Here is a 57,671-nt window from a genome sequence, read left to right as displayed (position 1 = left end):
AAAAATGTAGCTCAACTTTTACCAAAAGAACCCAAAAGAAATAGTATTTTTGTCGTCTTCTGGCTTGAAAGTTATCAATAACTTGTAAGTAGTCAAAATGCGATCGCTGACTGATAAACAATAAAACTCTTTCAGTTCCGTTAGCAGCATTCAAACCATTTCCCAATTAGCAATACTGAAAAACTTATTTTTCCGTAACAAAATAACTAGTCATCAAATTACGATAATTGGGAATATAGTTAGACAACAAAACACCCAAACCTTCAATATCGTTCTGCCAGTCTCGATGCAGTTCGCAAGCTACACTAAACCAGTTCATCATTTGTACGCCAGCAGCTTGAATCCTCAGTAAAGCTGCATCATATTTCGCTCTAAATACTCGTTAATGTAATCGATAACTTGCTTTAGCTTCGCTTTGGTCAATCCTCCCGAATAATAAGAACTGGAGTATTTTTAGTTGTATAGTGCTTTAGTAAACGAACCGCCAGAGCATTTGCCATCGTCTCAGCATAAAGACGACCGCCTACTCCACCTGTTGCCAGTTCTGACTTAAGTGCCAATCCAATTTGATAAATTAACGGCTCGGCTTGAATAAAGAGAGGCAAGAGTTCGACTGAATCGGGGTCGATCGCTTCATGAATCGCACGGCTAAACTGAGTGGATTCCAAACTGAGAATAATAAACGTACGTTCTGTATTCGATCGAGTTTGATGTGAAACAATCGAGCATTAAAGGCTTGGTATTTGGCATAGCGCGATCGCTCTATTTTCACTAAATTATCAAATTTAGAGCGATATTTCTCATACCTAAGTATAATATTTAACCGAGCGAACGATTAATTTTTACATTCTACTAGCGGGACGTATCGTTATAAATTTCCTTTCCATCCCTACTTACTAATTCGCATCACAATTGAAGTCATATCGTCACCATAATTGTTGCTGCCGCTAAACTCTTCTACACAGCTAAAAATATACTCTAAAATTTCTTCGGGACTTTCTAGATGCTGACAAGCCCATTTAAAAGTACGGCAGAGATTTTCTTCATCAAAACGAACTCCACTTTCATTAGCCGCATCCGTAAAGCCATCAGTGTAGTAAAAAACTGTATCTCTGGGAGCAAGCTGCACTACAGCATCTTCATATTCAGAATCAATATCCAAACCAATCAGCATTCCCCAACTATCTAATTTCTCTATAGTGTCGGTAGCGGCTTTCCATAATAGTGGTGGATTATGAGCGGCATTGGTAAAACAAAGCTGTTTGGTTATAGGATCGTACTCCGAATAAAACATGCTTACAAAACGATGGGAGTTTTCTAAATCGGCGTACATTACCCGATTTAAATGACGCATAATTTCGGCAGGAGAATGTCGGTTTAAAACTTCGGCTCTCAACATTCCTCTAGTCATGGTCATAATCAAACCAGCAGGAACACCTTTGCCCATAACATCGCCAATAACAATACTCCAGGGAACTAATGATGCTTCTTCGCTGCGATCGCCACTAAGGCGATCGTAGTTGGTAGGGATAAAATCGTAATAGTCTCCACCTACCCTACTTGCAGTTTGGCACTTGGCGGCAATTTGCAATCCTTCTATCTGAGGACATTTGCTCGGCAACAACCGCAACTGAATTTCTGAGGCGATTTCTAATTCGCGGTCTTGTCGCTCTTTAGAACGTAGTTCTACCGTTAGTTCGTGATTGGCGATCGCTACCGCGGTTTGATCGGCTACTAACTGAGTCAGTTTTCTTCGCGTATGCGTCCAATTGTAATCGGGTTCGGTGCTAAAAACGTAGAGACGACCGCGTTCGATATTCTTGACTAATACGGGAGTACCAAAAATCCTAATTGGAGTAGCACCTAGTTCTTGCTGAATTTTTTCGTCTATAACGCCAGAAAGTTGTGACTCGGCAACGGCAAGGGCTTTTTTATTGTCTCGCTGACTATTGAGACTTTTGTTAACCGTTTCGAACACGCGCCGCATTTCCAGACCGATTTGAGTGTCCTGACAATGAATTTGTTCTAGACGTACCTGTCCGTTATCTTTGTATAACAACAAAGCCCCTCCAACCGAATCGGTCACTCTAGCTGCCATTAAAGGAGTTAGTTCGAGAAACTGATTTAGATTACTAAAGCTGCGGAGAGCAAATCCTAAAGAGCTTAACAAATCTTGAACTTTATTTTGTTCTCTTTGGAGATTGGCAACTAATTCTTTTAATGCCAAAATTGGATTTGCTTCACCTCTTGAAGCAGCACTGAGAGTATTTAGTTTTTGAGAGGTGTTGCCAAAAGGAGTAACGGTCATTGCCTCTACAGGGTGGAAGATTACAACAATATTTTTACTACATCAATCGCTAATAATTGAGTTTTAAGAGTACTGAGTATTTACTGCTATTGCTCTTAAAATAACCTTAAATTTTGTTAGAACGAAAATATGCTTCACTATATAATAAGTAAGCATTTTCTAACAACTTGCTCTGCCTGACAATTCAATTAAAAATCTTAATTTTTATTAAACAATTGATACAGAGAGCCAGTTAAAGATTGCTGTGTCGAAAAATGACAAGATAATCTTTACTTTAGTAGTTGGTTAATAATAGCTTGGATCGCTCTTAGTGCCAAGAAAAATAGTTAAAAATACTCAAATTATCCAATTGTAAAAATTGAGTTAATTAATAGTAATAGTTATCTATCCATTTAGCAAAGCTTCGACAAATTCGTAGCTGGAAAAAGGACGTAAATCTTCGATTCCTTCACCCGCTCCAATAAAGCGAATTGGCAGATTTAACTGTTGAGTCACAGCTAGAGCTACGCCGCCTTTAGCACTACCGTCGAGTTTAGTTAAAACTACACCACTTAGTCGAGCCGCTTCAGAAAATACCTGGGCTTGTCGCAAACCATTTTGACCTAATGTGGCATCTAAAACTAGTAAAGATTCTACTATAGCGTTAGGAGCTTTTTTATCTATAATCTTGCGTATTTTTGAAAGTTCTGCCATCAAATTTTGTTTATTTTGTAATCTTCCTGCCGTATCGACTAACAGCAACTCAGTATTACGAGAAGTAGCGGCGGCGATCGCGTCATACACTACGGCAGCAGGATCGGTATTTTTGCCAGGATTCGCCACTACAGGGGTATTGCTACGTCCTCCCCAAACTTTTACCTGTTCGACGGCAGCGGCACGAAAGGTATCGGCAGCAGCAATAAGACAGCTATAGCCCGATTTTTGTCCTAAATTTGCCAGTTTACCAATGGTAGTAGTTTTTCCCGCGCCATTAACTCCAGTTAACAGCCAAATATTCAATTTACCTTGTTCGGGAACAAATGCAGTATCTTCTGTCCCTGCCAGAGGTTTGTCTAAAATATCTTGCAAAATTGATTTGAGATAGGCGATCGCCTGTTCGGGGGGTGGAGTTTCCTCGCGCAATTTCTTTTGTAAGGTTTCAATTATATAATCGGTAGCTTCTATGCCTACATCTGCCTGCAATAATAGACTTTCAATTTCCATTACCGCATCATCATTTAAAGGTCCTTTCCCTACGACAGCTTTTAAGCTATCTACCAGTCCCCGACGAGTTTTGCCCAATCCCTGACGCAACTTAGTCAACCAACTAATTTCTTCTTCCGAGACATCCTCAGCAGTTCTGCCGCGATCGGCAAGTACTTTTGCCGACCAAATAAAATCTTCGTCAATTTCTTCTTTGACTGTACTACTCGCTTCTGGCTTGGTTTCTGGTTCGGGAGTTTCGATCGCAGTTGCCTTTAATTTTTCCAAACCTTGAGATTTTCGCATCCAAACAGGAACATTTTCTGCCGAAGTTGAAGAAGCTTCAACTTCATCTAATTGGGGTTGTACTTCTGGTTCGGAAATAGGCTGCTGCGGTGTTGCAGTTGTTTCGGTGTTGGTATCAGCAATTTCCGTTTCAGCCTCTAACGATTCGGTTTTTTTGGCTTCAGCTACCGTTTTGGTTTCTTCTTGTTGTTCTTTACGCTGCTGAATATTTTGATATGCTGCCTTGGCATAGGCGAGATAATCTACCTGAGACGTAGATGTTTCTGATTCTGCTACTGTCTTATTTGGGGCTGCTGGTGTATCTTTAGCTGGTACTTCCCGATCGGGTTTAGACTTTGATTTAGATGCTTTCTCGTTGCGGCGAAACCAATTAAACATGGGCTAGCGAAGAAACTACTATACCGATTCTATAGATAATAGCAAGGTTATACAACTGTAGACATGCGCTCAATTTGACAAAGAGGCGACCCCGCCAGATAAATAGCCATGTAGTTGTGTCGCTTGCGATCGCAACAAAACAAATAAATATAACAACAGTTGGCTATCAAACTCAAATAAACAAAGCCCGTGACGAGGATTGAACTCGTGACCTCACCCTTACCAAGGGTGTGCTCTACCACTGAGCCACACGGGCAATAAAATAAAATGTATGGGCCGAGTTGGATTTGAACCAACGTAGGCATAGCCAGCGGATTTACAGTCCGCCCCCATTAACCACTCGGGCACCGACCCATTTATGCCACAGTTACTGATAATAGCATAACAAGAGAGCAAAAAGTAAAATTACGATTTTATTTTTCTAAGTCCGTCAATATAGCAGCCATCAAACTATCTGATAGGCAGATTGCAAAGCCCAAACGATTAAGGCAATGATACTACCGAAAATTAAAGTGGCAGATACGGCAACAACTACTGGTTTGTCCGCACCATCAAATTTCATGATTCCACGATTTAAGTCTGACATTTTGTAACTGTTGCTCCTAATTAAATATATCGCTCACTATAACTATAAAATTTTCTCGTAACCACTTAAGTTACCTTTTTTTCAAACTAAATTAAAAAATAACAATAAGTCGATCGCTACAAGAATTTTCTACTAAATTTCGATTGATGTTTACTTGACTTCTAGTAATTCTGGCGTGGTTCAAGTCCAATCTTGTTGTTCTCCCGAGGCGGTTCGACGATAGATATTTCCCTCAGCGTGGATTTGGCGAGTCTTGGCGTAAAGTTGTTCTTCGTTTAATTGCCAGTTGTTTAATACCGTTGTTAGATCTTGCTGAATTTGCCTCGCTCCAGGAAAATTGTGATAGCGAATAATCAAACGCCCTAGCTCTACTAAATTGCGATCGCTAGGTTCTCCATGTAATAAATCGTTTACTACTGCGCGGTCGCGTTTCTCCTGGGGATGCTTTTGGTCTAGTACCATTATCTACGGACCTTTTTCACTAATTAAAAACGGTAGCGGAGGACGAGAAGAATTGGGTGGTAGTAAATGTCTAGCTGGATTGAAAGTAACCACTTCTGTGGTTTTCTGTGTCTGTCTCCAACGAGTAAGTAATCCTATTAAAGCCAACGTTATACCAACCGACAGCAAACTCCAGTGTCCGCTAACTCCTCCGATTGTGGCATCTGTTATGCCTAAAATTAAAATAAAGCCCGAAATTGGTTCTTTACGATATACTAAACCCAAAAATTTTGCCGAGCGAGAATTCATTATTGCTACTTTAATTTTAGTGATTTTTTGTTCGATCTTAATAATTCATCTAACAAGTTAGCATAAGTACGGGTTTTTATAATTACATTTTTAATACAAAAAACTGACAAAGTATCTCCTACTTTGGTAGGATGTTGAGAGACTGCTAATGATAGATGTTAATAAGGATAATAACAAATTGTTACGCTATAGATTACGGCACGATAGTATGAAGATAGACGGGTATGGGAGAAAGAAGATAGCAACTTCTCGCTCTTATAAATGCTAAAAATTTAACTTATTTATGATGAAAATAGCAAGTTCCTTGACGTTGTGCGTTATTGTTCCAAACTATGCGTTTTCTTCAAGTTATACAAGTCACAAACTCGGTATAGCGTCGCCAGCCATCAAAGTTAACACTGCCCAGACCTCAAGCGACGGGACTTGGCTTCATTTTGTCAACATTATGTAGCCCCTCTACAAACTTTGGTGAAAATGGCACATTTGCGCCGAGCTAAGCCGAGCTAATAAGTTTACAACCAATAATTTTTTATTTTTAAAAGATACGATCGCAATGAATAAAATTCGCGTTGTTTTGGTAGAAGATCACGATTTAACTAGAGTTGGTTTAAAAACAGCCTTGTCTCAATATAATAATATTGAAATTATTGACGATGCGGCTAATGGTAATTCTGGATTAAAATCTATTGCTAATGTCAAACCAGATGTAGCAGTGGTTGATATAGGTTTGCCAGATATAGATGGCGTAGAATTAACTCAAAAACTCAAACGAGCGGAGTCGGAAAATGGCAATACAAATACCAAAGTTTTGATTCTGACGATGCACGATAGTGAAGATTCGGTAATGGCAGCTTTTGCAGCAGGAGCAGATTCTTATAGTCTTAAAGATGTCAGTATAGAAAACTTAGTACAGGCGATTGTAACTACCTATGAAGGCAATTCCTGGATCGATCCTGCGATCGCTCGCATAGTACTCAAACAGGCAAAAACACCAGCTATTGCAGTTGAAGATGAAGATGAGTTGGAATCTCAAAGCATTGACTCTATAGGTGAAGAATACCAGCAAATATTAGAAACTTCTCCTTTAACGCAACGAGAACTAGAAGTTTTGGAGCTAATTGTAGCTGGATGTAGCAATGCTCAAATTGCAGATAAGCTGTATATTACAGTGGGAACGGTAAAAACCCACGTTTGCCATATTTTAAACAAGCTCTGTGCTGATGACCGCACTCAAGCGGCAGTAAGAGCTTTAAGAGCGGGATTGGTAAAATAAACTAAGGTATGTCGAGTGTTATTGATAGCGAAATAAACATAGCAGTAGTTGGAGATATTCACGATCTTTGGGACGATGACGACGAATTAGCTTTAAAACATCTTGGAGTAGACTTAGTCCTCTTTGTGGGCGACTTTGGTAATGAATCTGTAGATGTAGTCAAAAAAATAGCGGCAATTAAGTTACCCATAGCTACAATTATGGGCAATCATGACGCTTGGTATACTGCCTCTCATTGGGGACGCAAACAGGCTCCCTACGACCGCAATTTAGAAGATCGAGTTCAGCGGCAGTTAGATTTCTTAGGTAATGCTCATGTAGGGTTTTCGTACCTCGATTTTCCTCAGTTTGACTTTTCTGTAGTAGGAAGTCGCCCTTTTAGTTGGGGAGGAAAAAACTGGAAAAATGCAGATTTCTATCGCGATCGCTACGATGTAAATAATTTTGCCGAGTCTACTGCTCGAATAGTTGAAGCAGTTCAAAATGCGGCATTCGATACAGTTATTTTTATCGGACACAATGGACCATTCGGACTGGGAGATAAACCAGAAGACATCTGTGGTAAAGACTGGCAGATTCCAGGCGGCGATTATGGCGATCCGGATTTAGCTGAAGCGATATCCAAAGCTATTACTTTAGGCAAATCGATACCCTTTGTTACTTTTGGACACATGCATCATCGTCTAAGGCATCGCCAAGATCGTTTGCGAACCAGAGTTGTGACCGATAGTATGGGAACTATTTATTTTAATTCTGCTAGTGTTCCTCGGCTCAAACAGGAGCGGGAAGAATTACAGCGCAATTTTTCGCTAGTTTCTTTAAAGAACGGTATTGTCGAGCGAATATCTTTGATTTGGCTGGGACAAAATTTTGCGTTAGAGTCGGAAGAAATTTTGTATCAAAAAGCTTTTTAGCATCACGCCAAGCTTGCTAGTCTATTCTTTCTCGATAAAGCTCGACTATCTTCTGAGTAACTACATCAATACTCAAGTCGTCGGTTACTAACTCAATTGCATCGGGAGCTTTTTTTAATGGTGCGATCGCTCGGTTGCTGTCTTTTTCATCTCGTTGCCGAATTTCTCTAGTTAACTGTTCTAGATCGATATTACTTTCGCCTTGCCTGGCTAAATCTTGACTGCGTCTTTTAGCTCTTTCAGCAGCAGAAGCAGTTAGAAAAATTTTTAGTTCGGCATCAGGGAAAACATTAGTACCAATATCTCTACCTTCAGCAATAACCCCTCCTTCGAATCCCCATTTTTGCTGCATGGATACTAAGGCTTCGCGCACTGCGGCTTGAGCGGCAATGGTAGAGACATTAGCGGTAACTTCTGGGGTGCGAATGGTTTGAGTAACATCTTGTTTGTTAATGTATACCCCCGTTGGTAAATCGATCGCATCGGGAGGAATCAGTTCTATTTTTGCTTCCTCAACCAAATCGGCAATTGCTTCTTCATTATCCAGAGCTAAATTAGACTGCATAACTAACCAAGTTACCGCTCGATACATGGCACCAGTATCTAGATAAAGCAATTTTAATTTTTGAGCCACGCGACGGGTAACAGTAGATTTCCCCGCACCAGCAGGTCCGTCAATAGCAATAATTGGTTGGCGTTTTTTTAACAAGATATTATCAATTAGACGAGTTGAACCGACATGAGCAGCGATCGCTAGTAACCCTTGTTGCTTTACCTCATTCAAAGGTTTAAGTGTTTGAGGATGAACTAGCTCGATATATTGAATCTTAACTTCTGCTAGATTGGTTAATTTTTGTTTGACCAGATCGACTAAGATCTGGCTGTGGTTTTCTCCTTGTTTAAAAGCAGCTTGCGCTTGCAGCAAACCTTGATAGATTTGAGCGGCAGATTCTTTTTGGTCGGCAGTTAAATACTGGTTGCGCGAACTTAACGCCAGTCCCGATGCTTCTCGAACTATCGGACAGCCAACAATTTCTACAGGTATATTCAAATCTGCTACTACCTGGCGAATAATTGCCAACTGTTGGGCATCTTTTTGTCCAAAATAGGCGCGGTTGCATCGGACAATGTTAAACAATTTCGTAACGATTGTCGCAACACCTTCAAAGTGACCCGAACGAAATTTACCACACAATACAGTAATCAGATCGGCAGGAGGAACTACAGTAGTTGTTAGAGATTGAGCGGCAGAATCTCCTTTTAGATTCATTGCTTCTACAGTAGGAGCAAACACAACGTCTACACCCAGTCTTTGGCAGAGTTGGAAATCTGCTTCTAGCTGTCGGGGATACTGCTGTAAGTCTTCGGTGGGAGCAAATTGCAGGGGATTGACAAAAATGCTTACAACTACTGTGTCGGTTTCGGCGATCGCCCGCTCGATTAGACTAAGATGTCCTTGGTGTAAAGCTCCCATTGTCGGCACTAAACCTATTTGGGCGGAGTGACGACTAGCAAGATAGGAGCGTAACTCGGCAATTGTTTTAATTACTAGCAATTTTTTTACGGCGAGCGACAACATCAATTATTTATTATCGATCGCCTTTTGCTAACTTGCCTTATCTACCCAAAATTTGCAATCTTACTGGTGCGACTCCACTTTGAACTAGACCGACAGCACGAGCCGCAGCTGCCGAGAGATCGATAATTCTGCCTCCTACAAACGGACCGCGATCGTTTATTCTTACTACAACAGAACGACCATTATTAACATTGGTCACTTTTACCTGCGTCCCAAATGGCAAACTAGGATGAGCCGCAGTATGAGCATTTTGATTGAATTGTTCGCCACTTGCGGTAGGACGACCGTGAAATTTTGGTCCGTACCAAGATGCTTGACCACTAGCAGTCTGAGCTAATTGAAAATAATTGGAATTTGAGTTTAGTTCTCGATCTCTTTCCCGAGTAACCAAATTTTTTCGCTTTAAATCTTGCGAATTTGAGTTAAGCAAATCTTTAGTTATTGATAAGCTTTGTTTATGATATTGCTGGGATTTTAATTGAACTTTGGATTGGCTTCGTCTAAAGATTTTGCTTTTTTGTTCTACAGTAGCAGCTTTAGCGGTATTAGTTCCCAAACAGGCAAAAGTGCAAAAAGTCGCAACACCTATAAGTTTAATTCTATTTTTAATAGAGATATCGATCTTACTCATTAACTTCAGAAATTACTATTTTTAATTGAATTATCTTTTGTTATTAACTGAATTTATAAAAACCAAAAAAACATTTGGTTGCTATTTTACCCAGGAATGAAATTAACAACAAATTGTAAAATTACCGATTATAGATTTCAAAAAAAATTAGACAAAACTATTTAAACCGCTTTTAAAGGTGTGTATCGTGTAAATCAAACAGCTTAGTAGTTAAATTTGTCTAGTAAAATACTTTAGTCTGGAGCTAAATAAAGCGATCGCTTTGAAGAGAAATACAGCGGCGACCGTAGAAATACGCTTAACTTAAACTCGACAAAATTAGTAAATTTTAGCGTCGCGTACTATTTATTATTTATTATTTGTAGATTTAACCTTACCAAAACGCCTTTCACGCTGCTGATAAGTAGTTAAAGCTTTGTAAAACTCTGCACGATCGAAATCGGGCCAGAGAGTGGGGGTAACATAAATTTCAGCATAAGCTATTTGCCACAGCAAAAAATTACTGATCCGCATTTCGCCACTAGTGCGAATTAGCAAGTCTGGATGAGTAATTCCTTTTGTATATAAATGTTCTTCAAATAAGCTTTCATCGATTTTTTCTACTTCAACATAACCCCGTTCGACTTTGGAAGCGATCGCCCGACAGGCTTGAACGATTTCTTGTCTACCTCCATAATTAGTGGCAATGGTAAACTGAGTTCCCGTATTATTTTCAGTGTCTTGCATCGAGCGTTCGATTTCTTGACGCAGCGATTTTGGTAAATCCGTTAAATTACCTACAAAACGAATTTTGACATTCTCCGCCATCATTTCCTGTAGCTCTCGCCGTAAAACACGCTCGAATAAAGTCATTAAAAACTGTACTTCTTCTAAAGGTCTGCCCCAGTTTTCTGTGGAAAAGGCATAGGCAGTTAGAGCGGGAATTCCCCAATCTTTACAACAGCGCAGCAAATCCTTAAGCGCGTCTACACCTTTTTGATGACCGACAATTCGCGGTTTTCCTTTATTTTTCGCCCAGCGACCATTACCATCCATAATCGCTGCTACGTGCTTGGGTAGCCGATTGGGATCTAAATCTACGGGTAGTTTTTGCCAGGCAAGATCGACGCTCATCTGTATGTAAAAATTTGAATATAAACTAGGTTAGATCGAAATGCTCGAAAGAGAGCGATTCTATTGATTTTTTTTGCGAGAGACAGAAGATTTGCGTCCAAAAATACTTGCTAAAAAAGCTTTGCCTTGAAAGCCCAGTTGACGACTAAAGCGAACTGCATCTCGTTCGGCAGTTGTGGCAAACCTCTCCTGCAATAACTCTTTCAATTTGTTGCTGGTTAGAGGTCTGTTTAACGTTCCTTTCTCTGCTAGAGAAATTGAGCCTGTTTCTTCGGAAACTACAATACACAAACATCTTTCTACTTTTTCAGTAATTCCCATCGCCGCACGATGACGAGTACCCAATTGGCGTATCGCGGTACGCTCTGATAATGGCAGAATCACAGCCGCCGCCACAATTCGCGAGCCGCGCACTAAAACCGCTCCATCATGTAGCAAAGTCGTAGTTTGAAAAATAGTTTGCAGTAGCTCTCTAGATACCTCGGCGTTCAAACTTACCCCTGAAGAGACAAAATCTTCTTCATCCAAAGAACCTGTAGTTTCCATTAAAATCAAAGCACCCGTGCGGTTTTGAGATAGCTCTTTAACTGCTTCGACAATGCGATCTACTACGCTATCGGACTGGATTCCAGGTCTTCCCGAAGATTGAAATAACTGTAGTAATTCTCCTCTACCTATTTGCTCTAAAAAACGCCGAAACTGTGATTGAAAAATGACTGCCATAGCTACGGCAGCGCCCAAAACTAATTTTTCTAGCAAAAATCCTAATAGAGTTAGATCCAGTTCTCTACTGATTACCGTAGCTAACATCAGAACGATAAAACCTCGAACCATCCATAAGCTACGACGTTCGCCTTCGCCAATAACTAAGAGCAGGACGTAACTCAAGACTAAAACTAAGCCCAGGTCAACGCCATGGGCTAACCAAGAAGGAATCCAACTTAAGTCAGGAACAAAACCCGACAACGACATTATATTAAGTACTCGGCTGCGAATGGTGAGCGGGAAATAAAACCTCAAAAAATTAAGGTTTAGAAACTAAACAATAATCTATCTTAATTTATTAGTTTACCTTATCTTCTGTCTTGACGAAGTTAAAAGACTGTGAAACCAACGAGACAAGATGGCAAAGCGTCTCCCTCAAATATCATTTGAGGGAGCAGGCAAGAATGCATTACGCACTATCTATTTATTTTTTTATAGCGAGGTTTCTCTGACTAACCTTTCTGGTAGGCGATCGCGCTCGACTAAATTTTGATAGGTTTCTCGTTCGATAATCAGATTGGTTTCTCCTTGGTTAACTATAATAGCTGCGGGTCTACCAATACGATTATAGTTTGATGCCATGCTGTAGTTGTAGGCTCCCGTACCCATGACTACCAGAATATCTCCCGTTTGAGCTACGGGTAAGGAAGCATCTTTAATTAATACATCTCCAGATTCGCAATGTTTGCCAGCAACTGTTACGTTTTCCGTTAGCGGTGCTGACATGCGATTTGCTATTACCGAGCGATAAACTGATTGATAGGTAATGGGACGGGGATTATCCGACATACCGCCATCAACAGCAACATAGGTTCGTACTTCGGGTATTTCTTTACTGCTGCCAACTGTATAGGCAGTTACACAAGCCGAACCAATAAGAGAACGACCTGGTTCGGCAATTAGTTTGGGTAATGGTAATTGCTGGCGCGTACAGGCAGACTCTATCGCTTTGCTTACTGCTTTAACCCACTCAGAAATACTCGGCGGATCGTCTGATTCGGTATAGCGAATACCCAGACCACCACCTACATTTAAAGTCTCTACAGGTAGTTTGTACTCTCGCGCTTTTTTGTACCATTCTGCTAGTACTCCCGCTAAATCTTGATGTGGTTGACGCTCGAAAATTTGCGAACCAATATGAGCGTGCAATCCAATACAGTTAAGCTTTGTCTGTTTGGCAATAAAAGTAAAAACCGCATCGATTTGCTGGGGATCGAAACCAAACTTGCTATCTAAATGTCCCGTACGAATATATTCGTGGGTATGACATTCAATACCAGGGGTCAGACGCAGCATAATTTTAACTGCCTTCTCAGCTTCAGCAGACATGGCGGCAAGAGTTTTTAACTCTAGCCAGTTATCGACCATTATCGTGCAGCCAACATCTAAAGCATATTTTAACTCTGCTGCCGATTTGTTGTTGCCGTGAAAATAAATTTTATCGCTGCTGACTCCTGCTTGGAGAGTAGTGTATAGTTCTCCTCCCGAAACTACATCAAATCCTAAACCTTCACTATCAATAATGCTACATACTGCCAGACAACTCCAAGCTTTAGAAGCATAAATAACTAGAGACTCACCGCTATAGTAGGTTGCAAAACTATCGCGATACTGACGACAGGCAGTTCTCAAAGTAAACTCATCTAAGATATAAAGAGGCGAACCAAATTGCTCTACTAAAAGACCGAGTTCGCAGCCTCCAATTTCTAGTTTATCTTCACTATTTACTTTGGCAGTTAACGGCATTAACTCTTGATTGGGAGAGGGAGGCAACTCTAGACTGGTAATTTTAGGCAAGTAACGATAACCAGTATTTTGCAAACTAGGGTGGGTTGAAAGCATAAGTTATTAAGTTCGATCTTAAAAGCAATTAAATTTATTTAAACTAGCTGGCTGAAAAATTTTATCAGCTATAAAAATTACTATTTTATATAGTGTACAGTTAGATTACGTGAAAATTATAGAAATTAAATTAGTTACTAATGAAGATTTACCCAAAATCTTAGCGTTAGACAAACTTTGTTTTGGTGGTTTGTGGACTGAAGCAGGTTATCAAAGAGAGATTGACAGTCCTAATAGTTGTTTACTCGCTTTACTTTTCAAAGATTCAAATCCCAAGCTCGCTGGTATTGGCTGTTTTTGGTCAATTTTAGAAGAAGCACACGTAACTTTGTTAGGCATTGCTCCTGAGTACCGCCAACAGAAATTGGGAAAATTATTACTTTGCGCTTTACTCAGTCGAGCGACAAATAAATATCAGCTAAAGCGAGCTACATTAGAAGTTGCTTCTAGTAACCAAACAGCCTTAAATTTATATCAAAAGTTCGGTTTTACGATTGCGGGGAGAAGAAAAAATTATTACCCTAAGACAGGAGAAGATGCCCTGATTTTGTGGCGTAAAGCAATTGACAGTCGGGAATTTAAACAAAAATTAAACACCTGGCAACAGCAAATAAGCGATCGCCTGTATCCCAACTATATCATAGAAAATCATTGCTGAGGTTGTGGCTTTACGCTCTCTATATCTAGACTTTACGGTTCCTAAAAATTCGTATTTTGGATGCTGTGCTAGAATCAGCGTAACAGGGCAAGCAGCAGGTGATGGAAATAGGTTATGTTTGAACGCTTCACAGAAAAAGCAATCAAAGTAATTATGCTAGCTCAGGAGGAAGCACGCCGCCTGGGTCATAACTTTGTAGGAACGGAACAAATACTTTTAGGTTTAATTGGTGAAGGCACTGGTGTCGCCGCTAAAGTTCTCAAATCCATGGGAGTCAATCTCAAAGACGCTCGCATTGAAGTTGAGAAAATTATCGGGCGCGGCTCTGGCTTTGTCGCCGTAGAAATTCCTTTTACTCCCAGAGCCAAAAGAGTCCTCGAACTGTCTCTAGAAGAAGCTCGCCAGTTAGGGCATAACTACATTGGCACCGAACATTTGCTTCTCGGTTTGATTAGAGAGGGTGAAGGAGTAGCAGCTAGAGTACTGGAAAACTTGGGTGTAGATCTATCTAAAGTACGCACGCAGGTAATTCGCATGCTTGGCGAAACCGCAGAAGTTGCGGCTGGTTCTAGTGGGCAAGGACGAAATAAAACTCCGACGCTAGACGAATTTGGCTCTAACTTGACTCAAATGGCGGGGGAAGGCAAATTAGATCCCGTAGTTGGCAGACAAAAAGAAATCGAGCGCGTCATCCAAATTCTGGGTAGACGTACTAAAAACAACCCCGTATTGATTGGCGAGCCTGGGGTAGGTAAAACGGCGATTGCCGAAGGTCTGGCACAGCGCATTGCTAATAAAGATATTCCCGATATTTTAGAAGAAAAACGTGTAGTTACTTTGGATATCGGTTTGTTGGTAGCGGGAACCAAATATCGTGGTGAATTTGAAGAACGCTTGAAAAAGATTATGGATGAAATTCGTCAAGCTGGAAACGTAATTCTAGTAATCGACGAAGTTCACACCCTAATTGGCGCGGGCGCAGCAGAAGGCGCGATCGACGCGGCAAATATTCTCAAACCTGCTTTAGCCAGAGGCGAGTTGCAGTGTATCGGTGCGACCACCCTCGATGAATACCGCAAGCATATCGAACGCGATGCAGCTTTAGAACGTCGTTTTCAACCAGTACAGGTTGGCGAACCTACAGTAGATGAAACTATCGAAATTCTTTACGGTTTGCGCGAACGTTACGAACAACATCACAAGCTAAAAATCTTAGATGAGGCTTTAGAAGCTGCTGCCAAACTATCTGACCGCTATATCAGCGATCGCTATCTGCCAGATAAAGCCATCGATTTAATCGATGAAGCTGGTTCTCGCGTGCGTTTAATCAATTCTCAGCTACCTCCAGCCGCTAAAGAACTTGACAAAGAACTAAAAGACGTACTCAAGCAAAAAGATGACGCGGTTAGATCTCAAGACTTCGATCGGGCTGGAGAATTGCGCGATCGCGAAATGGAAATCAAAGAACAAATTCGTAACATCGCTTCGAGTAAGAAAAATGAACAGGAAGGTGTAGATTCTTCTCCCGTAGTAGATGAAGAAGAAATCGCACACATCGTCGCTTCTTGGACTGGTGTACCAGTTAACAAGATTACCGAATCGGAATCGGAAAAACTGCTACACATGGAGGATACTCTACACCAGCGTATTATCGGACAAGAAGATGCGGTCAAAGCAATTTCTCGCGCGATCAGACGCGCTAGAGTTGGTTTGAAAAACCCCAACCGACCTATTGCTAGCTTTGTCTTTTCTGGACCTACAGGGGTAGGGAAAACCGAGCTTACCAAAGCCTTAGCTACTTATTTCTTTGGTTCGGAAGATGCGATGATTCGTCTCGATATGTCCGAATACATGGAGCGCCATACAGTTTCCAAGCTGATTGGTTCGCCTCCAGGATATGTCGGCTATAACGAAGGCGGTCAGCTTACCGAAGCAGTACGTCGTCGCCCATACACCGTAGTCTTATTTGATGAAATTGAAAAGGCACACCCCGACATCTTTAATATGCTGTTGCAGATTTTAGAAGACGGTCGCCTAACAGACGCTAAGGGTAGAACGGTAGACTTTAAAAATACTCTATTAATCTTGACTTCTAACATCGGTTCTAAAGTGATCGAAAAAGGTGGCGGCGGTCTTGGTTTTGAGTTTGCCGACGACCAGCAAGAAGCTAAATATAACCGCATTCGCTCTCTGGTTAATGAAGAACTCAAGAGCTATTTCCGTCCTGAGTTTCTCAACCGCTTAGATGAAATCATTGTATTCCGTCAGCTAACTAAAGACGAAGTCAAAGAAATTGCCGACATTTTACTCAAGGAAGTATTTACTCGCTTGACAGAGCAGGAAATAACTTTAGAAGTAACCGACAAATTCAAAGACCGTTTGGTAGACGAGGGTTATAACCCTGCTTATGGAGCGCGTCCTTTGCGTCGAGCAATTATGCGTTTGTTAGAGGATGCTTTAGCAGAAGAAATTCTTTCTGGACGTTTGGGTGAAGGAGATACTGCGGTAGTAGACGTTGATGAAGAAGGAAAAGTAAAAATCTTACCTCAAAAGGAAAAATTAGAACTTTTACCATCATCTTAACGACCGAAAGCGATAGCTAAACTTAAATAGCTAGCTAATATTGTTTCAGTAGAGAATTAAATATTCTCTACTATTTTTTTGTGCGGTTTTCAAAATCAAAATTTATTTATTAAGAAAGACGAGCTAGGCTTATGGAATGGTTAGAGATTTCGGGCGGTTGGGTATACTTGCCTCGGCGAGACATTAAAGGAATCGTTCACTTCTTGGGTGGTGCATTTGTAGCAACTGCACCCCAGATATCCTATCGGTTGCTTCTCGAACAAATTGGTAAAGATGGATACGCAACAATCGCCACGCCTTTTTTAAATACTCTAGATCATTTAGCGATCGCTCGTGAAGTTTTGAATCGCTTTGAAACTATATTAGATCGCTTACATCAAACTAATAAATTAGGCAAACGCTATTTACCTGTTTATGGAATCGGACACAGTATGGGATGTAAGCTACATTTACTTATTGGTAGTTTATACAACATAGAGCGAGCGGGTAATATTCTCATTTCTTTTAATAATTATCCAGTTAATCGCGCTATTCCTTTTATCGAACAATTTAATCTAACTTCCACTTTCAATGTAGAATTTAGCCCTTCACCTATAGAAACTCAAGAATTAATTGCTAAAAACTATGCAATTCGCCGCAATCTTTTGGTCAAGTTCACCAACGACAATATCGATCAAACTATCGAACTAAATCCAATTTTACGCCAGAGGTTTCCTAATATGATTGCCCTGTTGAATCTCCCTGGCAATCATCTAACTCCTTTAAGTCAAGAAATACAGTGGCAAAGTGAAGACAGCAATACTCCAATTAGTACGCTCGGACAATGGTTCAATCAAGGATTTTCCAGAGATTTACATCGCCTGAAACAAGAAATTTCAATTTGGCTAGATCCCACGCTATCTTTTTAAAAGAACGTAAATCTTAGAACAAATAGAAAAATGTCTCATACCACTACAATTGAGCAACGCCACTTTTATTAATAAACTTATACCGAATATTATTAATTTATAGCTTTAGTAGTTTTGTTTTAAAAATAATACAGTCGTTCGATAATCGATATATCTTTAAAACCAAGGTTGGCTCAGTTAAGTAAGTCTGTCCAAGTGTTGGCAACTCGTCCCTGAGAATCTATTACCGATCTCTATCAGTAGTTTTAGCAACTAGCTGGATGGCGATTTTTTCTCGATATACTCTCGCCAATATATAATTTTGTCTTCCTCAAGCTCAAAGATAATTGCGTCTTCAGCATAACTAAGCTTTTGAGCATGTTTGGAGCGATCGCGCCAGTTCCACTCCACCGCCCCGCGATCGCCTTCTATGATGGTATTTTTAATTTCAACTTTTGTATCGGTAAACTGCTTAAAATAATCTTCGGCAGCAGCTTTAATCTTTGTTCTACCCTCAAACTTCATTCCTGGAACTACAAATACAGCGTCTTCAGCAAAATCATTAGCGATCGCCTCTGCGTCCCTATTTTCCCAAGCTCTAGCCTGTCTCTCAACTATTTCTATGACTTCTTCTCTACTCAGCATATTAGCAGCATCACTCGGTTTGGCTTGTGTCAAAATTCCTACACTAGCTATAAATACTATAAATATGATGACGAAATAATTAAATTGTTTTGATAACGGAAAAAACATTGCTAAATAATAAGTTTGGTGCTTGGTAGTTAATTACAGAAGCAAAATAAATATTAACTACATTATTAACGATGCCTAGAGAACTAAAGGACTTAATCGCACAAAATCGTAAAATCAGAGCGATCGGTTTTGACGATGCTCCTTTTATACGGCATCAATCAGAAAAAGTTCCTCTAGCTGGCATAGTTTGCGCTAATACTAGGTTTGAAGGTATGGTTTGGGGTGAAATACAACCCGATGGTTGGGATGCAACCGAGGTTATTAGCGAGTTACTGATCGGTGGCAAGTTTTTACCACAGCTACATTTAGTATTGCTCGATGGTATTGGCTTTGGTGGATTTAACTTAGTCGATTTACCCACGCTCTCAGTTAATTTACAATTACCATGCGTGGCAGTAATGCGCCGACTTCCCAATTTACCTAAAATGAAACAGGCTCTTTCTCGCTTGGGCGATCGCGCCAAACGCCTAGAACTATTACAAAAAGCAGGGGAAATTCATGTCTATCCTCCATTTTATTTTCAAGTGTGGGGGGAACAGCCAGAGATAATTGCCGCAGCTTTAAAACGTCTGACAGACTGCGGGAAGGTACCAGAAGCCTTGCGCTTGGCTCATTTAATTGGTGCAGCAGTGATTAAAGGTGAAAGTAGTTCTCAAGCATAGGTTTTCATTGTTGGAATTGGTTATTTTTACTTTGCTAATTTTAACTAAAGCGATCGCGCTACTCATCATATTCTATTTTTACCCCACTATATTTACTTTTCCCGTTTGAGATCGGTTCATAATAAATAAACGGATTTTATTTTTACTATGGCAAGAGACTTACGGGGATTTATCAAACTTTTAGAGCAAAGAGGACAGCTAAGACGGATTTCGGCGTTGGTCGATCCCGATTTAGAAATTGCGGAGATATCTAACCGCATGTTACAGGCTGGCGGTTCTGGGTTGCTGTTTGAAAACGTTAAGGGTTCTCCTTTTCCCGTAGCGATTAACCTTATGGGTACGGTAGAGAGAATCTGCTGGGCGATGAATATGCAGCAGCCAGAGGAATTGGAAGATTTGGGGAAAAAGCTGGCAATGCTACAGCAGCCCAAACCCCCGAAAAAGATTTCTCAAGCCGTAGATTTTGGCAAAGTTTTGTTTGACGTAGTTAAAGCCAAACCAGGCAAAGACTTTTTTCCTCCCTGTCAGCAGGTGGTAATTAAAGATGAAGATTTGGACTTAAACCAAATTCCAATGATTCGTCCCTATCCTGGTGATGCGGGTAAGATTATTACTTTGGGGCTGGTAATTACTAGAGATGTAGAAACGGGTACTCCCAATGTAGGTGTCTATCGCCTTCAGCTACAGTCAAAAAATACCATGACTGTTCACTGGTTGTCGGTAAGGGGAGGGGCGAGGCATCTGCGTAAGGCTGCCGAAGCAGGGAAAAAATTAGAAATTGCGATCGCGCTAGGTGTCGATCCTTTAATTATTATGGCGGCGGCGACTCCCATACCTGTAGATCTATCAGAATGGCTGTTTGCAGGTTTGTATGGCGGTAGTGGAGTCAAGCTTACTAAGTGCAAAACGGTAAATTTAGAAGTTCCTGCCGACTCGGAGTTTGTCTTAGAAGGTACGATTACTCCAGGGGAAGTTTTACCCGATGGACCTTTTGGCGATCACATGGGCTACTATGGCGGGGTGGAAGATTCGCCTTTGGTTCGCTTTCACTGTCTCACCCATCGTAAAGATCCTATTTACCTTACTACCTTTAGCGGTCGTCCCCCGAAAGAAGAAGCAATGATGGCGATCGCGCTAAACCGCATTTATACCCCAATTTTGCGCCAGCAAGTGTCGGAAATAACTGATTTCTTTTTGCCGATGGAGGCTTTGAGCTATAAGGCAGCAATTATTTCCATCGATAAAGCCTATCCTGGTCAAGCCAGACGCGCTGCCCTGGCTTTTTGGAGCGCACTACCGCAATTTACCTATACTAAATTTGTCATTGTCGTCGATAAAAATATTAATATCCGCGATCCTCGTCAGGTGGTTTGGGCGATAAGTTCTAAAGTCGATCCCTCCCGTGACGTGTTCATTCTCTCCGAAACTCCCTTCGATACTCTTGACTTTGCCAGCGTCAAAATTGGTTTGGGAGGACGCATGGGTATTGATGCTACTACCAAAATTCCTCCCGAAACCAATCATGAGTGGGGCGAACCTTTAGAATCCGATCCCGATGTTGCTGCAATGGTCGAACGGCGTTGGCAGGAATATGGCTTAGAAGATATCGATCTTGCAGAAGAAGTTAACGCTAATCTATTCGGTTATGACATGAGATAAATATGGTCACATTTTGTAAGGGCGAATCGCGATTCGCCCTTGCTGCTGCTATAAATCGAATTTATTGCCCATTCTTACTCGCAACTTCTTCTAAAATACCGTTGGCTAACTTATCGGGAACTTCTGCCAGGTGAGCGTATTTCCATTCAAAAAAGCCGACTCCCAAGGTAAGCGATCGCAGTTCGACGATAAAATCGTGCATTTCTGCCTGGGGTAAGTAACCTGTAACTTTATCCCAACCCTTCCAATCAGCAATGGTATCGTAACCCAAGATTTGCCCTCTGCGTCTGGTGATTAACTGTAATGCCTTAGAAGTAAACTCAGTAGGAGCGGAAACGGCGATCGCTAAAACAGGTTCGAGTAGCACTGGTTTGCACTTAGTCATTCCTTCGGTCATGGCAATACGAGCAGCTTGTTTGAATGCCTGTTCGGAACTGTCTACTGAGTGATAAGAACCATCTGTCAGCGTAACGTCTACATCGACGACGGGGAAACCTAAAGGACCTTGTTGTAGATATTCCCTTACTCCCGTTTCCACTCCTGGGATATAGCGTCTGGGAACTACACCACCGACAATGGTTTGATGAAAATTAAAACCTTCGCCACGAGATAGGGGTTTGATATCTAGATAGACATCGCCAAAAGCACCATGACCGCCACTTTGATGTTTGTAACGTCCGTGTGAATTAGTAGAGCTACGAATAGTTTCTTTATAGGGAACTTGAGGCAAGTTGGTACTCATGGGTAAGCTATACTTGCGTTTCAGGCGGTCTAAAGCAACTTGAAGATGTATTTCTCCTTGTCCCCATAAAATTACTTCGTGGGTATCGCCGTGCTGTTCCCAATATAAAGAAGGGTCTTCTTCTAAGAGATTACTAAGAGCATTGCTTACTTTTACTTCATCTTGACGATTTTCTGGCGCAATTGCCAGAGCATAGACGGGCGCAATTTTTTCTGCTTCGGGTAGTGATTTAAAAGGTTTGGTGAGAGGACAATTGGTCAAAGTGTCTCCAGTTTTAGCACTTTCCATTCGACTGAGAGCCACAATTTCGCCTATGTTAGCTTGATTGACCGATTCTTGTTGCTGTCCCATCAGACGATAGATACCGCCAATACGCTCGCCGTTTAAGACCATGCCGTCTTTAAGCCGACCTTGCCAAACGCGAACCAAAGATAACTTTCCTTGAGAAGTAAAGTAAGTTTTGAGAACTTGAACTGCGGTTTCGTCATCGGTTGGGGTTTGTAAACCGCGACGCTGAGAGGTAATATCGGGGGCGGGTGTTTCTTTGACTAAAGCATCGAGTAAAGGACGAACTCCATAATCTGATTCTGCCATACCGCAGAAAACTGGCACGATTAAATCGGCACTTACATCTTGTTTTAAATCGCGAAGAATTTCTTCCTGGGGAGGTTCGATTTCTTCGATTAGTTCTTCAAGTAAATGGTCGTCAAAATCAGCTAGGGTTTCTAACATTTCCGTCCGCGCCATCCTTTCGGCTTCAGCTAAATGTTCGGGTATGGGTACGGGGTCAGCAGGATTTCCTAAATGGTAGTGGTAGGCTTGTTCGGTAACTAAATCTATATAACCAATGCAAGTATCTTTCTGGCGAATAGGATATTGTTGAGGAACGAGAGGACGACTGGAAACTGCTTTTAAAGCTTCCAAGATTTCCATATAGCCATGAGCATTGCGATCGATTTTATTGATAAACACTAAATGGGGTATTTCCCAATCATCGAGAAATTTAAACAACGGCGAGAGTGTTAAAACGCGATCGATCGCTGGTTCGCAAACGATTATAGCCGCCCCCGCACCGATAAGAGCGTTGTAAGTTTCTTGAATAAATTCGACCGAACCAGGACAGTCTAAAAAAGTAAAATTAATATCTCGATAATTAGTGCTGGCAACGGAGACTTCGACGCTCATAGAGCGATCGCGTGCCTCTGCCGAATGATCGGATACGGTATTGCCATCTTTAATAGTTCCTTTGCGAGTAATTGCTTTAGTAACAAATAAAATACTTTCTAATAAAGTAGTTTTACCACTAGAATAAGGACCGACAATTGCTACATTACGAATGTTCTCTATTTTATTTTCACTCATAATTTTCCCCTTAGTAAAAGTTCTATTTAGCTCGATCTAGAACCTACTTGTATCGAGAATAGGATCGAATAAATAGATTTTAGGTGTCTGCTATCTTTGTTAAGAAATTAAGCAAGAATTAATTGCTTGTTATTTTGAGATTAACTCTTTTCGGAAACTAAAATATTAAAGCTGCAATTTCTTTTAAAGCAAATCCAAACAAAAATAAAGTTAAACGAATAAATATTAATTATTAATAAAAAAATTAACCGATCGAGTTTTAGTGATTCGGATTGCTGAAGAAACCTTAGTAATAGGAGAATCAGTGATTTCACAATAGCGTTTGTGAGCTCGCCTCCTGCTATCAGTTTGCAAGATAAAGTCTTGAGGTTTAACTTTTATTTATACTGTTGAGTTATTTAACAAAATATCTTTAGAGACAGCCAATGGTTAGCGTAAAATGCTAACCATTAATATTTAATAATTAGGAATCAAGTCTCATGCAGGAATTTCTCGATTTTCTTAAACACAAGTATGCCTATGTCGCTATTGGTCAATTTAAATCAGGGCGATTTGCCGAAGCTCAACGACTGTATGAAAAAGCTGTTTCTACTTATACACATGGTTTTCAAGGAGCATATCTACTGCAAAAGCCAGGAACCGATGAAGGAATTGCCATAATTGTTTGGGAAAAAATTGATGATATGCAAGAAAACCAAACAGAAGCATACGAAGCAATTTTAGAAGAAATGACTCCTTTGTTTACCACCAAACCCAATACTTCTTTTTATGAAGTGTGTAGCGAAATAGGATTTGACTAATAAAAGAAACAATGGTGCGATCGCCGCTTTATTTCCAAGTAATTTTGATGAAAATCTGTCGTTCTTGCAAACTAGCTAACAAAAATAATCAATTATGGTTAATACTCGTACTAATAACGCTCGAGATACATCGGAAATTATTCGTCTTGGCGGCAATGGTTTTTCTTTCAGTCCTATAATTGCTGATGATGGCAGTAAAGTAGCTTTTGGCTCTAGTGCTACAAACTTAATATAAAAAGATACTAATAATACAGAAGATATTTTTGTTTACGATTTGAGTACAGAAAAAATTACTCGTCCTTTCGATGCCAATAGTTTTTTACCTACTCAAATACTAGGAATTACGAGTAAAGCCAACGGCAGTAAGCTAGTATTTCAAGATTCTAATGGTGGTCTTAATATCTTTGACTTAAATACTAATAAAATTGTTACTGAAATAAATGGTGTTCCCAATGATACTTTTTCTGATGTTTCAATTAATGCTGACAGCAGCAAAATTGCATTTTCTGGAGGTTACGATTTAGCAGAGTTCGATATTACTCTTGGTGGAAACACTATCGTCAATGGCGTAGGAGATATTTTTGTCTTCGATCTTAATACTAATAAGTTAAACCGTGTTGATGGTAATAATGATTCTCTTTCTTCTTCAATTAGTGCTGATGGCAGCAAAGTAGCATTTGAGTCTTTTGCTACAAATTTAGTGGAGAACGATACCAACTACAACCGAGACATATTCGTTTACGATTTAGCTACAGAAGACATTATCCGCATTAGCGGTAACAACATTGGTTCTTTTTTTCCTTCAATTAATGCTGATGGTAGCAAAGTGGCATTTGTGTCAGATGCTTTTGACCCTGTAACAAATAATTTCAGCTCTAATTTATATGATTTAATAATTTATGATTTGAACGCTAATGAAATTACAACACGCATCAGAGGTGGCGGTTCTGTCTCATTTGCCGATGATGCCAATCGCATAGTATTCGCTTCTGGAGCTTCAAATTTAGTCGAAGGAGATAATAACAACAGTATAGATATTTTTGTCTACGATTTAAATACGAGAGAAATCATTCGTATAGGGGGTAATGACGATTCTTTTTTTCCTTCAATTACTGCCGATGGTAGTAAAGTAGCATTTGCCTCTAATGCTTCAAATCTGGTTGAGGGGGATAACAATGAAGCTACCGATATTTTTATTGCCGATGTAGTTTTTTCCGATGCAAACACGCAAACCTTAAATCCTATTTTCAATCTTATTTCCAGTACGCCAAAGAGCGATCGTTTAATCGGTACAAAGGAAAATGACGAAATTTTTGCTAAAGAAGGCAACGACATCATTTTTGGCAAGGCTGGAGCAGACCTTCTTTGGGGACAAGAAGGCAATGATACTATAACGGGAGGCAAAGACCGCGATGTATTTATTGTTAGTGCTGATGAAGGAATCGATACTATTACTGATTTTGGTGGGGTAGGCAAAGGATTTAATCCTTCGCAAGCAGTTATCGATCGAGTCGATACTCTTCAATTTTCTGGAGAAGGGCTAACCGCAGAGAATTTGATTTTTACTCAGCAAGAAAACAACTTAGAAATTACTTTTGAAGGCGTAGAAGATACCAAAGTCATACTGCAAGATTTTGCTATAGAAGATATAGATAATCTATCCTCTGGTATCGGCAATATTCTTTTTAACTTTGATTCAAGGGTTACAGATAACTTCGACGTATTTAACACCGAGCAAATTCGTGGTAAAGTTTTTAATCCCAATACGGTGACTTTTCTTAACGATTTAGATAACACTGTTGGAGGTTTAGAAAATTCAAATGATGTAATTAATGGTCGCGGTGGAAACGATATTTTGCTGGGTCGTTCGGGAAACGATATTTTGCGCGGCAACGATGGTGATGATTTTCTTGATGGCGATACTGGGAACGACCGACTAGATGGCGGCGCGGGAAACGATCGTTTGTTTGGAGGGAAAAGAGAAGATCGATTTGTAGTTAGAGTACAAGAAGGAACCGATACGATTTTTGATTTTCAAAACGGGTTTGATTCTCTATTATTAGTCGAGGGACTAAAGTTTGAACCGACATTCCGCAGAAATAAAAAAATAACTGAATAATTATCGGAAGAATCAAGTCTGGATATCAAATCAAGTTAAATTAAAGAAAAAGTTGATGGTATGTTAAAAATCATGACACCATCAACAGCAGAAGTAAAAGTTAAAGACCTAAATCACTGTGGAATAATCGCAGGAATAATTGATGAAATTGGGCTAGTAGAGGAAATAGACAAAATTATCGCTTCTCATGGCAACCAAAAAGTAACAACAGGGCAAGCAGTGAAAGCCATGATTATCAATGGCTTGGGCATGATTAGCTCTCCATTATATCTGTTCCCAAAATTCTTTGAGGGTAAAGCTACAGAACATTTACTGGGGGAAGGAATATTACCAGAACATCTTAATGACGATATGATGTGAAACTAATTCCACATTTTAGTCACGGCAAATCTGGTAGACCCCCTCAAAATCAACTCCCAACTCAGGTTCATTACCAAATTGATGCTAGTTTGATTCCTAATCTAAATGCTATTGCTCTAGAAGAACGAAAAGCAGGAAGATTTATTCTGGCAACTAATGTCTTGGACAAACATCAGTTGAGCAATGACCAATTGTTGATTGAGTATAAAGCACAACAATCTACTGAGCGAGGTTTTCGATTTCTCAAAGAGCCTTTGTTCTTTACCAGTAGTGTTTTTCTTAAATCCCCAAAACGGATTGCTGCTTTGGCAATRGTTATGGGCTTATCTCTTTTAGTTTATAGTCTGGGTCAACGTGCTTTACGACTAGCTTTGGCAACCGCAGGGCAAACTATTCCTAATCAGTTGGGCAAACCGACTACTTCCCCTACTCTACGTTGGGTTTTTCAATGCTTTATGTCGGTTCATCTTGTTTCCTTCGGTGGAGTCAAACAAATTAGTAATCTTACTAGTGAACGAAGTCACATTCTTCAGTTTTTTAATTCCTATTGTCGTCAATATTATCTGCTCTCTTAAACTTTTCTGCGGAATGTCGGTTTGAAGAATTAGAAATTAGTTCGAGCAATGGCGATACTCAAATTAGTTTGGCTGAAACTGGAGAACTATTAACTGTTTTGATTGGAATAGATGCTAGTAAAATCGATTCGGCAGATTTTACTTTTTAAAACAATAGCCAATAGTGCGTTCTTAAGAATTACGATTAATCGACAATAGACAAAAAAAGGCAGGATATTGCTCGCACAAGTCCTGCTAATGTCAGTATGTAATTTGTAATGAACCAGCTCAACTAATCGATAGCTCGTTTGATATCGTCTTTAGCATTCTCTACAACGTGACGAGCTTTGGCTTCTTGTTGTTTGGCTTTTCCTTCTGCTTTATCTTCAGGATTACCTGTAAGTTCGCCTATAGCTTCTTGAGCTTTACCTTCGACATTTTTAGCTGTGGCTTTGAGCCGATCTTCTATACTCATATTGTAAAAATCCTCTTATTGTAAGTAATAAGTAATGGTTTTCGAGCAACTGCATTTAGTGATTCCGATTGCTAAGGAACTCTCAGCAATAGGAGAATTAGTGTTTTCAATCAATTGCTTTTTTGATGTCATCTTTGACATTTTCAACTTGATGTTGAGCAGTTGCTTCTTTTTGTTTGGCTTTACCTTCCGCTTCATCTTGAGGATCGCCCGTAAGTTCGCCCATAGCTTCTTGAGCTTTACCTTCAATATTTTTAGCCGTAGCCTTTAGCCGCTCTTCTGTACTCATAATTTTTATTAGTAATTAAATAATTGTTTTGTAAAACTTTCAACTAACAATGTTAACGGCGCAACGAGCTAATGATTTACATCTAAAGTATTATTTTTAGTGAAAGTTGCCACTAATTATAACGCGAAAACATATTCCATCCGCCTTAAGATAGATTTTACCAAGCCAAAAAAAAGCGGGCATTACCCGCGATCGCTATATTTAGTTTTATCTAAACCGACTACCCGTTAACGGCTGCTGTTGGTGGCAACGCGGGTCTGAATTTGGGATTTCGATAGGGTTTTGACAGATTGTTGTCTTGTTCTTCATTTTCAAGAAGTAAATTTCTAATTAACCTGGCTGCCATTTTCTGAGCTAACCCTTCGGCAACTTTTTGTCCCATTGTTTGTGTTTCAGGCTTACTAATTATTTTGCTGACTAGAGAAACCAAACGACGAGGATTAAAACCTGAAGTTTGTTGTAAAATACCAATAATATTACGTAAATGAGTAATAGTATAGGAATCTCGTTCTGTTTTTACGGGTGCCTCAGTTACTTTTATACCGACTCTTTGACGCAAAGTATTAGATAAATCGGAAATGGTTCTGCGACCGAAAAGATCGATCGCGTTGACAATTTCATCGGCAATGCGATCGCGAATAAACGTACCGCGATCGCTATACAGATAATCTAAGGCTTGGTCTACTACCTTATCAAAATCATAATCTTTAGAACTAGTGGCATTGCGTAAGAGGTTTTCCAAACGATGCCAGCGAAATCCTTCTTCTTTAAATAACAAGTCTCTTAAAGAAGCCCTTAATTCTGGAGCGGGATCGGTCAACAGACGCTTGGCGACATAGGGATAGGCTTTACTCAAAACTTTAAAATCTGGTTCGATGCCAATAGCAATTCCTTCTAAAGTTACCATCGAGCGAATAATCAGCGCGTAATAAGCAGGAACTGTAAAAGGAAACTCATACATCATTGCCGACATCTGATCGGTGATGCTTTTAAAGTTTAGTTCGGCAACGCTAGCACCCAGAGCATTACCAAAGACGTTAGCCAAGGCAGGAATTATGGGTTTTAAATTAGTATCGGGGGTTAAAAAATCTAATTTGATGTAGTCTTCTGCTAGAGCTTCAAAATCGCGGTTTACTAGATGTACTACTGCCTCGATTAAACCGTAACGCTGATAGGGCTTAATTCGACTCATCATGCCAAAGTCTAAATATGCCAGTCTGCCGTCGGGCATTGCCAGCAAGTTACCAGGATGAGGATCGGCATGAAAAAATCCATGTTCGAGTAATTGTCTAAGAGAGCATTCTACGCCAATTTCAACCAAATGAGTGGCATTTATTCCCTGTGCCTGAATTGCCGCAACATCGGTTAGTTTATTCCCCGTTATCCACTCCATAGTAAGGACGCGCTTGCCCGTATAGTCCCAATAAATCTTAGGGACGTAAATTTCTTCGATATAACCGTAGAGTTCTTTGAATTTTTCGGCGTTGCGTCCTTCTTGGTTGTAGTTAGTCTCTTCAAAAATACGTTCTGCTAGTTCGTCGGTGATAGCTACTAAATTAGAACGCACTTGTTTGATATTGTTCTGAACCCAAATAGCTATTGACCGCATTATGTAAATATCCAAGGTTATGCGGCGATTTAAATCGGGACGTTGAACTTTTACTGCTACTTCTTCACCAGTTTTAAGTTTGCCTTTATACACCTGTCCCAAAGAAGCTGCGGCGATCGGTTCTGGAGAGAGTTCGGCATAAATTTCTTCTGGCTTTTTACCCAGTTCTTCTTCAATAAACTGAAAAGCCACTCTGTTGGGAAAGGAAGGTAGCTTATCTTGTAGAGTTGCCAATTCTTCCAAATAAGTCGGTGGTACTAAATCGGGTCTGGTAGATAAAGCCTGACCGATTTTGATGTACGCAGGTCCTAACCTGGTTAAAATATTTCTTAATTGAATGGCTCTTTTACGTTCTTTTGATTCCGAACTACCAGTAAACTTGTCCCACCAGATTCCAAAAGCAAAGACAGCAAAGGTAGAAATAATGGTAATCAGTCTGCCAATAACTGTAAAGGGACGACGACGATACTGTGCGGTAATGCGATCGGGATTGTAACGCCAGTCTTCATCTTCATTAGATTTGGGTTCTTCGTAGGCAACGTTAATGTCTATAGGTTCGGCAACAGGCTCGGATGGCACGGTTACGGTTTCTACATTTGATAATGATGGTTCTACTGTTTGTTGGGGCATAAATGATTAGACTGACGTTAACAACTTTCTGTAAATAATTGTAACAACAGATTGCGTTCGCTCTAGTCTATCTAAAGATTGGATAGCAAAAATTGCACTCTGACTTTTCAAAATAAGCTATAAATTTGTCATCACTATTCACTACGGGGCAACTGCTCTTTTAACGCTGCTAGAGAAGACCAACGGCTATCGACAGGGAGTTCGCTAGCGGTAGATGTTTGAGTAGTTCCCTGGCATTCTTTACCACATAGCTGACGTAAAGGAGTTGCCAGGCACAACTGTTCGTAAAGCCAACTTTCGGGGTCAAAATAGCCGTTGGGAGGTAAGGTTTCGGACAGATCTTCTGTAGATACTTCTCTTTCTGCTGGCAAGTCTTCTATTTCTCCAGCCAATTCCAGCCAGATTATTTCTGAGTTATCGATCGCCAAACGATAATTGTAACTTTGCAGGCAGCGATCGCAAGTCAGGGTAACTATGGTTTCGACTTTAGCGACAACTTCTAAAAAGTTACCTCCATGCCTGACAACTAAGTTGCCTTTTACGGGAGTCAGAGTCGAAAATTCGGCAATGCGATCTTCGATTGCAATCTCTAATTTGCGTCCCGATGCTTTTAGCAGATTGGGAATATATATTGCTTGCATCTAGTTCACCTATAACTGCGGTGGTTATTCAAACACGCTCTTTTAAAGATATTTATGGTTCGGAATTTATTGCTGCAATCGTACCACCAATCTACGATTTGGCTCTTGACCGCGACTTTCGGTAGCTAAATCTTCAGCGTCTTGCAATAAAGTATGAATCTGCTTTCGTTCTGCTGAAGATAAATTAGGGATTTCTATCTCTTTTCCCGTTTGGCGAACCTGTTCTGCTGTCGATTCGCTCAAACTTAATAATTCATCATAGCGTCTGGTACGATAGCCATCTAATTCGATGGTCAGTGACTTTTGCGCTGCTGAATCTAACTTTAAGTTGACTAAAGTATTGGCTAAATACTGAATAGCGTCTAAATTTTCACCTTTGTCGCCTATTAACTGCTCTTGCTGTTGGGGAGTAAGATTGGCTGGTTCGATATTCAACCAATCAGAGTCGCGATCGCTTTCTATTTTGGCAAATCCTTCCTTAGTTACCGTAGCGGTTATACCCATTAGGGATAACAGGGTTTGTAACCACTGCTGGCTTTGTTCTACTTGACTTTCCACTGTGCTACTTCCTAACCCGAGGTTTTCTCTTTTTTCTTGGAGCGTTTGCGCTCGAATGGCAGAGCTTCTCTATCTGATTCGGCTTTTTCCTGTTCTTCGAGGATTTTTTGCAGATTTTCTGGTAGGGGTTCCCGCATTAAAAACCAAGTTTGACCCATCTGAAAGAAGTTAGCCACCACGATATACATCAAAACTCCAGCAGGTAGAGGAAAAAACAAAAACATACCGCTAAACAACAGAGGAGTAATTTTATTTACCGTTTGCTGCTGGTCTGCTCCCTGCCCTGCCGACTGCGAACCGCTTAGTTGCTGGTTGATATAAATACCAATTCCGAACAACAGTACCATCGACAAAATATCAAAGTTGATATTGCCATTTTCGTCGGTTACGCCAACTCTGCCCAAGGCTTTGATAAACAAAAATCCCGTATTAGCTGCAATACCTGGAACAGTTACCCTTACGGTTGCATCCCCTGGTTCTAGAGCGGTAATCGTACCGTCTTTATTGACTTTTAGCCTTTCGCTACCTTTAGTTATTTCTATATCTGGTTCATTAATTTGCGCTTCTGGATCTTCGGCTACTAAAGTTTTAAACGATCTACCTTCGGCAGTTTGTAATTCTACTTTAGTTGTTTCGCCTACAGCCAGCTTATTTCCGCCTGGTAATAATGCTGCTATTTTGTAGTGAACGCCGTCATTTATGTAAATATTTTTAGCTTTAGTTTCAAAAGCTTCGGGTTCGATGCGTTCGATCTGTTCCTGGGGGAAAATTTGTACGTTGATATCGTAGGGAGTGTTGGTAAAAGGCGATCCTCTAAGGGTAGCAAACAGAGCAAATAAGATTGGCATTTGCAATAACAAAGGCGCACAACCAGCTAGAGGATTGCCAAACTCCTGCATCAATTTTGACATTTCTTCTTGCTGTTTGGCGGTATCGTTTTTATACCTTTGTTTGATTTGTTCTTGTCGCTCCTTCATTAAAGGTTGGACAATTTTCATTTTTCGCATGTTGCGAATTTGCCCCGCACTTAAAGGAAAAACGGCAAAGCGAATTACCAAAGTTAAAGCGATAATTGCAAAACCGTAGCTAGGCACAATCCCGTAAAAAAAGTCCAGGATTGGCAGCATAACGTTGTTTGAGAGAAAGCCAATACCAAAATCCATGTTTATAATCCGTCCAACCTTTATGCGGTAGTTTTATCTCAATATAGTTTAGTCGATCGCCTCTGCGGAAAACCGATCTCTGTCTAGTTTGCTTGTATTGCTTCAACCGATCTACCTGTTTTTTCAGCCACTCGTTGAGAAATATAGTCGCATATATCTCTAAATTGAGGGACTGCTCGCATTTCTAAGCGACTCTTATCTTTAAGAGTAATTACGATATCACCCCATAAGCCGATGCCTCTGGGAACATTAACTATCTTAACTATTTCCGAATAGATAATATCGGTACGTTCCCTACCCATCCAGCCACCGATTACAGAAATACGGCGATCGGTAATTCGATAGCGCAACCACAAGGCTCTAACAATCGCACCGACTGTAAGAGGAATACAAATTACTGTAAATGCCAATAAAATATTAAATATCAGGTCTCCCACATGAGGACCACCTTCGTAATATACTTCTTCTTTAATGCCCATTGATTATTTTGGTTTTAATTAGTAACTCGTTTAATTCTCTCAAAAAATGTTCGTATTTGCACTTAACTGCTGAGGGTTTGACGACAATTACTACTTTCCAATTAGGTGCGATCGCTGGCAGTAATTCTCTAATTGCACCTTTAATTTGTCTTTTGATGCGATTGCGAACTACGGCTTTTTTACTAACTTTTTTGCCTATAGAAATACCTATTTTGGTAGGTTCCGATGCAGAGTTATTTTTTGCCGTAGATAAGGCTCTTAAAATTAAATTAGGACTGTAACGGCGGATTTCTCCTTCGTAAACAGCCCGAAAATCTCGCCAGTTTGTCAGTCGGTGGACTTTAGGTAATCCCACATTAACCAATCTATACTGCTAAACGATGCCTTCCTTTTTGGCGACGTGCCTTGATTACTTTGCTACCGTTTTTGGTTCGCATCCGAGCGCGAAAACCAGATGTTCTTTTTTGTTTGCGGTTGGTACCGCCTAAAGTGCGTTTGGTCACTCGATTATGCCCTCCTTAAAAATAGATAGCTTTATGTACAAAAAATCACCAATCTCTAATTATATCACAAATTAAGGATCGATGCTAATGACCCAGGCTCCTAACTGTTCGCGAATGGGCAAATCCGTTGCAGGTAAAACTTGAGCGAAGAAGTAGTAAGTTCCTACTTCGGGATTTCTGACATTAGAAAAAACAATTTCGACTTTGCGGCTTTCTTTTAGAGGTTCTTCTAAGTCAATTTCAATAATCTGGCTTTCCTGGTCCCAAATTACTTCTCGTAAAGGCAAAGATTCTTCTTCCCCATCTTTTTGAACTCTAACTTCAATGCGATCGGTGTCGAATTTACCATCAAAATAGTCGGGATAAGAAATAAAAAACTTAGAGGCACCGCCAATCAATTTCTTACCAGGAATTCGCAAACGATAGCGATCGCGAGCGTCTGCTTTACCGCCAAAATCTAAATAATAATTGAGAACATCTACATCTTCTTTGCCAAAAATAACCAAACCAGAACCGCCTTGAGCATTGGCGATCGCGCCCAATCCACCTAAAGTACAGGTAGCTACGGCTAATGATGTCAAACAAGTTTTAAAAGATAATTTACTAACCATAGTTTTACGCAAATATTTTTAGTTATTAATTAATGATTTATTTTCTGACTGTAGCAAAGTTATCGTTTTATTGGACGCAGACGAATCTAAAAAGTGCCATTAATTAAATTGTCAATAAATCGATTGAGTTGGGGAAACAACTTTTTGAGTTCGACTTTCGCCGACCTGCTTATGAGATAATTTCTGGATTAGTGAATGACAGTAAATCGGATAGGATAATGACCAAAACAGCATGGGTATTCCCAGGACAAGGCTCGCAAACTTTAAACATGGGTGTAGATCTACAGGATCTGCCTGGCGCGAAGCAGAAGTTTGAAGCAGCAGCAAAAATATTAGGCTGGTCTATCCTCGATATTTGTCAACAAGATGAAGCAACTTTATCTCGCACACTTTACACTCAACCATGCCTTTACGTTATCGAATCGATCTTGGCTGACATCTTAAGCGAAAAAATTGGTTTACCTCAATTATTAGCAGGACACAGCCTAGGTGAATATGTCGCTCTCTACACCGCAGGAGTATTTGATTTTGAGTCGGGATTAAAAATAGTTAAAAAAAGAGCAGAACTGATGGATAGTGCGGCAGGCGGAAAAATGATGGCACTAATGAAGTTCGGTCGTTCTGAGTTAGAACAGGCATTGAAGGCAAGCGAAAATGTAGTTTTGGCTAACGATAATAGTGAGGGACAGGTAGTTATTTCAGGTACGCCAGAAGCTGTAGATAAAGTCTCGTCCCAGGTAAAAGCCAAACGCGCTCTAGAGTTAGATGTATCTGGGGCCTTTCATTCTCCACTAATGCAGAATGCTTCGCAACAGTTTGAGTCGGTATTGGATACCGTTACTTTTAGCAATGCTAAAATTCCCGTTTTGTCTAACGTCGAGCCTGTCGCTACTACCGATAAAACTAAGTTAAAACAACGCTTGGTGCAGCAAATGACGGGTTCGGTGCGCTGGCGCGAAATTATGCTTCAGCTAGCTCAATCTAATATCGAACGAGTATTTGAAGTCGGACCTGGTAAAGTGTTGACGGGTTTGATTAAAAGAACCTGTAAGAATATTGAGTTAAATAATGTGGGAACGGCAGAACAATTACAGCAAGTTACTGCTGCTTAAAGCTATCTTTTTCGACTCCATAAAGCTATACCTCCGCCTCGACCTCTAGCAGCGATAAAATTTTCACGAATTAGAAAATAAACAAAAAAAGGACTTTGGGCGATCGCCTGAGTAGCAAATTCTTTTTCCTTGGTGCGACCATTGCGGATATAGCCGTGATAGAGTTTAATTTTGTTTAGTTTTACTGTTATAGTCGTAAATTCAAATTGAAGAATGTTTTTGGGGGGTACAAACTTAATTGGTCCCGATAGGGATAGTTCGATAAAACCCAGCTTGACTCGGTTTTTTACTCTACCTAAGTTGGGAAGTTGACTGTCAAGACTCTCGCTCGAACTTTTTTCCTGTTTCTCTTGAGTATGATAGATAAGTTCGATATCGAGAAACTTAGGAACATAGCGTCCCGCACCTAAAACAACGCCTGCTTTTTCTCTGGTTTTTTTAGTCCCTGTTATTAAGCGCAATTGCCAGTTTCCCAATAATTCTTCAAAAGAGTGTTGGGGTTTTTGTTTTCTGTTGGCTTTTTCTACGGCAACTAACCGCTCGACTACTTGAGATGCAGGAGGTAGTTCGCTGCGAGAGAGAAATAAATTAGCTGCCTTTTCTATGATTTCCATAAATAAATATATATAAGGTTTTTAAGGCTCTATTGAATTTTTGCTAGTAGCAATATCTGTACCGAGTTTGGTTTCACCAGTTCTAATAAAAATGTTAAGATATGTATAGTTTTATTAAAAATTAGTTATTTTTAATGTTAGTCAAGAAACAAAAGGCTGCTAGCTAGTATTTAACTATCGGAACTACTACGGTTTGCTGCAAAGCTTTCACAGTTAGGCAGTATGGTTTTAAATATCTAACTACCAAAGACTAAAATGAAATATTTTTCAGTCATACATATAATAATTTAAACCAGCAAGCAAGATTAATTATTTTTATTAGTTATTGGCTGTATATCTAAACTACTAAAAGTTTTTTAATATGTCTCTTAGCCTTATATTTATAAACACATTTTTATTTTAATAACCTTAAAGCGCGAGTCAAAAAAATTAAAAATATTTTCTAATTTTTTCAAACCTCAAAAACAATAATTGGCAAAAAACTGTAAATATTTATGTATCTAATTACTGAATTGTTAGGATGGCTGGGCTTTAAAAAAACGTCAAAAGCTTACTGGCTAAAGATCGATACTACCGTACCAAAATGCACCTACTACTTTGGACCTTTTGATAGTCTCTGGGAAGCTAGATTAATGCAGCCTGGTTATATTGAAGATTTGACAGAAGAACAGGCGCAAGGTATAAAAGTCAAGCTATTAAAGCGGATGCAACCAGCAGAATTGACTATTTACGATGAAGAATAAATTCTTAAATGAGATTAATTTTAAAAAACTTACTTTAGGTTAATAAACGCTGCCGAACTCAAAAAATTGGCAGCGGTAATTATATTTTAGATGAATCGGCTAATTAATATTATTTTGGTTGCGCGAGGTGCAGAATATCAAGCTGTATGTAGAGGCTTAAAACAAGCTAAATGTAACCAGCAAAAAGTAGTTGCCATTCCTATAGGAATTAATAATATCAAGCGATATTTAGAAGCGATACCATTTGGTCAACCTCAACCCCAATCCGCTCTTTTAATGGGTTTATGTGGCAGCTTGACTTGGCAATATCGTGTAGGAGATAAAGTTTTATACCAAAGCTGTAATTATCACGATCGCACTCTAGTTACGGATGAGTCGTTAACTCATGCTATTTGGCAAAAGTTATCCAAATCCGTTGCTTTAGCTAATTCTGTCACTAGCGATCGCCCTATTTGTCTGGCTAGTGAAAAGTTGCGTTTGGGTAATATCTATCCAAACAGCGTCGTCGATATGGAAGGATTTGCTTATTTACAGGCGCTGCAAAAAAGAGGTGTAGCGGTAGCAATGTTAAGAACCGTTAGTGACGATCTTACAGGAGACATTCCCAATCTCGCTCGGGCGATCGACGATAAGGGAAATTTAAAAACTTTCGATCTGGCGATCGCTATGTTGCAACAGCCAATAGCAGCCACCAGATTAATTAAAGGTTCTTTAATTGGCTTAAAAGCCTTACAACAAATTACTGCTGAGTTGTTTAGTAGTTAAAAGCAATTCTCGGTCACGTGAAGTATATTTAAGTCTTGTTGAATACTAGGCACTTAAAGCTGGAGCGGTTTGTTGCTTCAAGTTATAATTTGTATCTCACTCATTTAAGAATTGCTATATACTTGCTACTTGCTATTTGCTACTTTCTTAGAATAAGTTCTTCCTTTCCAACTACCACCTTTCCCTTGCCAGTGTTTTATCGCCGAATCAATAGTCATTAAAGTATATAAAAAAGTGATCGCGGGTAAGCATAAAGCCCAAAAAAACGATATTTGGTATAGCTTAACTGTAGGTAAATAAGCCACAGTCATTAATAACCAAGTAAGCAATCCTACTATAGCAAACGAGTAATTGTGAATTGCTAATCCCAAAATTATACTTATTGGCGGAACTAAATAAACCAGGAGCATTCCTAAAACAGTCCCAATTAATAATAAAGCCGAATAGTTTAACTGAGTAAACGCCGTACGAGCAATAGTATCCCAAATAGTTTTTAAATCTTCATAAGCTCTCAAACTAGTGGTGGTTTCAGTTAACCCCAACCAAATTTTATTTTTTTTATCGCTATTGAATTTAATTGCTTTAGCCAAAGCACAGTCGTCAATTAAAGCTTGAGCGATCGCTTCAATACCACCAATATTTTCTAAAGCTTGGCGACGAATTAAAATACAGCCACCTGCCGCCGCCGCAATAGAACTATTGGGATTATTAACTAAAGAAAACGGATACAGTTTTTGAAAGAAAAATACAAAAGCAGGAATTAATAATTTTTCCCAGAAACTTTTACACCTAAGCAATACCATTAAAGAAACTAAGTCTAAATGTTCGGTTTCGGCTTTGGTAACTAACTGAGTTAGATTATGGCGATCGTGTTTGATATCGGCATCGGTTAATAAAAAATAATCTGGTGCTGGAGTTTGCTCGTTAGCAAAGTCAATTCCTTGTTTTACCGCCCATAATTTGCCTTTCCAATTATTAGGTAACGGTTTCCCCGAAATAATATTTATTTTTTCAGTTTGTTGTAAAGCGCTTGCTGTTTTTTTGGCGACTTTTGTTGTATCGTCTGTACTCTGGTCATCCACTAAAGCAATAGAAAAACTACCAACGTAATCTTGATTTAAAAGAGAAGGCAGACTAATTGGCAAAACATCTGCCTCATTTCGTGCTGGAATTATCGCCCAAATAGCAGGATAAGATTCTAACTTTGTATTATCTAAATTAATTCGTCGATCTGCTAGCCAGAATTTTCCCCAAAAAAGTATTAAAAATAACCAAATGATTAGCGATAAACAAGCGATTATAGTCGAGAACGTGTTCATATAGACGAGAAAAATATACGAGCGAGTAGTTTACTTTTTAGGATCGTCTTTGTAAGGTATATATGTCTTAAAGGAAAAAATATTGCCAAGATGACTGATACTCCCCTCACACCGCAGCAAGTAGTCGAACAGCTTTATTGGCGTTATGCTACCAAAAAGTTCGATCCCAGTAAAAAAATTTCTGAATCTGAATGGAAAACCTTGGAGCAAAGTTTGGTTTTGTCTCCTTCTTCCTTTGGTTTGCAGCCTTGGAAATTTTTTGTAGTTCGCAACCCAGAAATACGCCAACAGTTATTAGAGCATTCCTGGGGACAAAAACAGGTTGTAGATGCCTCTCATCTGGTTGTTTTTGCGATCGAGCAAGATGTAGACAAGTCAGATGTAGATCGTTTTGTCAAGCGGATGTCAGAAGTGCAAGAAGTACCAGTAGAAAATTTGCAGGGATTTGGCGATATGGTGAAGGGATTTCTAAGCGATCCTCCTTATCCTTTAGAAATAGATAAATGGTCAACCAGACAAGTTTATATTGCTTTGGGATTTTTCATGTTTACTGCGGCAGTATTAGAAATTGATACCTGTCCGATGGAAGGATTCGTACCTGCTAAGTATAATGAAGTTCTAGGACTAACAGAAATGGGATATAGTGCTGTGGTACTCTGCTGTGCGGGATATCGAGCAAGCGATGATAAAAGTGCTGCCAGACCTAAAGTTCGCTATTCTACAGAAGAAGTAGTAACTTATATCGATTGATGGCGTAACTTTTTTTGTGTTATAGCAATCCTAAATGATTCATGAGAAAATTTTTTTGCCTTTTACCTTTTTCTAATTGTTTAGTTCACAAATGAAATAGGATTGCTATATTAAATTTTTTGACAGAGTATTAATCCAAACCACTGTTGTGAATCGGTGTAGTTTTGAACTACGCTTAAACCTTTTTGTTGCAGATAAGCCGACATTTGTTTAAGATCGAACTTACGAGAAATTTCAGTAAGAATTTTTTCTTCTTTAGTAACGTTTATTGTTAAATTTAAGGCAGTTAAGTTTACCGAGTGAGTTTTTTTACAAATTAAATACATTTCTATTTGACTGTCTTTAGTATTGTAAATAGCTCGATGCTCGAATAAATTTGGCTCGAAATTTCCTGCAAAGCGAGAATTTAAATGCTGCAACATATTGAGGTTAAAAGCAGCAGTAATACCTCGCTCGTCGTTATAGGCTGCTGTCAAAATTTCTGGTGATTTTTGTAAATCTATTCCTAATAAAAAATAATCCCCAATATTTAGAGCATTTTTAATTTGTTCGATAAAGCGATCGCACCGTTGGCGATTAAAGTTACCAATACTACTGCCTAAAAAAACAATTATTTTGTTACCAGAATAAGAGCCTGATAACTGTTCTAATGCTTGTTGATAGGTAGCGACTTTACCGCTTATTTTTAGATTAGGATAGTCTGTCAATAACCGAGCGGCACTTTCTTGTAAAATGCTACCGCTAACGTCAATAGGAACGTATAGTAAAGAGGAATATAAACTGGAGCAACGCTCAAAGCAGGCTGGCGAATTCACTTCGCCAGTAATCTTTGAGTAAGCATTGAGTAATAGACGGGTTTTGGTCGAACTGCCGCTACCTAATTCGATTAACTCGTTAACTCTAGTAATTCGAGCAATTTCAGCGGCATATTTTTCTAAGATCGCTGCTTCGGTACGAGTCGGATAGTATTCTCGAAGCTGACAGATTTCTTCAAATAATTGCGAACCTTTGCTGTCATAAAAGTAACGTGAGGGAATAGTTTTAGGAGAGCTAGTAAATCCTGCAACTACCTCTTTAACATCATCGCGATCGAGTGCTTGAGAATCTAATAAACGCTCGATATGTAAACGATCGTCGATTGAGTTGCGATTGCGAAGCGGATGCTCTTCGAGCTTATCGCCTGTTGGTTCCTGAAAAGCTGACATTAGCAAATAGTATTTACGCTCCATCTAGTTTACACGATTGATGTAAATAAATAGAGAGCGATCGCCTTAAAAGATTGCTGGTAGTTTCTAACTCAATCGAACTGGCGTAATAACTTGAGATCGCTTGATTCATGGCGACGAGTTTCTTAAATCCCGAGTTTGTCAAATCCAACATCGGCAAAATTAGCAAAAAATGGGGAAAATTGCTGTTAAAAATCTGGTTCGATCTATTCGATATTGCCGTTAGGTGTTACACATAACTCATGTTCGATGTTGTTTTTGCCACTTTGTTTGACTCGATACATCAACCTATCTGCTATTTTCAACATTTTATCGGTTGAATCGGGGAAATTTTGGAAAGTAACCGCTCCTATGCTAAGACTTACTGAAGGGTGGTAAGCTTCAATAGATGTTCTGATTTGTTGCTGAAGTCGAAACAAAATGCTTTGAGCAGCTTCATAGTTCGTTTCTGGTAAAAGCAAAGCAAATTCGTCTCCCCCTAAACGAGCGACGGTATCCGTTTCACGAATTTGTTGTTTGACAGTTTGAGCAATAAATCTTAGTAATTTATCTCCCAGATCGTGTCCTTGGCAATCGTTAACTTCTTTAAAGTTATCTAGATCGAAATAAGCTAAAGTTAGACAATGACCGTAACGAACAGAGCGTATAGATTCGCTTCGCAATAGTTCGATAAAAAATCGTCGATTTGCTATTCCTGTCAAGGGGTCTATACGAGACAAAGTTTTTTCTTTTTCGTAAGCTGTTTTGAGATTAGATATTAAATAGGCTATGGTGAAAAACACAACCAATCTTACTAATGTATTCCATAAAATTATCAGTGGATGAAGATGAGGTTTGGCTACATATTCGCCAATAATCCAACCAACAGTGCTTAATAATACTAAAGAAAAAGAAAACCGTTTTTTGCCATACCAGCTTGTAAAAGAAATAGGTAACAAATAAAGAATAGATAGGGAAATATCGATAACGATCAGGTAATCAATAACATTAATAATTACCACGCCAATAAAACTAATGATTAAAACATAATTTGTTTTTTTAACGTTAGCTGTTTTTGGCTTCATGATTGAGCTAAATATTACTTCTAAAATAGACTGTAACTAATCCATAAGCCTTGCAGAATAATTCCCAAACAAATAACAATAGCAGCTACAACTGCACCGCGCATCTTACCCCAGGTCGAGCAAATCCAATTTTTTACCAGCCATTGAATCGCAACTGTTGCTAAGGCGATCGCAATTAAAACTGAAGTTGACAGATAAATTATTTCAAACCACGATGTCGATAAAAATTCTGTTAGTAGCAATACAAACGAAGTAAATATAACGACCCAGATAATTATCGTTTCTATGACTAAATAAATCTCTAATATCGCGCCACAACTTATACCTATAACTAAAGCTAAATAATCAAAATCTTTATTCACTGTAGTTATAAAAGCAGACAAGCTAAAAGAAATTGCCAAAAGCAACAAACAGGCAAGCCAAGGTTTTAGCGAAGAACGCGGTCGGTGAGGAGGAGGCGATATTAACCGAGATTTAGAGTTCATTAGCGTACAATTCGCTTCACGAAAAGGAAGATCGACGGTTACCTAAAAACCAACGTTGAAATAACTTCTCTAATTCTATCCAAACAAACATCAACATACTAAAACCAAAACAAATTCCCAATTCAGTAGAACTAAGCAGATGGGTATCAAAAAAGTTACGCAGAGGTTCGACATAAATAAGCAGTAGTTGCAAAACAGTAGTAAGAATTACCGCACCCAATACATAGAGGTTAGAAAAAGGATTCATTTCGATAGTAAGTCTGGTATCCGAACGAACTGCTAAAGCGTGTCCCATTTGAGCCAGACATAGAGTAGTAAATACCATAGTTTTCCAACGATCTGGGTCGCCATCGAGACTATCGTATTTGTACGACCAAACCATTAAAGTAATAGACAGTAGCGCGAAAATAATCCCAATTCTGAGCATATACCAACCCAAACCGCGAGCAAAGATACTTTCTCTGGGGCTGTATGGTGGACGACGCATAACGTTAGGTTCGGCAGGTTCTAACGCTAAAGCTAAAGCTGGTAAACCATCTGTTACCAGATTCATCCACAAAATTTGCAATGGAGACAGAGGAACCCCACCCAACCCCAGTAAAGGTGCAGCAGCAATAGTTAAAACCTCACCAATATTGCTGCCGAGAATGTATTTGATAAATCGTCGAATATTATCGTAAACTACTCTGCCTTCTTCGGTAGCAGCGACGATGGTAGCAAAATTATCATCCAGTAAGATTGTATCGCTAGCTGCTTTACTAACATCAGTACCTGTAATCCCCATAGCAATACCGATATCAGCTTGTTTGAGAGCAGGAGCATCATTAACGCCATCTCCTGTCATAGCTACAAACTCACCACGTTTTTGTAAGGCTTTGACAATACGTAGCTTGTGTTCTGGTGCTACACGAGCATAGACATTTGCTTCTTCAACTACTCGTTCCAGTTCTTCCGCAGACATTACTTCTAGTTCTTGTCCCGTCACGGAGCGATCGCTCGGTAGAGCAATTTCCAGACGAGCGGCGATCGCCATAGCGGTAAGGGGATGATCGCCAGTAATCATCACGGTACGAATTCCTGCCTGTTTGCAGCGTCTAACAGCTTCTGTGACTTCGGTACGGGGTGCATCGAGCATTCCCACCAAGCCCAACCAAATTAGCCCCTGTTCGTTTTCGGCTTCTGTACCTGCGGGGGGGATTTCGGCAAGCGGTTTATAGGCAAAACCCAATACTCTCAAGCCATTACTTGCCAGATTATTGTTGGTTTCGAGAATTTGCTGTCTTTGAGGTTCGGCGATCGCTTCTGTCGAGTTTTTAAGTTGCAAGCGATCGCATCGTTCCAAAACTAGCTCTGTTGAGCCTTTAGTAAACATTAAGTAGGGTAATTCCTGTCGATTGGGATTAGCCACAATAACCGACATTCGTTTGCGTTCGGAGGAAAAGGGAAATTCGCCCAAACGAGGCATAATTTGCTCTAATTTTTCTTTAAAAATATTTGCTTTACCAACTAAAGCAAGTAATGCCCCTTCTGTCGGATCGCCTAAGATAAAATATTCTTCGGTATTGTTGGTAGGATTTGTAGCCTGCTTTAGCAGAGCATCGTTACACAGAACGCAAGCCTGAAACAATTTTCTAACTTCGGGTTCTCGTTCGATACAGTCACTTTCTCGACACTCAAACGTTCCTAATGGTTCGTAACCTTCTCCCATGACTTTAAACTGATAAGAAGCAGTATATACTTGCTGCACCACCATCTTATTTTGGGTCAGAGTTCCTGTTTTATCAGAACAAATAGTAGTTACCGAACCCAGAGTTTCTACCGCGGGGAGTTTGCGTATTAGTGCCTGGCGGCGAATCATCTTTTGGGTGCCAATTGCCAAAGTGACGGTAACTACAGCAGGAAGTCCTTCGGGAACGACGGCTACAGCCATACTCAAAGATATTTCTAACAGTTCGTCAAAAAACTGCCATCCCGCTCGTAATACGCCACCGATAACGACTACAGCTACCAAAGCCATCGAACCACTGACTAAGACATTGCCTAGTTGGTTCATTCTTTGCTGTAAAGGTGTGGGTTCGCTTTCCACGCTTTGTATCATGGCAGCAATCCGTCCAATTTCGGTTTCCATACCCGTGCGAGTCACGATCGCTTTAGCTCTGCCTCGAACTACTTCTGTACTTTGAAAGACTAGATTGGTGCGATCGCCTAAAGCAGTATCCGCTGCTAAAATAGCATCTGCATTTTTATCAACCGCAGTAGCTTCACCCGTGAGAGTAGACTCGGCAATTTGCAAATTTTGTGCTTCTAATAAGCGTCCGTCGGCAGCAATTTGCACTCCTGCTTCTAACAACATGATGTCTCCTGGAACTAGTTCTCTAGCATCAATTTCTTGGGTGTTGCCGTTACGTATAACCCGTACTTGAGGAGCAGAAAGATTTTTGAGAGCAGCCAGGGCTTGTTCTGCCCGACTTTCCTGGAGATAGCCCAAAATTCCGTTCAAAATAACGATGGCAAAAATAGCGACTGCATCTTTAGGAAAGTTGCCCTCGCGTAAGTCTAAAATTGCCGATACTATCGCTACCGCAATTAGCATCAGCAGCATAATATTAGTAAACTGATCCCACAAAATGCTTAAAGCACTACGTCCGCCAGTTTCTTTAAGTTCATTTACGCCAAAGTACTGTTGTCTTCTATTGACTTCATCAATAGACAATCCGTAATGAAGATCGCTTTGTAATAATTCAATAGTTTCTTCGAGCGCGATCGCCTGCCAAGTTTCGTTGGTTTGAGGCATAGCCACTGCCTTAGAAGTAGTAGGAAAATTCATATCTTATTTTGTTTGTAAAAAATATACTGGAGCAAACAGCATTATTTTGAAAAATTAAAAGTCCCCCAGAACTAAGGATCTGGGGGCAAGATGAAAAAAACTTAAATGCGAAGCAAAGTAACTTTTTTAATGGCTTTTAAGGTTTAGATTTTTTTTTAAAATTTGGATCGATAGGAAACAGCCAGGCAAGCAAAATAATAATTAAGACAATTGCCACAACAGTTATTATCTGAAAAATCAAGATATTAGACATAATAAACAAAATATTTGTAAAGTTTTTTTACGATTTAAATAGATTTTTTGATTAAATTGTTGTGCAAAACAATAGCACTGCGATCGGGTCGTTCGATCGAACCCTCTCGTTCTAACTCGTTAATAGTTTTAGTAATTCCAGGTCTATTGCTTCCTATAAAATCTGCTAGTTCCTGATGAGTTAAGTAAATTTTTTTTGTTTTTTCATTATGAGATTCAATACCAAACTTTCTAACTAAAAATATTAAAGATTTTATTACTTTTTGACGAAGACTTTTATGGCGAAAGATATACAATAGTTCTTCTGTATCTTGTTGATGGCGACGCAATTCCTTAGATAGATAATGCCAATATTCTCTGTGTACGCAAGTGGCTCTAACGGGTGTCAAACACTTTATTTCATAGGGATTGATTCTCGACAAATATTGACCGACTACATCACCCATTCCCCAGTATCCTAACACAATCGCCCTTCCTTCTTCATTCCAGGTTCTAGTTTTAACTATCCCTTGATTGATCAACCAAAGGTGATCGAGATCGGAAATTATTGTATTACCATGTTTAAATAATTTTTGTTGCCATTGAGGTTTGCTAATTTCTAACATTGAATCTATTTTAAAAAAGGTTTTTAGTTTTTTGTTGTCAATAAAAGTTTACCAGCGTTAGTACGACAAACTAAGGTAAAAATTTGAAAATCGAAAATATGGTATTAAATAAAAAAATAAGTAACAAAGAATTCGAGTTTTTACAATTATTTATTAATACTTCTATAATCAAACGAAATTAATATTTTAAACATTGATGGCGATTGGCGATTGCGTAGCAAGTCCTTCGGACTCAGCCAGCGTCCAGAGCGCGATCGCAAAAAAATCGTTTGGTTTGACCGCGAAAATTTACCTTCGTTTGGTTTGAGTTAATTAAAATTACGCTTGGCGAGCCTTTTTAAGCGCGCTCTAAACAGCATTTTGTTTGAATTTCGTTTTTGTTGCGTTGCCCAACGTATAGAAGTGCCGCCTTTTAACAATCGAGGCATGGCAATTGGTGTCCAATAGTAGATCGAAAGTAGTTTGCGACTGCGCTCCAAAGGACAGGTTAGGGGAGTAGGTACACCATGAAAGGTTTTAGTAGTAGTAGGAAAAATAATCGTACGATTAAAATAAGGAGCGTAACTAACTCGGTGATTAGAATTTTCGTAATCTTGTAACGTTAGTTCTCCTCCCCAACTAGTATCCCAATCCTGGTTGAGATAAATTAGTAAATTGACGCGACGCATTAAAGGTAAACTAGAGTGTTTGGTATAGTCGGCGTGCATTTCTAGCCAACCGTCTCGATACATTTCATGTAAACCCGCACCATGAAACATAGGATCGCCAACTAAATTATCAATTCCTACAATTGGTTCGATCGCTTTGATAACCTCTCTGGAATTTAGCCACAAACAAAACATTTGGGTAAATATAGGCAATTTATCTATACCACGCGAAGTAGTTTTAGATTCATGGGTAGAATTCCAAACTAGCCAGTCTCGATGTTCGGGTTGGGGAAACTCTGCTAGCAAACGTTCGAGTAACTCTGGTTCAAACAGGTTATCGATTGCTAAATGAGGATAGGGTTTGGCTGTAATATATGACTGTTGCCAAATTTTAGAGCGATTGCGAAGCAACTCTAAAGCTTGAGAAAAAGGTTTTAAATTAAAAATCTCGTTTTTATTATCTAACGCAGATAAATCAAGCTGCATAAACTTTTAATTGTTGAAAAAGAATATGTATAAAGCAGTATTGAGCTTAACAAACTGTTTTTTCATGTCCATGACAGTTCGGTGTCAGTTTTGACAAAACAGTGAAGTTGAAAAAGTCAAAAATTAAAAGGCAAAAGTTAAAAATTTGTTTTGACTTAATGCTTTTGAGAATGTGTGTTAACATTGCCGTGCTAATTAGCGAGAGGCAAGAAAAATTTAAACGTACTGCCTATTCCCAACCGACTTTCAACAAATATTTCACCTTTGTGTAATCTAACTAAGCCACGACAGATTGCCAAACCAATACCAGTACCACTGTATTTTTGAGAACGGGACTTTTGCGATCGCCAGAAACGTTTAAAGATATAAGGCAGTTCATCAGCAGGAATTCCCGTTCCCGTATCCGTTATAGATATCCAGACTCTTCGATCTTCGCTCCAAACTTTAAGAGCAATGGTACCTTTAGGTGTGTGGCGAATCGCATTACTCAGTAAATTAACTAAAATCTGTTCCAGGCGATCGCTATCTGCCATGACATAAGGTAAATTGTTCGGACAGTTTAAATTCAAGTCGCGATCGCTATCGAGTAGTTGGGCGGCAAATCTTTCTACCAACGGTACTAGAATATAGCGCAGGTCTGTTGGCTGCAGCTTGAGCGGTAAATTACCAGCTTCAGCTTGAGAAAGCTCTTGTAAATCGTTGACCAAACGTTGTAAACGTTTAGTTTCGCGAATTAGTCGAAAATAAATTTGCGAATTAGGCAAGATAATTCCGTCGGCAATTTCTTCCAAACGACCGCGAATAATAGTTAGTGGTGTTCGCAGTTCGTGAGTTAAATCGTCGATAATCTCTTTTCTTTTGGCTTCTACATCTTCTAAAGTAGATGCCATCCGATTGAAACTCGTTGCCAGACGATCTAATTCGGGAATTTCTAAATCGGGCATTCGCTTGTTTAATTTGCCGTTGGCAAACTGATAGACCATTGTTTCTAGATGCTCTAACGGCAGTACGATCCTTTTAGTTATCCAATAGCTCAAAATTGCTGCCGCTAAAGTACCGATTAATAAAGACCAAAAATTGCCATGAATCCAGGTGCTTTCAAATATTTCTAACAGTTGAGCGTTAGCGGTATGAATCGTTAACCCTTTTCCTTCTAAACTTCTAACTTGGGTTTGAAAAAAACGAGATGAAAAAAAATTACCTACCAGAGAAGATGCAGTTACGGCGACAATAGTAACTAAAATATGCGAGAAAAACAGGCGAGTAGGTAAATTGAGTGAGATCGGGTTCCAGCTATGAATCTTCAAATTTATAACCCACACCAATTACAGTTTGAATAAAGATAGGATTACTAGGGCAGGGTTCGATTTTTTTACGTAACCTGGCTATATGAGTATCGATTACTCGCTCTTCACCAAAAAAATCATCTCCCCAGAGTTTTTCAATTAATTGCGCTCGTTCCCAAACTCTTCCAGGATGCTTGAGAAATAAAGCCATTAATTTAAACTCAGAAGTCGATAAATCCAACAGTTCTGTTGAGTCGCCATCGAGATGACGACTTACACTGTGTTGTTCTAGCTCGATCGCAAAAGTTTTAGTACGCAACACCTGAGACTGATTGCTCTCGCGAAGACGACGGCGTAATAATGCCCGTACTCTGGCGACTAATTCTCTAGGGCTGAAAGGTTTGATGTAGTAGTCATCTGCTCCTGTCGATAGACCAATAATGCGATCGATTTCTTCTCCTCTAGAAGTCAACATTAAGATATAGGGGTCTTTGACTACGGATTTTTGGCGGATTTGAGTACATATTTCCAAACCATCCATACCTGGTAATCTAAGATCGAGTACGATCAAATCGGGTTGTCGTTCGGCAAAAAGCTGTAAAGCAGAATGACCGTCGTAACAAACCTGACATACAAATCCTTCAGCTTCTAGGCATTCGCGAATGATTTCGGCAATTTCGCGTTCGTCTTCAACAATTAAAATCTCCATTGGTCGAAATAAAAAACAGTTTAAAACCAAATAGAAAAGATCGCACTACCTTAGAAGTTTTAGCGACCTTAGTTTGTATAGTCTTCGGGATCGATTTTAACTTATTAGCGGTGTCTGTTATATTTGCTGACGCGATCGGCTTTTTAAATTAAGGTGTTGAAATTCAAGTGAGCGATGACCGAAAGTATCATTATTTAATAAACTTTAAAAAACGTACTTTAGGATTGGTTAATTGTTGATAATCAGATGCCTTGGTTTCTATCTGTTGCAGTTGTCCTAAAGCTCTGCTACAGGAAAATCCGTACGCAGCCTTGACGCGATCGCTGGCAAGATTTAAAGCAGTACGAGCGCGAGCAACAAACTCTGCTAACTCGTATTCCGCTTCTGGCACAAAGTATTTTTTTACAACTGAAGAAGGAGAATAACAGATTTCGGTTTTACCGTCGGGCCATTGGATTTGAAAGTTTATTTCTGGCATACAGTATTTAGTTTATACAGGCAAAAACGTATCTAAATAATAAAGGGAAAAGAAGCTTGCTTTCTTTCCCCTTTATGCTAGTATCGTAAATCTCAGTTAGTTATCTACTGTGTTTCTTTTTCTTTACCAAAGTAATCATTTAGAGCTTCAGCAATAATTTGATTCATCGGTCTTCCCTCTTTTTGTGCCACTTCCTTTAAACGAGGAAAAAGCTCGTCGGGTACGCTAACGCGTCGTTGATTTTTACGAAATTTGCGTTTTTTACTAGTATCTTCCATATAGCTTCCTAATGTGTAATTGGCAGAAAATTGTCGAATGGCATCAAATCCCACGCGATCGCAGAAGGTACCAAAGCTTTCTCCCGTCTGCCTTTCTTGTTTAAAATAGATCAAAATCGGCTCTAAAAAGCTTTCCAAATCTTCAATTGGCATTCTTTGCTCGTATGGTTGAGCTAGTTGGGTTTGATCTGGAGTACCTCCCAACCAAACTTGATACTTGTCGGGCGCGCTACCAACAAAACCTAATTCTGCCATATAGGGACGAGCGCAACCATTGGGACATCCTGTCATGCGAACTACAAAGTGTTCCTCTGACATTGAGAGTTTATTTAATAATGTTCTCAGGCGATCGATAATTCCTGGTAAAGCTCGTTCCGATTCGGCAATAGCCAAACCGCAGGTAGGCAAAGCAGGGCAAGCAATCGAATAGCGCACTAAAGGATCGATCGCGTCTGGATTGGTTTCTATACCTCTTTGTTGCAGGATTTTAGCAATTTCTTCTTTTTGCTCTGGCGCGATATCGTAGATCAAAATGTTGTGGTTGGCACTGAGTCTTAAAGGTAGGTTATACTGCTCGACAATTTCTCTTAAAGCGGTTTTAAGCTGCCAATTACCCTTATCTTTTACCCGACCATTTTCTACAGAAATACCAAAAAATAGTTTACCATCTCCCTGTTCGTACCAGCCGAGATAGTCTTGATACTTCCACTCTGGTAAGTCTCTAAATGGCGCGATCGCTTTGCCAAAATACTCTTCTAGCTTGGCTTTAAACTTATCTACGCCCCAGTCGTACAGTAAATATTTCATTCTGGCATGACGGCGATTGTAGCGATCTCCATAATCTCTTTGGGTAGCGACAATAGCTTTTACCAGATCGTATACGTCTTCTTTGGCAATAAAGCCAATTTCATCGCTCATACGAGCAAAGGTTTCTTCTTTGTTGTGGGTACGTCCCAAACCACCCCCTGCAAGCACATTAAATCCTTCGAGTTCTCCCCCCTCATTAGTTATTACTACCAGACTAATATCATTGGTATAGACATCAATAGAATTATCCCCAGGAACGGTCAGGGCGATTTTGAACTTACGGGGCATATAGTGTTCGCCGTAAATTGGTTCTTCACCCTCTTTAAAGACAGTTCCATTACCATTGCGTTCTCTAGCCGCTTTTACTTCTGGGGCTTCTTCAGCACTAATCGCTTTTTCACCGTCTAGCCAAATTTCGTAGTACGCACCTGTTTGCGGTGTCAATAAATCGGCAATCTTTTCGGCATATTCCCAGGCATATAAATATTCTGGCTTATTTTTAAACGGTGCGGGAGGAGCCAAAACGTTGCGGTTAACGTCACCACAAGCCCCTAGCGTCGAACCCATATTCCGCACGATGTCAGAAATTGCAGTTTTGAGATTTTGTTTGAGAATACCATGTACTTGAAAACCCTGGCGAGTAGTAACTCTGAGGGTGTGATTGCCGTATTCTTCCGATAGTTTATCTAAGGTTAGATATAGTTCGGGTGGGATGTAACCGCCTGGATTGCGGGTACGTAACATCATCTGGTAGTCTTTTTCTTGACCCTTAGCCCGATTATCGCGGTTATCTTGCTGATAAGAACCGTGATACTTGAGAATTTGCAGGGCATCATTACTAAAATGGGTACTATCGTTTTTCAGTTCGCTAGCTAACGGTTCTCTTAAAAAGTCGCTGCGTTCTTTGAGTTGTTCTAACTTCGATACCTTTTTGTCTTTTTCGTGCTGAGGAATTGGAGTCTGTACCATATTTATCTATAAACAGTTTTAAAGCAAAATTTTTAATTGCTTTATTTGATAATTAAATACTTCTATCTCTCATCTTAGCGTTTGCGATCGCGGACTAGAACTAGTTACCAGGTTAAGAAAAGATAATTATTTTTTAGCTAGTTTAACTCGCGTTCGCTCGAAGTAAGAAGGATGGAGGAAGAAGGAAGAAGTAAGCTTCTACTCTCTTTATTCGTTTAAAATTTAACTACTCAAGAATCGGCGGTCGCTGAAGAAGTAGAATGGGATATAAATATCTTGGGTAATAATATGCCAGAACGCTCTTTATAAGCTGCAAACTCTGAGTAGCGAGATAGAGATTTGTCTTTTTTCAGCATATTGGGAACCAAGGTAGTAGCGACCACAAATCCTAAAATGACAAAGGGTAACCAGTGTTGTGCCAGCAGGGCAAAGCTGAGATAAATCAGAATTTCGCCTAGATAGTTGGGGTTGCGACTGCGGCTAAAAAAGCCTTCGGTAATTAAGCCCGATCTATGTTTGAGAGTGAAATATTTCTGAGCATCGCTACCGTAGTGTAAAACTGTTCCTGTAATATTAATGGCGATCGCTGCTGCAATCAGGGCAAAGGGAGGTTCGACATAGTTGCTAATCAATAAAAAAGGTGCAACCCAATATAAACCGAGCATAATAAAATTAAATATTCCCATCGGAATAGATGTTTCTGCTTCCCACTGCTTATCTGGATACAAACTATCTTTTAACAGCCACATGATGCCATAAGTTCCATGTAGAGCCAGATAGACCCAAGCTGCAATAGTAAAATTGTCATAAAAGACCATCAATCCTAAAACGAAAGCAAAAGTAAGCAATTTGTGAGTATTAATTGAGTGTTTGATTTTCATCTGTGAATTAAATAGCGGTCGATCCGAGGGTAGATTTTGTTCCTGCTATCTTTGGTACGCCAGTATTCAAATTTAGACGATCTAATTTGAAGGTAAACAACGTTCGGTCTAAATTTAAAGAGGCAAAAGGACTATTTTGAGGTATCGAGGCTTCCCCAGAAAGTAAAGCAATATCGGCAGAAAACTGATTGACAAACAACAATAGGTTTGTTTTCAAACCGCCAAAAGCCATAGCAATAAATTGAGGTTGCCACCAAGGAGCTAAATTAAACCAGCTAGGCTGATATTTTACGCTACATAAAAGGCGATCGCCTTGTTTTACTTCTACTCGATTTCGTTCCCAGGTAAATTCAGCCATTTCTTTGGGAAGTCCCCAGATTTCTCTACCGCCAGCAACCGAAGTTTCACTATCGACATAGATATGGGAAATCCAGGCACCAATTTTATTTCCATGACGAGTCAAGCCAGCAACCACGATTAATTCGTTGTATTGCAACACCGAACCAGTCTTATAAGCAGATATGTAGATTCCACCCAGGGTTTTACCTGGTAAAATCGAAATTATGTCTAATTCTGGAGGAATATGCAAACGTGCTTTATCTACATCGATAAGATTTAGCGATTGAATGGCAGATCCTTTAAGCTTCCAGGGTGGTGATGGATAATTCATTATCAGAATCTTAAATTAAAAATAATTTTAATAAAGCTAGAAAATAAACTTCTAGCGACTTAGCGGTGTAAAACCATACTGTTTGAATACGGCTTGGGCTTCAGGAGTAAACAAAAACTCCATCAGCTTTTTAGCAGCTTTAATATTTTTACTGTCTTTTATTACTGCAACAGGATAGACGACGGGAGAATGGGTTGGTTCTGGTGCGGTGGCAACTACTTTAACGCGATCGCTAGTTTTAGCATCGGTTTGATAGACTATTCCCGCATCGGTATTGCCTGTAGCTACATAGTTAAGAACTTGCCTTACGTCTTTGCCATAGACGGTTTTGGATTTAACTGCATTACTTAAATTAAGAGCAGTTAATATTTCGCTGGCATATTTACCTGCGGGAACGCTTTTAGGTTCTCCCAAAGCAATTCGATCTATGCTGCCATTTTTTAGATCGTTAAAGTCATCAATTTTAGCTGCATTTTTAGGTACTACCAACACCATCTGATTTTTAAGCAAATCTTGACGAGTTTCGCTAAGTAATAAGTTTTTGGCTGCCAGATAATTCATTTGTTTGGCAGCCGCAGAGATAAAAATATCTACGGGCGCACCACGCTCTATTTGATGCTGTAAAGTACCAGAGGAGGCAAAGTTATATACAAGTTTTATATGAGGATTAGCTCGTTCGTAAACTGGAGCGATCGCTTCTAATACATCTTTCATACTGGCAGCAGCAGAAATAATCAACTCAGTTTTGACAACTTTGCTTTCGGTGGTTGCAGGTTGAATTGTAGCCAACTTATAAGAACCAAGGGTTGCTAAACCTAAAAAGAGCGAACCCTTGACAATGTTCCTTAAAGTACTTTGTTTCATTCGATATAAATTCTTGGCAAGCGAGACAAACAATCTCTATCCTTTTTAATTTAGTACAGAAAAATGGCAAAGGTAGCAGGAGAGATAGAAGAATTTGGGACTTGGGGATTTCACTCTACTAGTCAAGATCGCTCCTTGTCTCCTCGTCACTTCCTACTTCCTATTTCCTACTGCTTATGATATTTTCTGTTAATCGTGTAGGATTTTAGTGCTTGTAATGCCAACCAAAAATAGAGCAACTCAGCAGACAGTAGCAGAAGCGATCGCCTGTAGCCAAAATTATTTACTTTCTATTCAATATCCCGATGGCTATTGGTGGGGGGAATTAGAATCAAATGTTACTATTACCGCCGAAGTAGTTTTATTACATAAAATTTGGGGAACCGAACGCAGTATTCCTCAAGAAAAAATCCAAAATTACTTGCGATCGCAACAGCGCGAACACGGGGGTTGGGAGTTATTTTACGGCGATGGTGGCGAACTTTCTACTTCTGTCGAAGCTTATCTGGCGTTGCGTTTATTGGGAGTATCTCCAGAAGATCCTGCATTAGTATCTGCCAAGCACTTTATTCGGCAACGCGGTGGCATTAGTAAAACCCGTATTTTTACCAAACTGCATTTAGCTTTGATTGGTTGTTATCAGTGGCGGGGAATTCCTTCACTTCCTCCCTGGATCATGCTGTTGCCCAATGAATTCCCTGTCAATATCTATGAGATGTCTAGTTGGGCGCGTGGCAGTACCGTACCTTTACTCATAGTTTGCGATCGCCAGCCTGTATTTAAAACAGATCCTGCAATTAATTTGGATGAACTGTATCCAGAAGGTATTAACAATGTGCGCTACGAATTACCCTGTAATAACAACTGGACGGATATCTTTTTAGCCTTGGATGAAGGGTTTAAATTTGCCGAAGCTCATAATTTAGTTCCCTTTCGAGAACAAGGTATCGCCGCTGCTGAAAAATGGGTTTTAGAAAGACAAGAAGCTACGGGAGACTGGGGCGGAATTATTCCTGCAATGCTGAATTCTATGCTGGCTTTACGCACTCTCAATTACAATGCTGACGATCCGATTGTGCGACGGGGTTTGCAGGCGATCGCAAATTTTGCCATCGAAACTGAAGATAGCTACAGAATACAGCCCTGTGTTTCTCCAGTTTGGGATACGGCTTGGTGTTTGCGAGCATTTGTCGAGTCGGGAATGAACCCCCAGCATTCTGCTGTAGTTAAGGGCGGCGAATGGTTATTAGACAAGCAAATTTTTGATTATGGAGATTGGGCAGTAAAAAATAACCGCGCTACTCCAGGAGGTTGGGCATTTGAATTTGACAATCGCTTTTACCCCGATGTAGATGATTCTGCTGTAGTAGTGATGGCGTTAGCAGGGATCGAATTACCAGATAAAGCTATAAAACGACAGGCGATCGCTAGATGTCTCGGATGGATTGCCAGTATGCAGTGTAAACCAGGTGGCTGGGCGGCTTTTGATGTAGATAACGATCTAGATTTACTTAACTCAATACCCTATGGCGATCTTAAGGCTATGATTGATCCCAATACTGCCGATGTAACCGCTAGAGTATTAGAAATGCTGGGTAAATGCGATCTGACTATAGATGAAAAACAGTTTAATAAAGCGATCGCTTATTTGCTTGTTGAACAAGAACCCGATGGCAGTTGGTTTGGCAGGTGGGGCGTAAACTATATATATGGTACTAGTGGCGCACTCTCAGCCCTAACCGTGATTGCGCCTGAAGCTTGTAAGGCAAACATAAATCGAGGCGCGATTTGGTTGGTAAGCTGTCAAAATCACGACGGTGGCTGGGGTGAATCTTGTCAGAGTTATCAAAACGCCGCTTTAAAAGGCAAAGGACTTAGCACTGCCTCACAAACGGCTTGGGCGTTAATTGGTTTAATCGATGCCATGAATGCTACTGAATTTGATGCTCGTCAAGCGATCTCTACAGGAATTAACTATCTTTTAGCTACGCAACAGTCAGACGGAACTTGGAACGAAGCTGAATTTACTGGCACTGGCTTTCCCTGTCACTTCTATTTAAAATATCATCTCTATCAGCAATATTTTCCATTAATAGCTTTGGGAAAATATTACAAATCTAAAATTTATAAAAACGACAAAGGAATATGAGCGATCGGTTGCGTCTTTTTGTAGGTGTTTTTCCGAGCCTATCGACTCAACAACAACTTAGACAAAAAGCCGAAAACTATTCTCAAAAGCTCAAAACTAAGGTGCGAATTTTAGCACCAGAGCTTTTGCATTTAACGATCGAGTTTATTGGCGAGGTAGATGCAACTCAACTCAACGATCTTACCAAAGCATTTCTCAAAGCTAAGGGCAAATTGCCTGCTGCATCACTTCAAATTAAGCAACTAATGCTCTTTCCTTCCCACCGCAAGCCTCGCGTAGTAGCTGCTGCTGTAGAGCGATCGCCAGAGTTGGACTTCATATTTCAATTTTTCAATGAAGGTTTTTCTGACTTAGGAATAATTGCCGAGCGACGCTCATTTATTCCTCACATCACTGTGGCGCGATCGCGTCATTGGCAAAAAGAAACTATTTTTCTTACTCCATTTCAATTAGTCGAACCAGTTGCATCAGTCGCTTTGGTTAGTTCTCAACTAAGTCCAAAAGGGGCAAAGTATGAAATCCTTGCATCTGTCTGGTTACAAAATGCTTAGTACTAAATAAACTCAAAGTAGCTCGATCGCCTATTAAACTAAGATTTAATCCTACTTTTCTTTGCGCTGGCTCAGAACTAACACGACAAAAATAGCTAATATGTACAACTTTTGATATAGATCGGCAACAATTACGTTACAAAACTTGACAAAGACTGAAAAGTTAGTTAATATGTAAACGTGGATGAGAGAAACAAATTATTTTTATCTCGTTTCCCATCTACAGAACCTTGAAAATTTAATACATAACGCAATAATTCACACAATATGACAACTACACTAAGAACTCGCGAAAATCGCAGTGCTTGGGAGAACTTTTGTCAGTGGGTAACCAGCACCAACAACCGTATTTACATCGGTTGGTTTGGCGTACTAATGATTCCCACACTCCTAGCAGCAACCACCTGTTTCCTAATCGCCTTCGTCGCAGCACCACCAGTTGACATCGACGGCATTAGAGAACCAGTAGCAGGTTCATTACTGTACGGTAACAACATCGTATCGGGAGCAGTAGTACCAAGCTCTAATGCAATTGGTCTACACTTCTATCCCATCTGGGAAGCAGCCTCATTAGATGAGTGGCTCTACAACGGTGGTCCTTACCAGCTAATCGTCTTCCACTTCCTAATCGGAGTCTTCTCTTACTTAGGACGTCAGTGGGAACTATCCTACAGACTGGGAATGCGTCCTTGGATCTGTGTAGCATATTCAGCACCAGTATCGGCAGCAACTGCAGTATTCCTAATCTATCCTTTAGGACAAGGAAGCTTTTCTGACGGAATGCCATTAGGTATCTCTGGTACCTTTAACTTCATGTTCGTGTTCCAAGCCGAACACAACATTCTGATGCACCCCTTCCACATGTTAGGTGTAGCAGGCGTATTTGGTGGAGCCTTATTTTCTGCCATGCACGGTAGCTTAGTAACTTCTAGCTTAGTCCGCGAAACAACTGAAACCGAGTCACAGAACTACGGTTATAAATTCGGACAAGAAGAAGAAACCTACAACATCGTAGCCGCACACGGTTACTTTGGTCGCTTGATTTTCCAATATGCGTCTTTCAACAATAGCCGCAGCCTACACTTCTTCTTAGGAGCGTGGCCAGTAATCGGTATTTGGTTCACCGCAATGGGAATCAGTACGATGGCGTTTAACCTAAACGGATTCAACTTCAACCAGTCGGTAATGGATTCTCAAGGAAGAGTTGTAAATACTTGGGCAGACGTACTCAACCGAGCCAACCTTGGTTTTGAGGTAATGCACGARCGTAATGCACACAACTTCCCCTTAGACCTTGCYAGTGCCGATGCTACTCCTGTAGCATTAACCGCACCTGCGATTGAAGGCTAAACACCAAACAATTGAATAACTAGAATAACTAAATAAAAAAATGCTCTCCACGAAAGTGGG

At 39.8% G+C, this 57,671-nt stretch carries 55 protein-coding genes, 2 tRNA genes and 3 pseudogenes; 19 read left to right on the top strand and 41 right to left on the bottom strand.

Features of this window, described 5'->3' with window-relative positions; all coding sequences use genetic code 11:
* Positions 1-184: 184 nt before the first annotated feature.
* The 9 genes and pseudogenes from KV40_RS33560 to KV40_RS20435 all read right to left on the bottom strand — a co-directional run.
* Positions 185-361, bottom strand: a pseudogene (locus KV40_RS33560) (hydrolase); the annotation flags it as partial.
* Between the two features lie 58 nt (positions 362-419).
* On the bottom strand, positions 420-668 hold the full coding sequence (locus tag KV40_RS20470; RefSeq protein ID WP_052055797.1) for a hypothetical protein: 249 nt from the start codon (positions 666-668) through the stop codon (positions 420-422).
* A gap of 221 nt (positions 669-889) precedes the next feature.
* Positions 890-2,308 carry a GAF domain-containing SpoIIE family protein phosphatase gene (locus KV40_RS20465; RefSeq protein ID WP_036485560.1) on the bottom strand — a complete coding sequence of 473 codons (1,419 nt, stop codon included), beginning with the start codon at positions 2,306-2,308 and terminating at the stop codon, positions 890-892.
* Between the two features lie 384 nt (positions 2,309-2,692).
* Positions 2,693-4,174: a signal recognition particle-docking protein FtsY gene (gene ftsY, locus KV40_RS20460; protein WP_036485558.1), complete on the bottom strand. Its 1,482-nt coding sequence runs from the start codon at positions 4,172-4,174 to the stop codon at positions 2,693-2,695.
* Positions 4,175-4,358: 184 nt separating this feature from the next.
* Positions 4,359-4,430 (bottom strand) — tRNA-Thr (locus KV40_RS20455).
* 16 nt (positions 4,431-4,446) lie between these two features.
* Positions 4,447-4,528 (bottom strand) — tRNA-Tyr (locus KV40_RS20450).
* A gap of 91 nt (positions 4,529-4,619) precedes the next feature.
* Entirely contained in the window at positions 4,620-4,760 is a 141-nt protein-coding gene (locus KV40_RS35815; RefSeq protein WP_036485556.1) for a hypothetical protein, read from the bottom strand.
* A 180-nt stretch (positions 4,761-4,940) separates the two neighbouring features.
* Positions 4,941-5,222 (bottom strand): DUF3288 family protein, encoded by a 282-nt coding sequence (locus tag KV40_RS20440; protein WP_036485554.1) that lies wholly within the window; start codon positions 5,220-5,222, stop codon positions 4,941-4,943.
* Positions 5,223-5,225: 3 nt separating this feature from the next.
* Entirely contained in the window at positions 5,226-5,510 is a 285-nt protein-coding gene (locus KV40_RS20435; RefSeq protein WP_036485552.1) for a hypothetical protein, read from the bottom strand.
* Positions 5,511-6,063: 553 nt separating this feature from the next.
* Here KV40_RS20435 and KV40_RS20430 point away from each other — a divergent pair.
* Positions 6,064-6,783, top strand: a complete 720-nt coding sequence (locus KV40_RS20430) for a response regulator transcription factor (protein WP_036485550.1) — start codon at positions 6,064-6,066, stop codon at positions 6,781-6,783.
* A gap of 8 nt (positions 6,784-6,791) precedes the next feature.
* A complete protein-coding gene (locus KV40_RS20425) occupies positions 6,792-7,697 on the top strand; it encodes a TIGR04168 family protein (protein WP_036485548.1) in 906 nt (301 codons plus the stop codon).
* A gap of 16 nt (positions 7,698-7,713) precedes the next feature.
* Here KV40_RS20425 and KV40_RS20420 read toward each other — a convergent pair whose 3' ends face one another.
* The 5 genes and pseudogenes from KV40_RS20420 to lysA form a co-directional block, all read right to left on the bottom strand.
* Complete coding sequence (locus KV40_RS20420) at positions 7,714-9,252, bottom strand: bifunctional pantoate--beta-alanine ligase/(d)CMP kinase (RefSeq protein ID WP_036485999.1); 1,539 nt, start codon at positions 9,250-9,252, stop codon at positions 7,714-7,716.
* Between the two features lie 61 nt (positions 9,253-9,313).
* A pseudogene (locus tag KV40_RS37365) lies at positions 9,314-9,595 on the bottom strand (septal ring lytic transglycosylase RlpA family protein); the annotation flags it as partial.
* A 660-nt stretch (positions 9,596-10,255) separates the two neighbouring features.
* Positions 10,256-11,020, bottom strand: coding sequence for a polyprenyl diphosphate synthase (uppS, locus tag KV40_RS20410; RefSeq protein WP_036485546.1), 765 nt, complete (start codon positions 11,018-11,020; stop codon positions 10,256-10,258).
* A 60-nt stretch (positions 11,021-11,080) separates the two neighbouring features.
* Positions 11,081-11,992, bottom strand: coding sequence for a diadenylate cyclase CdaA (gene cdaA / locus KV40_RS20405; protein WP_036485545.1), 912 nt, complete (start codon positions 11,990-11,992; stop codon positions 11,081-11,083).
* A gap of 225 nt (positions 11,993-12,217) precedes the next feature.
* Positions 12,218-13,627 carry a diaminopimelate decarboxylase gene (gene lysA / locus KV40_RS20400; RefSeq protein WP_036485544.1) on the bottom strand — a complete coding sequence of 470 codons (1,410 nt, stop codon included), beginning with the start codon at positions 13,625-13,627 and terminating at the stop codon, positions 12,218-12,220.
* Between the two features lie 109 nt (positions 13,628-13,736).
* Here lysA and rimI point away from each other — a divergent pair, with 109 nt between their 5' ends.
* From rimI to KV40_RS20385, 3 genes are all read left to right on the top strand, one after another.
* A complete protein-coding gene (gene rimI / locus KV40_RS20395) occupies positions 13,737-14,285 on the top strand; it encodes a ribosomal protein S18-alanine N-acetyltransferase (RefSeq protein WP_036485543.1) in 549 nt (182 codons plus the stop codon).
* Between the two features lie 114 nt (positions 14,286-14,399).
* On the top strand, positions 14,400-16,868 hold the full coding sequence (locus tag KV40_RS20390) for an ATP-dependent Clp protease ATP-binding subunit (RefSeq protein WP_036485541.1): 2,469 nt from the start codon (positions 14,400-14,402) through the stop codon (positions 16,866-16,868).
* Between the two features lie 131 nt (positions 16,869-16,999).
* Positions 17,000-17,776, top strand: a complete 777-nt coding sequence (locus KV40_RS20385; protein WP_036485540.1) for a DUF1350 family protein — start codon at positions 17,000-17,002, stop codon at positions 17,774-17,776.
* Positions 17,777-18,028: 252 nt separating this feature from the next.
* Here the strand turns inward: KV40_RS20385 and KV40_RS20380 are convergent, their stop codons facing one another.
* Positions 18,029-18,433 (bottom strand): nuclear transport factor 2 family protein, encoded by a 405-nt coding sequence (locus KV40_RS20380; RefSeq protein WP_253274332.1) that lies wholly within the window; start codon positions 18,431-18,433, stop codon positions 18,029-18,031.
* A gap of 146 nt (positions 18,434-18,579) precedes the next feature.
* On the opposite strand from KV40_RS20380, the gene KV40_RS20375 reads away from it, so the two are divergent.
* Positions 18,580-19,170 carry a DUF99 family protein gene (locus tag KV40_RS20375; protein ID WP_036485539.1) on the top strand — a complete coding sequence of 197 codons (591 nt, stop codon included), beginning with the start codon at positions 18,580-18,582 and terminating at the stop codon, positions 19,168-19,170.
* A 147-nt stretch (positions 19,171-19,317) separates the two neighbouring features.
* Complete coding sequence (locus tag KV40_RS20370) at positions 19,318-20,829, top strand: UbiD family decarboxylase (protein ID WP_036485537.1); 1,512 nt, start codon at positions 19,318-19,320, stop codon at positions 20,827-20,829.
* Positions 20,830-20,890: 61 nt separating this feature from the next.
* Here KV40_RS20370 and KV40_RS20365 read toward each other — a convergent pair whose 3' ends face one another.
* A complete protein-coding gene (locus KV40_RS20365) occupies positions 20,891-22,933 on the bottom strand; it encodes an elongation factor G (RefSeq protein ID WP_036485535.1) in 2,043 nt (680 codons plus the stop codon).
* A 479-nt stretch (positions 22,934-23,412) separates the two neighbouring features.
* Here KV40_RS20365 and KV40_RS20360 point away from each other — a divergent pair, with 479 nt between their 5' ends.
* From KV40_RS20360 to KV40_RS35085, 5 genes and pseudogenes are all read left to right on the top strand, one after another.
* Entirely contained in the window at positions 23,413-23,733 is a 321-nt protein-coding gene (locus KV40_RS20360; protein WP_036485533.1) for a hypothetical protein, read from the top strand.
* A gap of 94 nt (positions 23,734-23,827) precedes the next feature.
* Complete coding sequence (locus tag KV40_RS35090) at positions 23,828-23,968, top strand: hypothetical protein (protein WP_156114102.1); 141 nt, start codon at positions 23,828-23,830, stop codon at positions 23,966-23,968.
* A gap of 39 nt (positions 23,969-24,007) precedes the next feature.
* Positions 24,008-25,852, top strand: coding sequence for a PD40 domain-containing protein (locus KV40_RS36285; protein WP_052055796.1), 1,845 nt, complete (start codon positions 24,008-24,010; stop codon positions 25,850-25,852).
* A 72-nt stretch (positions 25,853-25,924) separates the two neighbouring features.
* Positions 25,925-26,787, top strand: a pseudogene (locus KV40_RS20345) (IS1634 family transposase).
* Positions 26,760-26,936, top strand: a complete 177-nt coding sequence (locus tag KV40_RS35085; protein ID WP_156114101.1) for a hypothetical protein — start codon at positions 26,760-26,762, stop codon at positions 26,934-26,936. The pseudogene KV40_RS20345 and the gene KV40_RS35085 overlap by 28 nt, the downstream one beginning before the upstream one ends.
* A gap of 122 nt (positions 26,937-27,058) precedes the next feature.
* Here the strand turns inward: KV40_RS35085 and KV40_RS20340 are convergent, their stop codons facing one another.
* From KV40_RS20340 to KV40_RS20295, 10 genes are all read right to left on the bottom strand, one after another.
* Entirely contained in the window at positions 27,059-27,241 is a 183-nt protein-coding gene (locus KV40_RS20340) for a CsbD family protein (RefSeq protein WP_036485531.1), read from the bottom strand.
* 106 nt (positions 27,242-27,347) lie between these two features.
* Positions 27,348-27,530, bottom strand: a complete 183-nt coding sequence (locus tag KV40_RS20335; protein ID WP_036485528.1) for a CsbD family protein — start codon at positions 27,528-27,530, stop codon at positions 27,348-27,350.
* Between the two features lie 220 nt (positions 27,531-27,750).
* Positions 27,751-29,769 (bottom strand): AarF/ABC1/UbiB kinase family protein, encoded by a 2,019-nt coding sequence (locus tag KV40_RS20330; RefSeq protein ID WP_036485526.1) that lies wholly within the window; start codon positions 29,767-29,769, stop codon positions 27,751-27,753.
* A gap of 134 nt (positions 29,770-29,903) precedes the next feature.
* Positions 29,904-30,410: a DUF177 domain-containing protein gene (locus KV40_RS20325; RefSeq protein WP_036485523.1), complete on the bottom strand. Its 507-nt coding sequence runs from the start codon at positions 30,408-30,410 to the stop codon at positions 29,904-29,906.
* 66 nt (positions 30,411-30,476) lie between these two features.
* Positions 30,477-30,968 carry a R3H domain-containing nucleic acid-binding protein gene (locus KV40_RS20320; RefSeq protein WP_036485520.1) on the bottom strand — a complete coding sequence of 164 codons (492 nt, stop codon included), beginning with the start codon at positions 30,966-30,968 and terminating at the stop codon, positions 30,477-30,479.
* A gap of 11 nt (positions 30,969-30,979) precedes the next feature.
* Complete coding sequence (yidC, locus tag KV40_RS20315) at positions 30,980-32,131, bottom strand: membrane protein insertase YidC (protein ID WP_036485517.1); 1,152 nt, start codon at positions 32,129-32,131, stop codon at positions 30,980-30,982.
* 83 nt (positions 32,132-32,214) lie between these two features.
* A complete protein-coding gene (locus tag KV40_RS20310) occupies positions 32,215-32,610 on the bottom strand; it encodes a PH domain-containing protein (protein ID WP_036485515.1) in 396 nt (131 codons plus the stop codon).
* Positions 32,600-32,965, bottom strand: coding sequence for a ribonuclease P protein component (gene rnpA, locus KV40_RS20305; RefSeq protein ID WP_036485513.1), 366 nt, complete (start codon positions 32,963-32,965; stop codon positions 32,600-32,602). Before rnpA ends, KV40_RS20310 begins: the two co-directional genes overlap by 11 nt.
* Positions 32,966-32,975: 10 nt before the next feature.
* The gene (gene rpmH, locus KV40_RS20300; protein ID WP_036485511.1) at positions 32,976-33,113 is read right to left on the bottom strand and encodes a 50S ribosomal protein L34; all 138 of its coding nucleotides are present in this window, start codon (positions 33,111-33,113) and stop codon (positions 32,976-32,978) included.
* Between the two features lie 71 nt (positions 33,114-33,184).
* Positions 33,185-33,724 carry a DUF2808 domain-containing protein gene (locus KV40_RS20295; RefSeq protein ID WP_052055795.1) on the bottom strand — a complete coding sequence of 180 codons (540 nt, stop codon included), beginning with the start codon at positions 33,722-33,724 and terminating at the stop codon, positions 33,185-33,187.
* 218 nt (positions 33,725-33,942) lie between these two features.
* Here KV40_RS20295 and fabD point away from each other — a divergent pair, with 218 nt between their 5' ends.
* Entirely contained in the window at positions 33,943-34,836 is an 894-nt protein-coding gene (gene fabD, locus KV40_RS20290) for an ACP S-malonyltransferase (protein ID WP_036485506.1), read from the top strand.
* A gap of 2 nt (positions 34,837-34,838) precedes the next feature.
* On the opposite strand, the gene KV40_RS20285 is transcribed toward fabD, so the two are convergent.
* Positions 34,839-35,450, bottom strand: coding sequence for a hypothetical protein (locus tag KV40_RS20285; protein ID WP_036485504.1), 612 nt, complete (start codon positions 35,448-35,450; stop codon positions 34,839-34,841).
* A gap of 494 nt (positions 35,451-35,944) precedes the next feature.
* Here KV40_RS20285 and KV40_RS20280 point away from each other — a divergent pair, with 494 nt between their 5' ends.
* Together KV40_RS20280 and KV40_RS20275 are read left to right on the top strand one after the other, a co-directional pair.
* A complete protein-coding gene (locus KV40_RS20280; protein WP_036485501.1) occupies positions 35,945-36,193 on the top strand; it encodes a DUF1816 domain-containing protein in 249 nt (82 codons plus the stop codon).
* A gap of 90 nt (positions 36,194-36,283) precedes the next feature.
* Positions 36,284-36,958, top strand: a complete 675-nt coding sequence (locus tag KV40_RS20275; protein WP_036485498.1) for a hypothetical protein — start codon at positions 36,284-36,286, stop codon at positions 36,956-36,958.
* 125 nt (positions 36,959-37,083) lie between these two features.
* Here the strand turns inward: KV40_RS20275 and KV40_RS20270 are convergent, their stop codons facing one another.
* A complete protein-coding gene (locus KV40_RS20270; RefSeq protein ID WP_036485496.1) occupies positions 37,084-38,277 on the bottom strand; it encodes a glycosyltransferase in 1,194 nt (397 codons plus the stop codon).
* A 90-nt stretch (positions 38,278-38,367) separates the two neighbouring features.
* Between KV40_RS20270 and KV40_RS20265 the strand changes: the two genes are divergently transcribed.
* Positions 38,368-39,027: an NAD(P)H-dependent oxidoreductase gene (locus KV40_RS20265; protein ID WP_036485494.1), complete on the top strand. Its 660-nt coding sequence runs from the start codon at positions 38,368-38,370 to the stop codon at positions 39,025-39,027.
* A gap of 110 nt (positions 39,028-39,137) precedes the next feature.
* On the opposite strand, the gene egtD is transcribed toward KV40_RS20265, so the two are convergent.
* The 13 genes from egtD to modA all read right to left on the bottom strand — a co-directional run bounded on the left by egtD (position 39,138) and on the right by modA (position 53,561).
* Positions 39,138-40,232 (bottom strand): L-histidine N(alpha)-methyltransferase, encoded by a 1,095-nt coding sequence (gene egtD, locus KV40_RS20260; protein ID WP_036485992.1) that lies wholly within the window; start codon positions 40,230-40,232, stop codon positions 39,138-39,140.
* A gap of 227 nt (positions 40,233-40,459) precedes the next feature.
* Entirely contained in the window at positions 40,460-41,317 is an 858-nt protein-coding gene (locus KV40_RS20255; RefSeq protein WP_036485492.1) for a GGDEF domain-containing protein, read from the bottom strand.
* Positions 41,318-41,337: 20 nt separating this feature from the next.
* The gene (locus tag KV40_RS20250; protein ID WP_036485489.1) at positions 41,338-41,802 is read right to left on the bottom strand and encodes a hypothetical protein; all 465 of its coding nucleotides are present in this window, start codon (positions 41,800-41,802) and stop codon (positions 41,338-41,340) included.
* Positions 41,803-41,818: 16 nt separating this feature from the next.
* A complete protein-coding gene (locus tag KV40_RS20245; RefSeq protein ID WP_036485487.1) occupies positions 41,819-44,629 on the bottom strand; it encodes a cation-translocating P-type ATPase in 2,811 nt (936 codons plus the stop codon).
* A gap of 287 nt (positions 44,630-44,916) precedes the next feature.
* Entirely contained in the window at positions 44,917-45,486 is a 570-nt protein-coding gene (locus KV40_RS20240; RefSeq protein ID WP_036485481.1) for a Crp/Fnr family transcriptional regulator, read from the bottom strand.
* Between the two features lie 308 nt (positions 45,487-45,794).
* A complete protein-coding gene (locus tag KV40_RS20235) occupies positions 45,795-46,619 on the bottom strand; it encodes a 2OG-Fe(II) oxygenase (protein WP_052055794.1) in 825 nt (274 codons plus the stop codon).
* A gap of 191 nt (positions 46,620-46,810) precedes the next feature.
* Positions 46,811-47,926: a cell wall metabolism sensor histidine kinase WalK gene (locus tag KV40_RS20230; RefSeq protein ID WP_253274331.1), complete on the bottom strand. Its 1,116-nt coding sequence runs from the start codon at positions 47,924-47,926 to the stop codon at positions 46,811-46,813.
* On the bottom strand, positions 47,913-48,614 hold the full coding sequence (locus tag KV40_RS20225; RefSeq protein WP_036485479.1) for a response regulator: 702 nt from the start codon (positions 48,612-48,614) through the stop codon (positions 47,913-47,915). The genes KV40_RS20230 and KV40_RS20225 overlap by 14 nt, the downstream gene beginning before the upstream one ends.
* A 190-nt stretch (positions 48,615-48,804) precedes the next feature.
* Complete coding sequence (locus KV40_RS20220) at positions 48,805-49,092, bottom strand: MSMEG_0570 family nitrogen starvation response protein (RefSeq protein WP_036485478.1); 288 nt, start codon at positions 49,090-49,092, stop codon at positions 48,805-48,807.
* Positions 49,093-49,196: 104 nt separating this feature from the next.
* Positions 49,197-51,146: a sulfite reductase, ferredoxin dependent gene (gene sir / locus KV40_RS20215; RefSeq protein WP_036485477.1), complete on the bottom strand. Its 1,950-nt coding sequence runs from the start codon at positions 51,144-51,146 to the stop codon at positions 49,197-49,199.
* 230 nt (positions 51,147-51,376) lie between these two features.
* Positions 51,377-52,027 carry an isoprenylcysteine carboxylmethyltransferase family protein gene (locus KV40_RS20210; protein WP_036485475.1) on the bottom strand — a complete coding sequence of 217 codons (651 nt, stop codon included), beginning with the start codon at positions 52,025-52,027 and terminating at the stop codon, positions 51,377-51,379.
* Between the two features lie 7 nt (positions 52,028-52,034).
* Positions 52,035-52,697, bottom strand: coding sequence for an acetoacetate decarboxylase family protein (locus KV40_RS20205; RefSeq protein ID WP_036485474.1), 663 nt, complete (start codon positions 52,695-52,697; stop codon positions 52,035-52,037).
* Between the two features lie 51 nt (positions 52,698-52,748).
* Complete coding sequence (gene modA / locus KV40_RS20200) at positions 52,749-53,561, bottom strand: molybdate ABC transporter substrate-binding protein (RefSeq protein ID WP_036485473.1); 813 nt, start codon at positions 53,559-53,561, stop codon at positions 52,749-52,751.
* Positions 53,562-53,778: 217 nt separating this feature from the next.
* On the opposite strand from modA, the gene shc reads away from it, so the two are divergent.
* The 3 genes from shc to psbA all read left to right on the top strand — a co-directional run bounded on the left by shc (position 53,779) and on the right by psbA (position 57,611).
* Positions 53,779-55,710: a squalene--hopene cyclase gene (gene shc / locus KV40_RS20195; protein WP_036485472.1), complete on the top strand. Its 1,932-nt coding sequence runs from the start codon at positions 53,779-53,781 to the stop codon at positions 55,708-55,710.
* On the top strand, positions 55,707-56,261 hold the full coding sequence (thpR, locus tag KV40_RS20190) for an RNA 2',3'-cyclic phosphodiesterase (RefSeq protein ID WP_036485469.1): 555 nt from the start codon (positions 55,707-55,709) through the stop codon (positions 56,259-56,261). The genes shc and thpR overlap by 4 nt, the downstream gene beginning before the upstream one ends.
* Before the next feature lie 267 nt (positions 56,262-56,528).
* Positions 56,529-57,611 (top strand): photosystem II q(b) protein, encoded by a 1,083-nt coding sequence (gene psbA / locus KV40_RS20185; RefSeq protein WP_036485467.1) that lies wholly within the window; start codon positions 56,529-56,531, stop codon positions 57,609-57,611.
* Positions 57,612-57,671 lie beyond the last annotated feature (60 nt).

The sequence above is a fragment of the Myxosarcina sp. GI1 genome, from assembly GCF_000756305.1.
GTDB lineage: Bacteria > Cyanobacteriota > Cyanobacteriia > Cyanobacteriales > Xenococcaceae > Myxosarcina.
This window is presented reverse-complemented; position numbering and strand designations above follow the sequence as displayed.

Excerpts from the sequence above, each read along its gene's own strand:
- KV40_RS20205 (WP_036485474.1), bottom strand. The coding sequence starts at position 52,697 with ATGAATTATCCATCACCACCCTGGAAGCTTAAAGGATCTGCCATTCAA.
- KV40_RS20295 (WP_052055795.1), bottom strand. The coding sequence starts at position 33,724 with ATGGTTAGTAAATTATCTTTTAAAACTTGTTTGACATCATTAGCCGTA.
- KV40_RS20365 (WP_036485535.1), bottom strand. The coding sequence starts at position 22,933 with ATGAGTGAAAATAAAATAGAGAACATTCGTAATGTAGCAATTGTCGGT.
- egtD (WP_036485992.1), bottom strand. The coding sequence starts at position 40,232 with ATGTCAGCTTTTCAGGAACCAACAGGCGATAAGCTCGAAGAGCATCCG.
- KV40_RS20435 (WP_036485552.1), bottom strand. The coding sequence starts at position 5,510 with ATGAATTCTCGCTCGGCAAAATTTTTGGGTTTAGTATATCGTAAAGAA.
- KV40_RS20275 (WP_036485498.1), top strand. The coding sequence starts at position 36,284 with ATGAATCGGCTAATTAATATTATTTTGGTTGCGCGAGGTGCAGAATAT.
- KV40_RS20425 (WP_036485548.1), top strand. The coding sequence starts at position 6,792 with ATGTCGAGTGTTATTGATAGCGAAATAAACATAGCAGTAGTTGGAGAT.
- KV40_RS20280 (WP_036485501.1), top strand. The coding sequence starts at position 35,945 with ATGTATCTAATTACTGAATTGTTAGGATGGCTGGGCTTTAAAAAAACG.
- fabD (WP_036485506.1), top strand. The coding sequence starts at position 33,943 with ATGACCAAAACAGCATGGGTATTCCCAGGACAAGGCTCGCAAACTTTA.
- uppS (WP_036485546.1), bottom strand. The coding sequence starts at position 11,020 with ATGAGCGTCGATCTTGCCTGGCAAAAACTACCCGTAGATTTAGATCCC.
- cdaA (WP_036485545.1), bottom strand. The coding sequence starts at position 11,992 with ATGTCGTTGTCGGGTTTTGTTCCTGACTTAAGTTGGATTCCTTCTTGG.
- KV40_RS20340 (WP_036485531.1), bottom strand. The coding sequence starts at position 27,241 with ATGAGTATAGAAGATCGGCTCAAAGCCACAGCTAAAAATGTCGAAGGT.
- KV40_RS20245 (WP_036485487.1), bottom strand. The coding sequence starts at position 44,629 with ATGAATTTTCCTACTACTTCTAAGGCAGTGGCTATGCCTCAAACCAAC.
- thpR (WP_036485469.1), top strand. The coding sequence starts at position 55,707 with ATGAGCGATCGGTTGCGTCTTTTTGTAGGTGTTTTTCCGAGCCTATCG.
- shc (WP_036485472.1), top strand. The coding sequence starts at position 53,779 with ATGCCAACCAAAAATAGAGCAACTCAGCAGACAGTAGCAGAAGCGATC.
- KV40_RS20240 (WP_036485481.1), bottom strand. The coding sequence starts at position 45,486 with ATGTTAGAAATTAGCAAACCTCAATGGCAACAAAAATTATTTAAACAT.
- KV40_RS20225 (WP_036485479.1), bottom strand. The coding sequence starts at position 48,614 with ATGGAGATTTTAATTGTTGAAGACGAACGCGAAATTGCCGAAATCATT.
- KV40_RS20265 (WP_036485494.1), top strand. The coding sequence starts at position 38,368 with ATGACTGATACTCCCCTCACACCGCAGCAAGTAGTCGAACAGCTTTAT.
- modA (WP_036485473.1), bottom strand. The coding sequence starts at position 53,561 with ATGAAACAAAGTACTTTAAGGAACATTGTCAAGGGTTCGCTCTTTTTA.
- KV40_RS20385 (WP_036485540.1), top strand. The coding sequence starts at position 17,000 with ATGGAATGGTTAGAGATTTCGGGCGGTTGGGTATACTTGCCTCGGCGA.
- KV40_RS20235 (WP_052055794.1), bottom strand. The coding sequence starts at position 46,619 with ATGCAGCTTGATTTATCTGCGTTAGATAATAAAAACGAGATTTTTAAT.
- KV40_RS20370 (WP_036485537.1), top strand. The coding sequence starts at position 19,318 with ATGGCAAGAGACTTACGGGGATTTATCAAACTTTTAGAGCAAAGAGGA.
- KV40_RS20360 (WP_036485533.1), top strand. The coding sequence starts at position 23,413 with ATGCAGGAATTTCTCGATTTTCTTAAACACAAGTATGCCTATGTCGCT.
- lysA (WP_036485544.1), bottom strand. The coding sequence starts at position 13,627 with ATGCTTTCAACCCACCCTAGTTTGCAAAATACTGGTTATCGTTACTTG.
- KV40_RS20430 (WP_036485550.1), top strand. The coding sequence starts at position 6,064 with ATGAATAAAATTCGCGTTGTTTTGGTAGAAGATCACGATTTAACTAGA.
- KV40_RS20335 (WP_036485528.1), bottom strand. The coding sequence starts at position 27,530 with ATGAGTACAGAAGAGCGGCTAAAGGCTACGGCTAAAAATATTGAAGGT.
- ftsY (WP_036485558.1), bottom strand. The coding sequence starts at position 4,174 with ATGTTTAATTGGTTTCGCCGCAACGAGAAAGCATCTAAATCAAAGTCT.
- KV40_RS20390 (WP_036485541.1), top strand. The coding sequence starts at position 14,400 with ATGTTTGAACGCTTCACAGAAAAAGCAATCAAAGTAATTATGCTAGCT.
- KV40_RS20375 (WP_036485539.1), top strand. The coding sequence starts at position 18,580 with ATGCCTAGAGAACTAAAGGACTTAATCGCACAAAATCGTAAAATCAGA.
- KV40_RS20330 (WP_036485526.1), bottom strand. The coding sequence starts at position 29,769 with ATGCCCCAACAAACAGTAGAACCATCATTATCAAATGTAGAAACCGTA.
- KV40_RS20210 (WP_036485475.1), bottom strand. The coding sequence starts at position 52,027 with ATGAAAATCAAACACTCAATTAATACTCACAAATTGCTTACTTTTGCT.
- KV40_RS20285 (WP_036485504.1), bottom strand. The coding sequence starts at position 35,450 with ATGGAAATCATAGAAAAGGCAGCTAATTTATTTCTCTCTCGCAGCGAA.
- KV40_RS20465 (WP_036485560.1), bottom strand. The coding sequence starts at position 2,308 with ATGACCGTTACTCCTTTTGGCAACACCTCTCAAAAACTAAATACTCTC.
- KV40_RS20440 (WP_036485554.1), bottom strand. The coding sequence starts at position 5,222 with ATGGTACTAGACCAAAAGCATCCCCAGGAGAAACGCGACCGCGCAGTA.
- KV40_RS20220 (WP_036485478.1), bottom strand. The coding sequence starts at position 49,092 with ATGCCAGAAATAAACTTTCAAATCCAATGGCCCGACGGTAAAACCGAA.
- sir (WP_036485477.1), bottom strand. The coding sequence starts at position 51,146 with ATGGTACAGACTCCAATTCCTCAGCACGAAAAAGACAAAAAGGTATCG.
- KV40_RS20250 (WP_036485489.1), bottom strand. The coding sequence starts at position 41,802 with ATGAACTCTAAATCTCGGTTAATATCGCCTCCTCCTCACCGACCGCGT.
- KV40_RS35815 (WP_036485556.1), bottom strand. The coding sequence starts at position 4,760 with ATGTCAGACTTAAATCGTGGAATCATGAAATTTGATGGTGCGGACAAA.
- KV40_RS20255 (WP_036485492.1), bottom strand. The coding sequence starts at position 41,317 with ATGAAGCCAAAAACAGCTAACGTTAAAAAAACAAATTATGTTTTAATC.
- KV40_RS20325 (WP_036485523.1), bottom strand. The coding sequence starts at position 30,410 with ATGCAAGCAATATATATTCCCAATCTGCTAAAAGCATCGGGACGCAAA.
- KV40_RS35090 (WP_156114102.1), top strand. The coding sequence starts at position 23,828 with ATGGTTAATACTCGTACTAATAACGCTCGAGATACATCGGAAATTATT.
- KV40_RS20270 (WP_036485496.1), bottom strand. The coding sequence starts at position 38,277 with ATGAACACGTTCTCGACTATAATCGCTTGTTTATCGCTAATCATTTGG.
- yidC (WP_036485517.1), bottom strand. The coding sequence starts at position 32,131 with ATGGATTTTGGTATTGGCTTTCTCTCAAACAACGTTATGCTGCCAATC.
- KV40_RS20310 (WP_036485515.1), bottom strand. The coding sequence starts at position 32,610 with ATGGGCATTAAAGAAGAAGTATATTACGAAGGTGGTCCTCATGTGGGA.